Origin of the sequence: Mycobacterium senriense, assembly GCF_019668465.1 — a bacterium.
GTDB classification, from domain to species: domain Bacteria; phylum Actinomycetota; class Actinomycetes; order Mycobacteriales; family Mycobacteriaceae; genus Mycobacterium; species Mycobacterium senriense.
This window is the reverse complement of sequence record NZ_AP024828.1, coordinates 3593931-3651466: the sequence shown is the minus strand read 5'-3', so window position 1 is coordinate 3651466 and position 57536 is coordinate 3593931. Positions and strand designations below refer to the sequence as shown.

General features: G+C 67.0%; 53 protein-coding genes and 2 tRNA genes (2 of these 55 cut by a window edge). 14 read left to right on the top strand and 41 right to left on the bottom strand.

Annotated features, from left to right (window positions below; genetic code table 11):
• Both MTY59_RS17460 and MTY59_RS17455 read left to right on the top strand, forming a co-directional pair.
• Positions 1 to 320, top strand: partial view of a LeuD/DmdB family oxidoreductase small subunit gene (locus MTY59_RS17460; protein ID WP_221042259.1) — the 3' portion only. Its footprint begins 241 nt before the window's first position; 320 of the gene's 561 nt are visible here — the last part of the coding sequence; its start codon lies beyond the left edge, outside the window; its stop codon occupies positions 318 to 320.
• Positions 317 to 865, top strand: coding sequence for a YbhB/YbcL family Raf kinase inhibitor-like protein (locus MTY59_RS17455; RefSeq protein WP_250160583.1), 549 nt, complete (start codon positions 317 to 319; stop codon positions 863 to 865). The genes MTY59_RS17460 and MTY59_RS17455 overlap by 4 nt, the downstream gene beginning before the upstream one ends.
• Here MTY59_RS17455 and MTY59_RS17450 read toward each other — a convergent pair.
• The 6 genes from MTY59_RS17450 to MTY59_RS17425 all read right to left on the bottom strand — a co-directional run bounded on the left by MTY59_RS17450 (position 862) and on the right by MTY59_RS17425 (position 4846).
• Positions 862 to 1680, bottom strand: a complete 819-nt coding sequence (locus MTY59_RS17450) for an isocitrate lyase/PEP mutase family protein (protein ID WP_221042258.1) — start codon at positions 1678 to 1680, stop codon at positions 862 to 864. The genes MTY59_RS17455 and MTY59_RS17450 overlap by 4 nt on opposite strands.
• A 14-nt stretch (positions 1681 to 1694) precedes the next feature.
• Positions 1695 to 2180 (bottom strand): thioesterase family protein, encoded by a 486-nt coding sequence (locus MTY59_RS17445; RefSeq protein ID WP_221042257.1) that lies wholly within the window; start codon positions 2178 to 2180, stop codon positions 1695 to 1697.
• A gap of 38 nt (positions 2181 to 2218) precedes the next feature.
• Positions 2219 to 2710, bottom strand: a complete 492-nt coding sequence (locus tag MTY59_RS17440; RefSeq protein ID WP_221042256.1) for a GNAT family N-acetyltransferase — start codon at positions 2708 to 2710, stop codon at positions 2219 to 2221.
• A gap of 68 nt (positions 2711 to 2778) precedes the next feature.
• Positions 2779 to 3186, bottom strand: coding sequence for a hypothetical protein (locus MTY59_RS17435; RefSeq protein ID WP_221042255.1), 408 nt, complete (start codon positions 3184 to 3186; stop codon positions 2779 to 2781).
• Positions 3159 to 4001 carry an acyl-CoA thioesterase gene (locus tag MTY59_RS17430; RefSeq protein WP_221046496.1) on the bottom strand — a complete coding sequence of 281 codons (843 nt, stop codon included), beginning with the start codon at positions 3999 to 4001 and terminating at the stop codon, positions 3159 to 3161. The genes MTY59_RS17435 and MTY59_RS17430 overlap by 28 nt, the downstream gene beginning before the upstream one ends.
• Positions 4002 to 4015: 14 nt before the next feature.
• On the bottom strand, positions 4016 to 4846 hold the full coding sequence (locus MTY59_RS17425) for an alpha/beta fold hydrolase (RefSeq protein ID WP_221042254.1): 831 nt from the start codon (positions 4844 to 4846) through the stop codon (positions 4016 to 4018).
• A gap of 160 nt (positions 4847 to 5006) precedes the next feature.
• Here MTY59_RS17425 and MTY59_RS17420 point away from each other — a divergent pair, with 160 nt between their 5' ends.
• Together MTY59_RS17420 and MTY59_RS17415 are read left to right on the top strand one after the other, a co-directional pair.
• A complete protein-coding gene (locus MTY59_RS17420; protein ID WP_221042253.1) occupies positions 5007 to 6341 on the top strand; it encodes an aminotransferase-like domain-containing protein in 1335 nt (444 codons plus the stop codon).
• A gap of 240 nt (positions 6342 to 6581) precedes the next feature.
• Positions 6582 to 6989 (top strand): hypothetical protein, encoded by a 408-nt coding sequence (locus tag MTY59_RS17415; RefSeq protein ID WP_221042252.1) that lies wholly within the window; start codon positions 6582 to 6584, stop codon positions 6987 to 6989.
• A gap of 54 nt (positions 6990 to 7043) precedes the next feature.
• Here the strand turns inward: MTY59_RS17415 and MTY59_RS17410 are convergent, their stop codons facing one another.
• On the bottom strand, positions 7044 to 9086 hold the full coding sequence (locus MTY59_RS17410) for an NAD(+) synthase (RefSeq protein ID WP_221042251.1): 2043 nt from the start codon (positions 9084 to 9086) through the stop codon (positions 7044 to 7046).
• A 59-nt stretch (positions 9087 to 9145) separates the two neighbouring features.
• On the opposite strand from MTY59_RS17410, the gene MTY59_RS17405 reads away from it, so the two are divergent.
• Together MTY59_RS17405 and MTY59_RS17400 are read left to right on the top strand one after the other, a co-directional pair.
• Positions 9146 to 9685 (top strand): cysteine hydrolase family protein, encoded by a 540-nt coding sequence (locus MTY59_RS17405; RefSeq protein WP_221042250.1) that lies wholly within the window; start codon positions 9146 to 9148, stop codon positions 9683 to 9685.
• A gap of 18 nt (positions 9686 to 9703) precedes the next feature.
• Positions 9704 to 10552: an SIR2 family NAD-dependent protein deacylase gene (locus tag MTY59_RS17400; protein WP_221042249.1), complete on the top strand. Its 849-nt coding sequence runs from the start codon at positions 9704 to 9706 to the stop codon at positions 10550 to 10552.
• On the opposite strand, the gene MTY59_RS17395 is transcribed toward MTY59_RS17400, so the two are convergent.
• Positions 10549 to 11826 (bottom strand): cytochrome P450, encoded by a 1278-nt coding sequence (locus MTY59_RS17395; protein WP_221042248.1) that lies wholly within the window; start codon positions 11824 to 11826, stop codon positions 10549 to 10551. The genes MTY59_RS17400 and MTY59_RS17395 overlap by 4 nt on opposite strands.
• 106 nt (positions 11827 to 11932) lie before the next feature.
• Between MTY59_RS17395 and MTY59_RS17390 the strand changes: the two genes are divergently transcribed.
• Complete coding sequence (locus MTY59_RS17390; protein WP_221042247.1) at positions 11933 to 12583, top strand: TetR/AcrR family transcriptional regulator; 651 nt, start codon at positions 11933 to 11935, stop codon at positions 12581 to 12583.
• A gap of 31 nt (positions 12584 to 12614) precedes the next feature.
• On the opposite strand, the gene proB is transcribed toward MTY59_RS17390, so the two are convergent.
• The 18 genes from proB to clpX all read right to left on the bottom strand — a co-directional run bounded on the left by proB (position 12615) and on the right by clpX (position 35868).
• The gene (proB, locus tag MTY59_RS17385) at positions 12615 to 13721 is read right to left on the bottom strand and encodes a glutamate 5-kinase (RefSeq protein ID WP_221046495.1); all 1107 of its coding nucleotides are present in this window, start codon (positions 13719 to 13721) and stop codon (positions 12615 to 12617) included.
• 92 nt (positions 13722 to 13813) lie between these two features.
• Positions 13814 to 15262 carry a GTPase ObgE gene (gene obgE, locus MTY59_RS17380; RefSeq protein WP_221042246.1) on the bottom strand — a complete coding sequence of 483 codons (1449 nt, stop codon included), beginning with the start codon at positions 15260 to 15262 and terminating at the stop codon, positions 13814 to 13816.
• A gap of 61 nt (positions 15263 to 15323) precedes the next feature.
• Positions 15324 to 15590: a 50S ribosomal protein L27 gene (rpmA, locus tag MTY59_RS17375; RefSeq protein WP_008255217.1), complete on the bottom strand. Its 267-nt coding sequence runs from the start codon at positions 15588 to 15590 to the stop codon at positions 15324 to 15326.
• 15 nt (positions 15591 to 15605) lie between these two features.
• Positions 15606 to 15917 (bottom strand): 50S ribosomal protein L21, encoded by a 312-nt coding sequence (gene rplU / locus MTY59_RS17370; protein ID WP_007769829.1) that lies wholly within the window; start codon positions 15915 to 15917, stop codon positions 15606 to 15608.
• A 222-nt stretch (positions 15918 to 16139) separates the two neighbouring features.
• Positions 16140 to 19025, bottom strand: a complete 2886-nt coding sequence (rne, locus tag MTY59_RS17365; RefSeq protein ID WP_221042245.1) for a ribonuclease E — start codon at positions 19023 to 19025, stop codon at positions 16140 to 16142.
• Between the two features lie 333 nt (positions 19026 to 19358).
• Positions 19359 to 19769 (bottom strand): nucleoside-diphosphate kinase, encoded by a 411-nt coding sequence (gene ndk / locus MTY59_RS17360; protein ID WP_221042244.1) that lies wholly within the window; start codon positions 19767 to 19769, stop codon positions 19359 to 19361.
• A gap of 87 nt (positions 19770 to 19856) precedes the next feature.
• Complete coding sequence (locus MTY59_RS17355; RefSeq protein WP_221042243.1) at positions 19857 to 20237, bottom strand: DUF4233 domain-containing protein; 381 nt, start codon at positions 20235 to 20237, stop codon at positions 19857 to 19859.
• Positions 20234 to 21724: a bifunctional tetrahydrofolate synthase/dihydrofolate synthase gene (gene folC, locus MTY59_RS17350; protein ID WP_250160582.1), complete on the bottom strand. Its 1491-nt coding sequence runs from the start codon at positions 21722 to 21724 to the stop codon at positions 20234 to 20236. The genes MTY59_RS17355 and folC overlap by 4 nt, the downstream gene beginning before the upstream one ends.
• 7 nt (positions 21725 to 21731) lie before the next feature.
• On the bottom strand, positions 21732 to 24389 hold the full coding sequence (locus MTY59_RS17345; protein ID WP_221042242.1) for a valine--tRNA ligase: 2658 nt from the start codon (positions 24387 to 24389) through the stop codon (positions 21732 to 21734).
• Positions 24390 to 24466: 77 nt separating this feature from the next.
• Positions 24467 to 25078, bottom strand: coding sequence for a LysM peptidoglycan-binding domain-containing protein (locus tag MTY59_RS17340; protein WP_221042241.1), 612 nt, complete (start codon positions 25076 to 25078; stop codon positions 24467 to 24469).
• Positions 25079 to 25248: 170 nt separating this feature from the next.
• Positions 25249 to 25848 (bottom strand): DUF937 domain-containing protein, encoded by a 600-nt coding sequence (locus tag MTY59_RS17335; protein ID WP_221042240.1) that lies wholly within the window; start codon positions 25846 to 25848, stop codon positions 25249 to 25251.
• Between the two features lie 113 nt (positions 25849 to 25961).
• Positions 25962 to 27218, bottom strand: coding sequence for a saccharopine dehydrogenase family protein (locus tag MTY59_RS17330; protein WP_221042239.1), 1257 nt, complete (start codon positions 27216 to 27218; stop codon positions 25962 to 25964).
• Positions 27219 to 27339: 121 nt separating this feature from the next.
• Positions 27340 to 27903, bottom strand: a complete 564-nt coding sequence (locus MTY59_RS17325; protein WP_221042238.1) for a transglycosylase family protein — start codon at positions 27901 to 27903, stop codon at positions 27340 to 27342.
• A 995-nt stretch (positions 27904 to 28898) separates the two neighbouring features.
• Entirely contained in the window at positions 28899 to 30290 is a 1392-nt protein-coding gene (locus tag MTY59_RS17320; protein ID WP_431190724.1) for an ISNCY family transposase, read from the bottom strand.
• 263 nt (positions 30291 to 30553) lie between these two features.
• Entirely contained in the window at positions 30554 to 31159 is a 606-nt protein-coding gene (gene mobA / locus MTY59_RS17315) for a molybdenum cofactor guanylyltransferase (protein ID WP_221042237.1), read from the bottom strand.
• 13 nt (positions 31160 to 31172) lie between these two features.
• Positions 31173 to 32264 (bottom strand): 2-oxoacid:ferredoxin oxidoreductase subunit beta, encoded by a 1092-nt coding sequence (locus tag MTY59_RS17310; protein WP_221042236.1) that lies wholly within the window; start codon positions 32262 to 32264, stop codon positions 31173 to 31175.
• 58 nt (positions 32265 to 32322) lie between these two features.
• Positions 32323 to 34278, bottom strand: coding sequence for a 2-oxoacid:acceptor oxidoreductase subunit alpha (locus MTY59_RS17305; protein ID WP_221046492.1), 1956 nt, complete (start codon positions 34276 to 34278; stop codon positions 32323 to 32325).
• A 309-nt stretch (positions 34279 to 34587) separates the two neighbouring features.
• Positions 34588 to 35868 (bottom strand): ATP-dependent Clp protease ATP-binding subunit ClpX, encoded by a 1281-nt coding sequence (gene clpX, locus MTY59_RS17300; RefSeq protein WP_007774153.1) that lies wholly within the window; start codon positions 35866 to 35868, stop codon positions 34588 to 34590.
• Between the two features lie 369 nt (positions 35869 to 36237).
• Here clpX and mmuM point away from each other — a divergent pair, with 369 nt between their 5' ends.
• Positions 36238 to 37089 (top strand): homocysteine S-methyltransferase, encoded by an 852-nt coding sequence (mmuM, locus tag MTY59_RS17295; RefSeq protein ID WP_221046491.1) that lies wholly within the window; start codon positions 36238 to 36240, stop codon positions 37087 to 37089.
• On the opposite strand, the gene clpP2 is transcribed toward mmuM, so the two are convergent.
• From clpP2 to MTY59_RS17275, 4 genes are all read right to left on the bottom strand, one after another.
• A complete protein-coding gene (clpP2, locus tag MTY59_RS17290; protein ID WP_008255179.1) occupies positions 37086 to 37721 on the bottom strand; it encodes an ATP-dependent CLP protease proteolytic subunit ClpP2 in 636 nt (211 codons plus the stop codon). The two genes, mmuM and clpP2, sit on opposite strands and share 4 nt — an antisense overlap.
• Positions 37718 to 38308: an ATP-dependent CLP protease proteolytic subunit ClpP1 gene (gene clpP1, locus MTY59_RS17285; protein WP_221046490.1), complete on the bottom strand. Its 591-nt coding sequence runs from the start codon at positions 38306 to 38308 to the stop codon at positions 37718 to 37720. Before clpP1 ends, clpP2 begins: the two co-directional genes overlap by 4 nt.
• Before the next feature lie 125 nt (positions 38309 to 38433).
• Entirely contained in the window at positions 38434 to 39816 is a 1383-nt protein-coding gene (tig, locus tag MTY59_RS17280) for a trigger factor (protein ID WP_221042235.1), read from the bottom strand.
• 78 nt (positions 39817 to 39894) lie between these two features.
• Positions 39895 to 39971 (bottom strand) — tRNA-Pro (locus MTY59_RS17275).
• A 148-nt stretch (positions 39972 to 40119) separates the two neighbouring features.
• On the opposite strand from MTY59_RS17275, the gene MTY59_RS17270 reads away from it, so the two are divergent.
• Positions 40120 to 40190, top strand: a tRNA-Gly gene (locus tag MTY59_RS17270).
• 32 nt (positions 40191 to 40222) lie between these two features.
• The gene (locus tag MTY59_RS17265) at positions 40223 to 41413 is read left to right on the top strand and encodes a serine hydrolase domain-containing protein (protein ID WP_221042234.1); all 1191 of its coding nucleotides are present in this window, start codon (positions 40223 to 40225) and stop codon (positions 41411 to 41413) included.
• A gap of 66 nt (positions 41414 to 41479) precedes the next feature.
• Here the strand turns inward: MTY59_RS17265 and MTY59_RS17260 are convergent, their stop codons facing one another.
• The 4 genes from MTY59_RS17260 to MTY59_RS17245 form a co-directional block, all read right to left on the bottom strand.
• Entirely contained in the window at positions 41480 to 41746 is a 267-nt protein-coding gene (locus MTY59_RS17260) for an Mtp family mycobacterial-type pilin (RefSeq protein WP_250160581.1), read from the bottom strand.
• A 186-nt stretch (positions 41747 to 41932) separates the two neighbouring features.
• Positions 41933 to 42739, bottom strand: a complete 807-nt coding sequence (locus MTY59_RS17255; RefSeq protein WP_221042232.1) for an Fpg/Nei family DNA glycosylase — start codon at positions 42737 to 42739, stop codon at positions 41933 to 41935.
• Positions 42740 to 42757: 18 nt separating this feature from the next.
• Positions 42758 to 43237 (bottom strand): ribose-5-phosphate isomerase, encoded by a 480-nt coding sequence (locus tag MTY59_RS17250; protein WP_221042231.1) that lies wholly within the window; start codon positions 43235 to 43237, stop codon positions 42758 to 42760.
• A gap of 115 nt (positions 43238 to 43352) precedes the next feature.
• Complete coding sequence (locus MTY59_RS17245) at positions 43353 to 43976, bottom strand: mycothiol-dependent nitroreductase Rv2466c family protein (protein WP_221042230.1); 624 nt, start codon at positions 43974 to 43976, stop codon at positions 43353 to 43355.
• Positions 43977 to 44068: 92 nt separating this feature from the next.
• On the opposite strand from MTY59_RS17245, the gene pepN reads away from it, so the two are divergent.
• Positions 44069 to 46648, top strand: coding sequence for an aminopeptidase N (gene pepN / locus MTY59_RS17240; protein ID WP_221042229.1), 2580 nt, complete (start codon positions 44069 to 44071; stop codon positions 46646 to 46648).
• A gap of 13 nt (positions 46649 to 46661) precedes the next feature.
• Here pepN and MTY59_RS17235 read toward each other — a convergent pair whose 3' ends face one another.
• The 3 genes from MTY59_RS17235 to MTY59_RS17225 form a co-directional block, all read right to left on the bottom strand.
• A complete protein-coding gene (locus MTY59_RS17235) occupies positions 46662 to 47129 on the bottom strand; it encodes a DUF5130 domain-containing protein (protein ID WP_221042228.1) in 468 nt (155 codons plus the stop codon).
• Positions 47116 to 47352: an aa3-type cytochrome oxidase subunit CtaJ gene (gene ctaJ / locus MTY59_RS17230; protein ID WP_221046489.1), complete on the bottom strand. Its 237-nt coding sequence runs from the start codon at positions 47350 to 47352 to the stop codon at positions 47116 to 47118. Before ctaJ ends, MTY59_RS17235 begins: the two co-directional genes overlap by 14 nt.
• Before the next feature lie 67 nt (positions 47353 to 47419).
• On the bottom strand, positions 47420 to 48067 hold the full coding sequence (locus tag MTY59_RS17225; RefSeq protein WP_221042227.1) for an HNH endonuclease: 648 nt from the start codon (positions 48065 to 48067) through the stop codon (positions 47420 to 47422).
• A 142-nt stretch (positions 48068 to 48209) separates the two neighbouring features.
• Here MTY59_RS17225 and MTY59_RS17220 point away from each other — a divergent pair, with 142 nt between their 5' ends.
• From MTY59_RS17220 to MTY59_RS17210, 3 genes are all read left to right on the top strand, one after another.
• Positions 48210 to 48605, top strand: coding sequence for a globin (locus tag MTY59_RS17220; RefSeq protein ID WP_221042226.1), 396 nt, complete (start codon positions 48210 to 48212; stop codon positions 48603 to 48605).
• Between the two features lie 25 nt (positions 48606 to 48630).
• A complete protein-coding gene (locus tag MTY59_RS17215; RefSeq protein ID WP_221042225.1) occupies positions 48631 to 50196 on the top strand; it encodes a glycoside hydrolase family 13 protein in 1566 nt (521 codons plus the stop codon).
• A gap of 87 nt (positions 50197 to 50283) precedes the next feature.
• Positions 50284 to 51300: an FAD/NAD(P)-binding protein gene (locus MTY59_RS17210; RefSeq protein ID WP_221046488.1), complete on the top strand. Its 1017-nt coding sequence runs from the start codon at positions 50284 to 50286 to the stop codon at positions 51298 to 51300.
• 77 nt (positions 51301 to 51377) lie between these two features.
• On the opposite strand, the gene MTY59_RS17205 is transcribed toward MTY59_RS17210, so the two are convergent.
• From MTY59_RS17205 to ettA, 4 genes are all read right to left on the bottom strand, one after another.
• A complete protein-coding gene (locus MTY59_RS17205; RefSeq protein WP_221042224.1) occupies positions 51378 to 52049 on the bottom strand; it encodes a DUF8185 domain-containing protein in 672 nt (223 codons plus the stop codon).
• Complete coding sequence (locus tag MTY59_RS17200) at positions 52037 to 52450, bottom strand: acyl-CoA thioesterase (protein ID WP_221042223.1); 414 nt, start codon at positions 52448 to 52450, stop codon at positions 52037 to 52039. The genes MTY59_RS17205 and MTY59_RS17200 overlap by 13 nt, the downstream gene beginning before the upstream one ends.
• Positions 52447 to 57297, bottom strand: a complete 4851-nt coding sequence (locus MTY59_RS17195; protein ID WP_221042222.1) for an NAD-glutamate dehydrogenase — start codon at positions 57295 to 57297, stop codon at positions 52447 to 52449. Before MTY59_RS17195 ends, MTY59_RS17200 begins: the two co-directional genes overlap by 4 nt.
• Positions 57298 to 57376: 79 nt before the next feature.
• Positions 57377 to 57536: the final stretch of an energy-dependent translational throttle protein EttA gene (gene ettA, locus MTY59_RS17190; RefSeq protein ID WP_221042221.1), read on the bottom strand. The gene runs 1517 nt beyond the window's last position; the window shows 160 of its 1677 coding nt (coding positions 1518–1677); its start codon lies beyond the right edge, outside the window; its stop codon occupies positions 57377 to 57379.

Sequence of the window (57536 nt, the reverse complement as noted above, 5' to 3'; positions counted from 1 at the left end):
GTTTGGTCGCCGAGGAATTCAACTCGCTGTTCTTTCGCAACGCCGTGAACTCCGGGCTGCCGGCGATCACCGTCCCCGATGCCACCGCGGCGTTCAACGACGGCGACACCGGGACGTTCGACCTGGCCGACGGCAGCTGGCGCAACGACACCACCGGCGCCTCGGGCACCATCGCGAAGCTGCCCGACCTGATTCTCGACATCATCGAGAGCGGCGGCGTGCTGCCGCGGCTTGCCCGGCAGGGCTACCTGCCCAGCGAATTGGGCGACCTGCTGCGCTCACCCGCGGTGGCCATGCGCGGCGCGGGCAGCGGGGCATGATCGAGCGGCTGGGCCGAATGCTCCGCGGCGTGCGCGCGGGCGGCCACCGAAGTCCGCTCGCCGGTGGCGCATTCGCCGCACCCGCCACCATCACGGTCACCAGCACCGCGTTCGCCGACGGCGAAGCCATGCCGGCGTCCAGCGCGGGCAAGGGCGTGGGTGACAACACGTCACCGCCGCTGCGTTGGTCGGGGCCACCGCTCGGCACGCGTCAGCTGGCGCTCCTCATCGACGACGTCGACGTGCCGTTCCCCCGCCCGCTGGTGCACACCGCCGCGGTAATCGAACCGACCGTCGACGGCGTGGCGGCGGGGGCACTGCAACCGGGATGCGCGGGAATCCGCTTCCTGCGGGCCGACCTCGGTCACCACGGCTACGCCGGCCCACGACCGATTCCCGGCCACGGGCCACATCACTACCGTTTCCACGTGTTCGCGCTCGACGCCGCCCTCCCGGACACGGTGACCACCGCCAAGGGGCTGTTGGCCGCGATGCGCGGGCACGTGCTCGCGCGGGGCACGCTGACCGGAACCTACGAGCGCTAGTCCTCGAAAAGTAGGGCGGCGACGTCTCGCATCGGTATGCCGGTCGTCGCGCTCGCAAGGTCGCCCTGGGCCAGTGCCGCTGCCGCGGCCTGCACTGCCGCGGCAGCGTGGTTGTACAGCGCCGCCCCGGTGCTGATGCGCTTGACTCCGGCCGCCGACAGCTGTCCCACCGTGGGCGTCTCCGACTTTGTCCCGACCACGACGTTGACCGGTTTCGGAGCGACCGCTCGCACGATCGCCGTGACCGCCGCCATGTCCGGCGGGTAAGGAGCGTAAAGGACGTCGGCACCGACCTCCGCGAATGCCGTGAGACGACGGATCGTGTCGTCAAGATCGTTGCGACGATGCAAGAAATTGTCGGTGCGCCCGGTGAGCACGATGCGGCCGCGACCCGCTCGCGCGGCGGCCCGGACCCGCGCGACTGCGTCGTCGAAATCACGGATTGGACGAGCGGGATCCCCGGAGGTGTCCTCCACGCCGGTCCCGGCCAACCCGCTATCGATGGCGGCGCGCACCGTCGCAGCAACATCGTCAGGCGTTGCACCGTAACCGTCCTCGAAGTCGCCGTTGACGGGCAGGCGGCCGACTTCGATGAGCAACTCGGCGTGCGCCAGATGTTCGGCGGCGGTAACGGCATGACACCCGTCGCGGCGGCCCAGTGCCGCGGCCAGAGCCGCCGACGAGGTGCCCAGTGCGGCAAAACCTGCGTGCTTGAGGATCAGTGCCGACAGCCCGTCCCACGCGTTCGGCATCACGAACGCTTCGGGCTGGTGATGCAGGGCTAGGAACTGTTCGTAGTATTCGGCTTGCGTCATGGTGCCTCCTGGCTTCATGCGCAGCGCAGCTGCAACTTGCGCATCACTTCCCGGTTGTCTTCGGGAAAGGCGACCGGGCCGCAATCTCCGACCAGGACGAGGGTCATGTCACAGACGCTGACGCATCTGTCTTCGTGGAAAATTCCGGACGATACGACGACCGAGGTACGGCCGATGCCACCAATTCCGATGCCGACCTCGACCGTTGCGGGCCAATGCACCTCAGCCAGGAAGTGCACGACGTTTTGGGATGTCACCAACCTAAGGGCGCGATCAGCCGGGTCGTAAGCGCCAGGGACATACTGCTGGTTGATGCGCGCCCGCGCGTCTTCGTGTAGCGCCTCCAACGCCAAATGGTTGAGGTGGCCGTTCACATCCATGTCGCTGTAGCGGGACTCCTTGGTCTCGACGATTGGATAGACGCTGATCCGGCACCGGCCCCGGTATGGCCGGCCCGTGGTTGTTAGCCATTCGGGGGAAATGGCATATTCATACGTCATTGAAAATCACCTTCCTTGGTCCATAACCGGTTCTGCGGTCAACGTGGTGCTCGGATCACGCGCGCATCGATGATCCCGTTGTCAAGGTGGGCCTCTACCGTGCCGAATCGCGACAGCTTGCCAAGCAGCCAGTGATTCTCGCCCAGTGCTGATACACACAGATCTTCGTCTGGTCCGATCAGATCGACCAGCGAGTCAAGCATCCGTCTGCCGATGCCTTGCCCCTGGTAGTGATCCTCTACTAGGAGCCCCAGTTCGCGCTGACCCTCTGAAGTTAGTGCGGCACTGGCCAATCCGATGACAATCGCTGGCCGGCCACCGCGCACTGCCACTATCGCGATGTGTTCGTCGCCGCCGGCGAGTGCGGCCCGCAAATACACCCGCGGGAAGATCGAGCTCGGCGCCAACCATCTGGAATAACGCGTCGCGGGGCTGCACCGCTCGTGCATGCGAAGCAAAGCCGGCCCGTCGCTGGGCCTGGCCGGTCGGAGATAGACCAACGGCGATCGACGGATCTCCAGTCCTGCCACGCCACCACGGCATTGCCGCGCACCGCCGGGTATAGGTGCGGTCGCCGCCGCATGGCGTGCGACCGGCATCACCGGGACCTCTTGACGCGGCGCCAGCCAAGGTACTGCAGCTGAGCAAATGCCAGCGTGTAAACGGCGGATGCCGTTGCGAAGACCATGCCACTGGCGGTCAACGGAACCAGATGTTCGACCACCAGGACAACGGCAGCCGCCGTATAGAGAAGATTGGCGACGACTACGCCGATACCAGTGCGGAGCACGGGTGGCAGCGCGGCCAGTCCCAGCACGATCACACCGTAAACGACGAAGAAAGAGTCAACCCCGTATTCGAAAGCCCTTGTGGCTCCTGAGAACTCAGGCATCCACCCAGCCAGACCGGCTATTCCGAAAATGCCACTGATCACGGCGTCCGCGCGCATTGCCAGGCGCAGCAACCCGTCGCGGCTGTCTAGGTAGACAACTGGATTGGCGTACATGCGTTTCCTTTGAAGTAGACGATCTGGTGCGAGGTGGCCAGCAACACAGCATCGCGAGACCACAGCTGCACGCTCTGATCGAAGTAGCCCCGGGAAAATCGGTTGGCGTGCGCGGTACCGAGGATGTAGTCGCCACGGAGGGCGTCAAGCTCTCGCTGATCGGCGTGGAAATACGTCGTCAGGGAGATAGTCCCGGCAGGAACCGGTCCACCACAGCGTAAGAAAGCGCGTGGGCAGAACACATCACACACGGCGGCAAGTGCCGGGTAGTCGATGCGGCGCTGTGCTGTGTCGCGAATCCACATCGTCGTAGTCGCGGAGGGACTGGGCAGTGCGCCTTGTCCCGGAAAGGCGCCCTCGGCGAACCGCAGGTCGTACAGACGTCCCCAGCCGACGAAGTCGCCCTGGGCGCGGTCTGGCGCGATCTGTTCTGGCGGCGGTGTTTTCGGCGGACTAGCTTCGGTGTCACCCCAGGTGTCGCGGCGAAATCCAAATAGCGCCGTCGCGGTGTTCCTGACTTCGCCGTCTTGGCTGAGCTCAAGCAGCCAGTGCTGGTTGGTGCGGTTCGTGCGCACGGCGCGAAGCGAAATGTCGAACTCGCCGTCGGCGATGGGTGCCAGGAAATTTACGGTCAGCGCGATGGGTTCGCCGACGCGGTCGGGGTGTGTCTCGACGGCACGCACCAGCGTGGCAACGGTGATTCCGCCGAACGGGCTCACCATGGATGTCCACCCCGGATGAGTGCGGCCCCGGCTGATATTGCGGTCGACGGGATCGAGTTCAATCGCGCCGTCAAAAGGGTGAGCGAGGGGCATGGCGGGGTCTTTCACTACGCCCGCACCGCGACGGTCGAAAGCAAGTCGGCGAGCCGGGCCGGCCGATCCACCATCGAAAAGGTGCGGGCTCCCTCGATCACCGCGAACCGGGCGTTCGGGAGGATGGCCGCCAATCGTTCGCCATCCTCTTGCTCGAAGAACACGTCATCAGCCGACCATGCGATGAGGGCCGGCTTGTCGAATTCCGGCAGCCGGGCGGCGACGCCGGTAGTGACCTCGGTCCGAAACGACAGCGTGAGCCGGCGCAAGTCTTCCGCGACTGCCGGATTTGACAGCGCCGCCCGCACCCACGTCTGGGCCAGGTCGTCGATGTCGCGGTGGGCCAAGGCGCCATACGCGCGCTTGCGGACACCGGATAGCCGCATCGTTTGCAGCATCAGCCGGAAGGACAGTTTGGACTTGGCCGCCATGATCATCGGATTGAGGATCGGCGGCGGGAAATGTTCGAAGGCATCGCAACTCGTCAGCACCATGGCGCCAATTCGGTCGTGATGGTGCACCGCGACGAGTTGCGTTACGACACCGCCGGAGTCGTTGCCGACCAACACCACGTCTTCGAGGTCAAGGGCCGCAAGCACCTCGGCAACGATTCCGGCAACGCCCGCGATGGTGCGATCGGCGCCCGGGCGCAGCGGCTCCGGGTGCGCACCCATCGGCCAGGTGGGGGCGATGCAGCGCAGCCCGACCGCGGCGAGTTCCGCGCTGACGCGGCGCCACACTTGCCCACCCATCATGTATCCGTGCACGAACACCACCGGCCTGCCGTTTTCGGGCCCGGTCTCCTCGTAATAAATTGTGCCGGAGCTAATTTCGATCGCTTTCATGATGACTCCTACCTGCGCAGGCCCGGGTCGGTGCACGTGTCGCCTTCACCAGGGAACTGCGCCCTAGGCAACCCAGTGGTTGGTTGGTTGCTCTTTCGCAGCGTATCCGGGTGTGATAGAACAATCGAGAAATTGTCCTAGATACAAGGGCGGGCTACCCGTGCCGACCAGCCGCTATACAGCGATCGTGGATCGATTGACCGCCGAGATCCGCGATGGGCAATTGGCGCCCGGCACCCGGCTGCCGACCCACCGCGACCTTGCCCGGCAGCATGGCATCGCCTTGGCCACCGCGACCCGCGTCTACGCTCACCTCGCGCGCGCAGGCCTAGTGGTCGGCGAACCCGGCCGCGGCACGTTCGTCCGCGACCAGGGCGGCTATGGCGGCCTCGACGGACGCCGAATCCCCATCGCATCCCGCACTGCCGACTTATCGTTCAACCAACCGCTGGCAGACGACCAGGCGGAACAGTTACGTGAGGCGTTGCGGCAGCTGGCCGCCACAGGCGACCTGCAGTCGCTGCTGATCCAGCATGCACCCGGTGGTCGAACTATCGAAAAGGCCGCGGTCGCAACCTATCTCCTCGATCGCGGGATAGACGTGCCACCCAACAACGTCGTACTGGCAGCCGGATCCCAGCACGGTCTGGATATCGCGCTACGCGTACTGACGCGGCCGGGGGCGATCGTTGCCGTCGACGAACTGACCTATCCCGGCATCAAGCTGCAGGCCGATGACCGCGCCCTGGAGCTGGTGTCGTTTCCCTCCAGCCCCGCGGGTCCAGATCTCGACGCACTGGAAGACCTGTGCGCTCGTCGCCGGGTCGAGGCCATTTACACAATCCCTACTTTGCATAACCCGCTCGGCTACACAATGTCGCACGAACAGCGCATCCGCCTCGCCGAAACTGCGCGCCGGCACGATTGTGCGGTGATCGAGGACGGCACCTACGCGTTCCTCGAACCACATTGCGGCCCAACACTATACGCATTAGCCCCGGAACGCACCCTGCATGTGGCAAGCCTGTCGAAGAACCTTGCCACCGGTTTACGTTTCGGGTTCGTCGTGGTGCCGGACGAATACGTCTCGACTGCCAAACAGGCCGTGCGCACATCGAGTTGGGGCACCTCGAGTCTGGTGTCGGTGTTGGTCAGCGGTTGGCTCACCGACGGCACGGTCACCAGGCTGGAAAAGAGACGTCGCAGCGACGCCGCGGAGCGCCAGCAGATTGCCCATCGCGCACTAGAGGGACTTAACTACCACGGCCCGGCCGCCTGTTACTACGGCTGGCTGAGCCTGCCGGACAACGCGCGTAGTGACGCCGTGGCACACCAGTTGGCAAACGAAGGCATCCTGGTGTCGACTGCCGAGGCCTTCTGCGTCACATCGCATCCGCCGAACGCCTTGCGCCTCGCACTTGGCACACCGCCGCTGGAGGGGCTCGCCAGCGCACTTGACCGAGTTCGCGAAGTCGTGTTGTCGGCGCAGTGGTAGACGCGGTTTTCGGCCCCAGGAGACACACGACTGAGGTGTCCGACCCGCGGCGTGAGGTGTGGTGCGAACTCTGCCCGAGCGTCGGTGGAGTATGCGTCGAGATGTCCGCCGGGGACCGTTCCCAGCACGAGTACCCCGCTGACCTGCGGTTGGCAGCGTTTGGCAGCGGCTGGCGTCGATCTGGCAGTGGTTTGCGAGCAGCGTCGGTGGTGATCGCAGTCCGCCACAGAAAGGAACATCATGTCCGCAACCACGATCGACCGCACGGGCACCCGGGACGGCTTGCTTCGCCTTGCCATGCGGGCCGACGCCGCCATCAGCGGACTGGTCGGCCTGGCCGGTATGCCGTTCGCCAACCGGCTCGCCGACGTCTCGGGCACCACGAAGGCGTTCGAGTACGGCATGGGCGCGTTCTTGATCGCCTACGGCATCGTCGTGTTCGGGCTGGCCGCCCTGCCATCGGTGCGGCGCGCCGGCATGGCCGTCATCATCGCGAACGTGGCGTACACGGTGGCCGCAATCGTTCTGGTGCTCGCCGACGTCTTCCCGTTGACGTCGACCGGCGTGGTGTTGAACCTGACGGCCGGCGTGGGCACGCTGGTAATCGCCGAAATCCAATATCAGGGCTGGCGCCGCGCCAGGGCGTAGGCGGACCGCTCACGACCCGCCCGGTACCGCCGGGCGGGCCCGTGAGTGCGCGGGCTACTCCTCGGGAACCTCGCGGTCGATCTCGTCGAGCCAGATGCGCGCCGACATGTCGGATGGCGCGCGCCAATCCCCGCGCGGCGACAGCGAACCCCCGTGCGACACCTTGGGGCCATTGGGCAGGGCCGAACGCTTGAACTGGCTGAACGAGTAGAACCGCTGCACGAAAACCTGCAGCCAGTGCCGAATTTCCTTCAGCGAGTAGGATGGCCGTTTGTCCTGGGGGAAACCGGGTGGCCAGATACCGTGTTCGGGATCGCTCCACGCGTGCCAGGCCAGGAAGGCGATCTTCGACGGCCGGAATCCGAAGCGCAGCACGTAAAATAGCGAAAAGTCTTGCAGCGAAAACGGGCCCACTTTCGCCTCGCTGCTCTGCAGCTCCTCCTCCTCGCCGCTGGGAACCAGCTCGGGGGTGATCTCGGTGTCGAGCACCGACTGCAGCACCTCGCTGACCTCCGGCTCGAACTGTTCCGACGAGATCACCCAGCGGATCAGGTGCTGGATCAGCGTTTTGGGCACACCGCCGTTGACGTTGTAGTGCGACATCTGGTCGCCGACACCGTATGTCGACCAACCCAGCCCCAGTTCGGACAGGTCGCCGGTGCCCAGCACGATTCCGCCGCGCTGGTTGGCCAGCCGGAACAGGTAGTCCGTGCGCAAACCGGCCTGGACGTTTTCGAAGGTGACGTCGTACACCTTCTCTCCCCGGCCGAACGGGTGATCCATCTCCTTGAGCATCAGCTCCGCGGACTCGCGGATGTCGATCTCGGCGAACGTCACGCCCAGCGTGCGGCACAGCTCGGCCGCATTACGTTTGGTGTGGTCCCCGGTCGCGAAGCCGGGCAGCGTGAACGCCAGAATGTCACTGCGCGGCCGTTGTTCGCGATCCATCGCGCGGGCGGCGACGATCAGGGCATGCGTCGAGTCCAGACCGCCGGAGATCCCGATGACGATTTTCGGGAAGTCCAGCGCGCGCAGCCGCTGTTCGAGACCGGCGACCTGGATGTTGTAACCCTCGAAGCAATCCTGTTCCAGCCGTTGCGGATCGGCGGGAACAAAGGGAAAGCGTTCGACCTCGCGTCGCAGCCCGATGTCGCCGGACGGTGGCTCCAGCCGGAACTCGATGCGCCGGTAGGTGTCCGTCGTCGTCCGGTGATGGCGCCGGTTGTCGTCGAAGGTGCCCATCCGGAGCCGTTCCGAGCGAAGCAATTCGATGTCGATGTCGGCGATGCTGAGTCGCTCGCCTTTGGGGAATCGCTCGGACTGGGCCAGCATCACGCCGTTCTCGAACACCATGGTCTGACCGTCCCAGGCCAGGTCGGTCGTCGATTCACCTTCCCCGGCAGCCGAATACACGTAGGCGGCTAGGCAACGTGACGAGGCCGAACGGGCCAGCAGGCAGCGGTCCTCGGCGCGGCCGATCGTGATCGGACTGCCGGACAGGTTGGCCAACACCGTCGCACCCGCCAGCGCGGCCTCCGCGCTCGGCGGGATCGGCACGAACATGTCCTCGCAGATTTCGACGTGCAGCACCAGGCCGGGGACGTCGGAAGCCTCGAAGAGCAGGTCGGGACCGAACGGCACCTCGGCCCCCGCGACGCGGATGGTGCCGCGCTCGTCGTCTCCGGGTGCGAGCTGGCGGCGTTCGTAGAACTCCCGATAGGTGGGCAGGTACGACTTCGGCGCCACCCCGAGCACCACGCCGCGGTGGATGATCACGGCGGCGTTGTAGATCCGGTGCCGATGACGCAGCGGGGCCCCGACGACCAGGACCGGCAGCAATTCGGCCGAGGCCGCGACAATCTCCGCGACGGCCTTCTCGACATCGTCGAGAAGCAGGTCCTGCAGCACGATGTCTTCGATGGAGTACCCGGACAGCGTGAGCTCGGGGAAGACGGCCAGCGCGACAGCGTCGTCGTGGCACTCCCTGGCCATCCGCAGCACCGATTCGGCATTCGCGGCCGGGTCAGCGATGACCGTGTGGTGCGTGCATGCGGCGACGCGGGCAAAGCCCTGGCTATAAGCGTTGTAAAAGTCCATCGTCCTTCCATTGTCGTCCCGTGAGTGTCAACCGGTAGCCGCCGGGTATCCCGGACGGCATGAGTGACACCGCTGTCTTAGTGGTCGACATGATGAACACGTATCAGCATCCCGACGCTGAAAATCTAATACCCAATGTCGAGAAGATCATCGAGCCTTTGACCGGTTTGGTTCGGCGGGCACGTGAATCCGATGACGTCGACCTGGTCTATGTCAACGACAATTACGGCGACTTCACCGCGGAATTCTCCGACATCGTCCGCTCCGCCCGTGACGGGGCCCGGCCCGATCTGGTCAAGCCGATCCTGCCGACCGATGAGTGCCGCGTGATGACAAAGGTCCGGCACAGCGCGTTTTACGCGACGGCGCTGGCATATCTGCTCAACCGGCTGGAAACCAAGCGGCTGATCATCACCGGTCAGGTCACCGAGCAATGCATCCTCTACACCGCCCTGGATGCGTACGTCCGGCACTTCCCGTTCGTGATCCCGACCGATGCCGTCGCACACATCGACCCCGACCTGGGCGAGGCGGCGTGCAAGATGATGCAGCAAAATATGTCCGCCGAGCTCACGACCGCGGCGGACTGCCTGGGCTGAATACGTACTCTGGATGAGGTGACCGTCGGCTGCGCAGAATCGCCCGAACTGGTCACGCTGCTGGCCGGTCGCCGGATCGCGGTGCTGACGGGCGCGGGCATCTCCACCGATTCGGGCATTCCCGACTACCGCGGGCCGGACTCACCGCCGAGCAACCCGATGACGATCCGCCAGTTCACCGGCGATCCGGCGTTTCGGCAGCGGTATTGGGCACGCAACCACGTTGGCTGGCGGCACATGGACGACACGCTGCCCAACGCCGGCCACCGCGCACTCGCCGCGCTCGAGGACGCGTCGGTGGTCACCGGCGTGATCACCCAGAACGTCGACCTGCTGCACACCAAGGCCGGCAGCCGCAACGTCATCAACCTGCACGGCACCTACGCGCAGGTGATCTGTTTGGACTGTGGATTCACCATGACGCGTGCCGCATTGGGCGAGCGGCTGGAGGCGCTCAACCCCGGCTTCATCGAGCGCGCCGAAGCGATCGGAGGGCTCGCGGTGGCCCCCGACGCCGACGCAGTTGTCACCGATACCTCGTCGTTTCGCTACCTGGATTGCCAGCGCTGCGGCGGCATGCTCAAGCCGGACATCGTCTATTTCGGTGAAAGCGTTTCCAAAGATGTTGTGGCGGAGGCTTATAAATGGGTTGAGCGGGCAGAGACGCTGCTGGTCGCGGGCTCGTCGCTGACCGTGTTCTCCGGCTACCGGTTTGTGCGGCACGCCGCCGCGCTGGGCATCCCGGTGGCCATCGTCAACCGTGGCAGTACCCGCGGCGACGACCTGGCCACCGTCAAGGTCGACGGCGGCTGCTCGGAATTGCTGGCCCTACTCGCCGACGAGTTAGCGCCCCTGGCAACGCATTAGAAGGTGCACGGCATGGCGCGGATGGCGTGCACGAAGTTGCCCGCCAGGTAGGCGGGCTCACCCGCCCGGATGTCGGGCAGCTGACGGAACAGCTCGCCGAAGATGGCCCGCAGCTGCGCGCGGGCCACGTGCGCACCGAGGCAAAAGTGCAGCCCGCCACCGCCGAAGCCGACGTGCGGATTGGGGTCGCGGCTCAAGTTCAAGCGTTCCGGGTGGTCGAAGACCTCGGTGTCCCAGTTGCCGGACGGATAGAACATGACCACCTTCTCTCCCGCCAGGATGGTCTGACCGCCCAGCTCGACATCCGTTGCGGCCGTGCGGCGGAAGGTCATGACCGGCGTCGCCCAGCGGATGAACTCCTCGATGGCGGCGCCGATGCGGTTGTCGAAATCCTCGAGCAGCCAAGCTTTCTGGTCGGGGAAGTCGGTGAGCGCGCGCAGCGTGTGGCTGATGGTCTGCCGGGTGGTGTCGTTGCCCGCCACGGAGAGCAGCACGAAGAACGCCGCCACCTCCGCGTCTTCCAGGCGGTCGCCGTCCACCTCGGCGGTGACCAGGCTGCTGATCAGGTCGTCGCCGGGGTGCTCGCGGCGTCGGGTGGCCAGGGTGCCGACGACCTGGTGCAGATACAGCTGGTTTTCCACCAGGACTTCCATCGCCGGCCGCCCGTCGAGGAATTCCGGGTCGGCCCAGGACACCAGGGCGTCGGTGGCGTGCGCCATGCGCTCACGCTCGGACTCCGGGATCCCCATCATGTCCGACAGGGTGCGGATGGGCAGTTCTTTGGCGCAGTGGTCGACGAAGTCCGCGCCGCTACCGGCGGCCCGCAGTTCTTCGACGATGGTCTTCGCGTTCGCCTTGATCGAGTCCTCGATCCGGCGGACCTGCCGGGGGCTGAGCGCGGCGTGAGCGAGCTTGCGCAGCTTGGTGTGTCGCGGCGGGTCCATCGCGAGGAACGACTGCGACGCCTCGAGCAGCTCCACCGGAATGCTCTCGAACATCACGCCCCGGCCGGACAGGAAGACGTCGTTGTTGCGGCTGACCGCGACGATGTCGGAGCGCCGGGTGACCGCCCAGAAACCCGGGTCGGCCGGATCGGGCATCAGCGAGTCTTCGACGGGTGGGTGCCAGCTCACCGGGCGCTCGGCGCGCAGCACGGCGAAGGAGCGTTCCCGATCCGCCGCGGTGGTGGACCAGAACGCCCGCGAGGACAGATCGATCTCGTCGTAGGCACGACCGGACTTGTCGGTCCCGGACTTCCCCGTCATCACGGCCATTGCTGATCCTCCCTCTGTATGACCCCGGTCACAGGCTCCCAGTGGCGACGATATGCCTAGACACTATGTCTAGTCAATATGTCGGCTCTTCGGTTATGCTCGGCGCATGCCGTCGCTCACCCGCAAGCCGCAGGGCCACCGGCGCCTGGGGCGCGAACAGCGGCGCGAACAAATGGAGCGCCGCCTGCTGGACGCCACCGAGCGGCTGATGCGCGATGGCGCGAGCTTCACCGAACTGAGCGTGGATCGGCTCTCCGGCGAGGCCGGCATTTCCCGGGCCAGCTTCTACATCTACTTCGAGGACAAAGGGCAACTGCTGCGACGGCTCGCGGGCCAGGTGTTCGGCGATCTGACCGACGGCGCACGAAGTTGGTGGAGCGTGGCCGGGCGGCATGACCCGGACGACGTGCGCACGGCGATGAGCCGCATCATCGCCACCTACCGGCGGCACCAGGCGGTGCTGGTCGCGCTCAACGAGATGTCCGCCTACGACCCGCTGACGGCGCAAACGTATCGCGAACTGCTGACCGGCATCTCCGAGCAGTTCACCCAGGTCATCGAGGCCGGCCAGGCCGACGGCTCGATCCGCCGCGAGCTGGCCCCGCTGACCACCGCGAGCGCGCTGACCTGGATGGTCGAGCGGGCCTGCCAGCAGAACCTGCCGGCCAATCCGCCTGACTACGATGCCGAGCTGGCCGCGACCCTGGCCGAAATTGTCTGGGGCGCACTGTATCTCAAGCCAATCTCGGAGCGTTGACCCGGACGTGCGGCAAAGCGCCGAAGCGCGTCTACACCGCCACCAGGTCGTCGGCGTGCACCGCGGGCCGACGCAACTCGCCCGGCAGCTCAGAGGTTGAGCGGCCCATCATGGTGGCCAGTTCGGCCGCGTCGTAGGCGACCACGCCACGGGCCACCATCACCGCGTCCGGGTCGCGCAATTCGACGACGTCTCCGGCGTAGAACCGCCCGGCCACCGCGGTGATCCCGGCGGGCAGCAGTGAGCGACGCTGGCGCACCACCGCGCGCACCGCCCCCTCGTCCAGGGTCAGCTCCCCGGCCGCCTCGGCGGCGTAACGCACCCAGAACCGCCGCGCCGACATTCGTACCGGGCGCGCGGCGAACACCGTGCCGACCGACGCGTCGGTGAGCGCGGTCGCGGCGTCGGCCGCTGCGGCCAGTAGCACCGGCACACCGGCGTCCGCGGCAAGGAGCGCCGACGACATCTTCGAGGTCATCCCGCCAGTACCCAAATCGCTTCCGGGCCCGGCGATTACACCGATCAGGTCCGCGGAGCCCGACACCTCCGAGATGAACCTGGCGCCGTCGGTCTTTCGCGGATCCGAGTCGTAGAGCCCGTCGATGTCGGACAGCAACACCAACGCCTCGGCGCCGACCAGGTGGGCTACCAGCGCCGAGAGCCGGTCGTTGTCACCGAACCGGATCTCGTTGGTGGCCACGGTGTCGTTCTCGTTGACGATCGCCACCGCGTGCAGTGCGCGCAGCCGATCCAGTGTGCGCTGGGCGTTGGTGTGCTGGGCCCGCATCGAGATGTCGTGCGCGCTCAGCAACACCTGTCCGACCGTGCGGCCATAGCGGGCGAACGCGGCGCTCCACGAATTCACCAGCGCCACCTGACCGACGCTGGCCGCGGCCTGCTTCGTCGCCAAATCCCTGGGGCGACGGGATAATCCGAGCGGCTCGATGCCGGCGGCGATGGCTCCCGATGACACGATGACGACGTCGGTATCCGCCTTCATCCGCGCCTCGATCGCGTCGACGAGTCCGGCCAACCGGCCGGCGTCGAACACTCCCGCGGGTGTGGTCAGCGCGTTGGTCCCCACCTTGACCACCAGGCTGCGCGCATTGCGGATGACGTCGCGGTGGGCGCTTACGATGCGCCGCTCTCCCCCGCAAGCGGGTGGGGGTACCTCCCACTTGTGGGGGCGTGCCCCCACCTCATCGCTACGCTCTGCATCGCCGCCGGCGGTCACGATTCCTCACCGTGTTCGCGGCGCTGGCGCCGGGCGGCCTTGCGTTCGGCGGCGCCGACGCGGTCGGTGCGCTCCAACCGCGCGTCGGTTCCGCGTCCCGACAGCGCAACCTGTTGTCCGGCAGGCGTTTGCGGCTCCCAATCGAACGTCATGTCGCCGATGGTCACTTCGCAGCCCGGTCGCGCCCCCAGCCGCAGCAATTCCTCTTCGACACCGAGGCGCGCCAGCCTGTCGGCCAGGTATCCGACCGCCTCGTCGTTGTCGAAGTTGGTCTGACGGATCCATCGTTCGGGGCGCGCACCGCTGACCACGAAGGCACCCGGCTGCTGCGGATCCGGCTCGACGCGAAAGCCGCTGTCGTCGACGGGAACCGGACGTATCACCGGGCGGCGCGGCACGACCTCCGGCTGGGCGGCCTTGTATTCCGAGATCATCTTCCATAACCCGAAGATCAACGGCTGCAGACCTTCTCGCGCGACAGTCGACACCAGGAACACCGGCCAGCCGCGCTCGGCGATCTCGTCACGGACGAATTCGGCGAGCTCGCGCGCCTCGGGCACGTCGATCTTGTTGAGCACCACCGCGCGGGGCCGCTCGGCCAGATCACCCAGCGTCGCATCCCCTTGCAGGGTGGGCGTGTACGCGGCGAGTTCGGCCTCCAGCGCGTCGATATCGGAGATGGGGTCGCGGCCGGGTTCCGCGGTGGCGCAGTCGACGACGTGCACCAGCACGGCGCATCGCTCGATGTGCCGGAGGAAGTCCAGCCCCAGGCCGCGGCCCTCGGACGCGCCCGGGATCAGGCCGGGTACGTCGGCGACGGTGAAGGTGTGCTCCCCCGCCGACACCACGCCGAGGTTGGGAACCAGCGTGGTGAACGGGTAGTCGGCGATCTTGGGTTTGGCCGCCGAGATCGTCGACACCAGCGACGATTTGCCGGCCGAGGGGAAACCGATCAGGCCGGCGTCGGCGACGGTCTTGAGTTCCAGGGTCAGGTCGCGGGTCTGGCCTTGTTCGCCCAGCAGCGCGAAGCCGGGCGCCTTGCGCGCCCGCGATGCGAGGGCGGCGTTGCCCAACCCGCCGCGTCCGCCCGCGGCGGCTTCAAAGCGGGTGCCCGCGCCGACCAGATCGGCCAGCAGCCGACCGTTCTCGTCGAGGACGACGGTGCCGTCGGGCACCTTGACTTCCAGGTCGGCGCCGGCGGCGCCGTCGCGATTGTTGCCCATCCCCTGCTTGCCCGAGGGCGCGGTGACGTGCGGATGGAAATGGAAGTCGAGCAGGGTGTGCACCTGCGGGTCGACGACGAAGACAATGCTGCCGCCGCGGCCGCCATTGCCGCCGTCGGGGCCGCCGAGCGGCTTGAACTTCTCGCGATGGACCGAGGCACAGCCGTTACCCCCGGCACCGGCGCGCGCATGGATGACGACGCGGTCGACGAACCGAGGCATTGTGAATCCTCTCACCTACCACCGGGCGCCGAAATCACCGGGCTGGGCCCGGAAACACGGGTCAGTCGGTGGCTTGTCCGGCCGCCACGATGTTGACGGTCTTGCGGCCGCGCTTGATGCCGAACTCGACGGCGCCGGCCTCCTTGGCGAACAGCGTGTCGTCCCCGCCGCGCCCAACACCCACGCCCGGGTGGAACTTGGTGCCGCGCTGGCGAACGATGATCTCGCCCGCCTTGACGACCTGGCCGCCGAATCGCTTCACGCCCAGCCGCTGCGCGGCGGAATCGCGACCGTTGCGCGAGCTGGAAGCGCCCTTCTTGTGTGCCATGTTCTGTCGCCTCCGCTACTTGATTCCGGTGACCTTCAGGACCGTCAGCTGCTGACGGTGCCCCTGACGCTTGTGGTAGCCGGTCTTGTTCCTGAACTTGTGGATACGGATCTTGGGGCCCTTGGTGTGCTCGAGCACCTCGCCGGTCACCGCGACCTTGGCCAGCGCGGCCGCGTCGGTGGTCACCTTGGCGCCGTCCACCACCAGGGCGACCGGCAGCGACACGTTCGAGCCGGGCTCGGATTCGAGCTTCTCGACCTTGACCACGTCCCCGACGGCGACCTTGTACTGCTTGCCGCCCGTCTTCACGATTGCGTAGGTCGCCATCGTCGCTCTGCTCCTTCTGCTAGCCGCTGCTCTGCGCGTCGCGCGCGCACCAACCGCGGTGCGCGTGGTGGGTCTGGGTTGCGGGCCTGCGCCGATTCCCCGGGAGTCCCGCTGCCGCCGGCCAAAGTTTCCTCACCCGGTCTGACGACAACTGTCCAAGGGTACGTGACCAGCGGCTACAGGGTCAAACCGGACACGACCGGCGCCTTCCGGTCAGCCCGGTCAGTCCGCGTGGATCGGCGGGCCGGCCGGCCGGCCCGCAGCCCGCCGGCGCCTGGGGCGTCCCGAGTCGGCCTCGCCGGCCCCGGCGGTGGCCTGCCCGGCGTCGGTGTCGTCCGAATCGTCGTCCTCGGTGTCCAAATCGTCGTCGTCGAGCTCGAGGTCCTCGTCATCCTCGCCGAGGTCCTCTTCGTCGTCGATGTCGTCGTCATCGTCGTCGAGGTCGTCGTCATCGTCCGAATCGTCGTCGTCCGAGTCCTCGTCATCCGAATCGTCGTCCGAGTCCTCGTCGTCGGTGTCGTCATCGTCGGTGTCCTCGTCGTCGGTGTCGTCGAAGTCCTCTTCATCGGTGTCCGCGACGCCGCGGGCGCGCCCCGCCTTCTGCTGGTCGAGCTCGTCGACTTCTTCGATGGTCTCGTCGGACTCGTCGTCCTCGGACTGCGTGGAGGAGCCGGCGGCCATCGCCTTGAACATCGGGTGCTCGCCGGGAGCGTGGGTGGGCACCTTGGCCACCACCTGCTCTTCGGTCTTGTTCTTCTTGCGCCTGCTTCGGCGGCCACCCCCACCGGATTCGGACTTGCGCCCGTTCGACGGGGCCGAATCCACCGGGTCGGTGTGCAGCAGGATGCCGCGCCCGCCACAGTTCGAGCACGACGTCGAGAAGGCTTCGATGAGGCCGGTGCCCAACCGCTTGCGGGTCAGCTGGACCAAACCGAGCGACGTCACCTCGGACACCTGATGGCGGGTGCGGTCGCGGGCCAGCGCCTCGGTCAGCCGCCGGAGCACCAGATCCCGGTTGGACTCCAGCACCATGTCGATGAAGTCGATGACCACGATTCCGCCGATGTCGCGCAGCCGCAGCTGGCGCACGATCTCCTCGGCCGCCTCGAGGTTGTTCTTGGTGACGGTCTGTTCGAGGTTCCCCCCGGACCCGGTGAACTTGCCGGTGTTGACGTCGACCACCGTCATGGCCTCGGTCCGGTCGATCACCAGCGTGCCGCCCGATGGCAGCCACACCTTGCGCTCCATCGCCTTGGCCAGCTGCTCGTCGATGCGGTGCACCGCGAACACGTCCGGCCCGGCCTGCCCTTCCGGCCCGGCGGGCGCGTCGTACTTGGTCAGCTTCGAAACCAGATCGGGGGCAACGGAATTCACGTAATCGTTGATCGTGGTCCAGGCCTCGTCACCGGAGACGATGAGGCCGGCGAAGTCCTCGTTGAACAGGTCGCGGATCACCTTGACCAGCACGTCGGGCTCTTCGTAGAGGGCCACCGCGGAGCCGGCCGCCTTCTCTCTGATCTCGATCGCCTTGGCCTCGATCTGCTTCCAGCGCTCCTGCAGGCGGGTGACGTCGCTGCGGATGTCCTCTTCCTTGACGCCCTCGGACGCGGTCCGGATGATCACCCCGGCGTCGGACGGCACGACTTCGCGCAGGATGTCTTTGAGCCGCTGGCGCTCGGTGTCGGGCAGCTTGCGGCTGATCCCGGTCGACGACGCCCCCGGCACGTAGACCAGGTAGCGGCCCGCCAGCGACACCTGGGTGGTCAGCCGGGCGCCCTTGTGCCCGACCGGGTCCTTGCTGACCTGGACGACGACATAGTCGCCGGGCTTGAGCGCTTGTTCGATCTTGCGGTCGGAGCCGCCGAGTCCGGCGGCTTCCCAGTTGACCTCGCCGGCGTAGAGCACACCGTTGCGGCCGCGGCCGATGTCGACGAACGCCGCCTCCATCGATGGCAGCACGTTCTGCACGATGCCCAGGTAGATGTTGCCCACCAGGGAGGCCGATGCGGCCGAGGTGACGAAGTGCTCGACGACGATGCCGTCCTCGAGCACCGCGATCTGGGTGTAACGCGCCCCCTGGTGCGGCTGCTCGGTGCGGACCCGGTCGCGCACGACCATCATCCGCTCGACGGCCTCGCGACGGGTCAGGAATTCGGCCTCGGTCAGCACCGGGGGGCGGCGCCGCCCGGCGTCGCGGCCGTCGCGGCGCCGCTGCCGCTTGGCCTCCAGCCGGGTGGAGCCGTTGATGCCCTTGATCTCGTTGTTCGAGCCGCCGGAGTCATCTCCGCCGCCCTTGCCGCTGCGGGGCGACCGCTCGTGTACCACGGTGTTGGGCGGGTCGTCCGGCGATGAGCTCTCGTCGTTGTCGTCGCCCGATCCGGACTTGCGCCGCCGGCGCCTGCGTCGGCGGCGGTTGCCGCCGTCCGCCGAACCGTCGTCACCGTTGTCGGAATCGTCGGAATCGTCGGAGTCGTCGGAGTCGTCGGAATCCTGGGCGTCGGAGTCCTCGGAGTCGGCTTGGCCGCCCTTCTTGCCCCGCGGTTGCCCCTCATCGTCGTCACCGTCGTCGCCCTGGCCGTCGGATCCGCCCTGCTCACCGCGACCGCGGCCACGGCCGCGACGGCCGCGGCGCCGCCGCCGGTTGGACGGCCGGTCGGACTGCTCGTCGTCGTCGCCGTCGGAATCGTCGGAGTCGGCGCTGTCGTCGGCGCCGGCGTCCTCCTCGCGGGCATCGATCGGCTGCGGCGCGACGAACAGCGGCATGTAATGCGGACGCTCGTCGGCGTTGTCCGGGGTCTCGAGCAGCAGCCGGGATTCGGGTTCCTCGGCCTCCGCGCCGCCGCCGGCCGGCGGTGCGCTGTCCGCGTCCTTCGCGCTCGCCGGGGCCTGCGCGGACGCCAGCAGGTCGCGCACCCGGACCGCGTCGTCGCGATCCACGGTGGAATGCGCGCTGCGGATTCGCCCGTCCAGCTCGCTCAGTGCGTCCAGTACGCGCTTGCTGGTGGTTCCCAGCGTCCGGGCCAGCGAATGAACTCTTAAGCGGTCCGGCAGTTCCTCGGGCCGAGTCGATTCTTCTGATGGGTCTGCAGTCGGTGCACCGTCTACCACGTATTCTCCTCAAGCCCCCGGGCGCGTCTGTTGCGACGCGGCCACGCGAGGGCTTCACTATGTGCCCGGGCCACTTCTCCCGGGCTTGTATATGGTCTCGCCCCGAGCGGCCCAGGATCAGGACCCACTCGGCGCCGTGCTGAATGACGGCCTGACATGCAGCGAACCAAGGCGACGGGGCTATGGTCGCGCTTGTCTAAGTCTTCATTCGGGTGTCTGACGCCGGTCCGGCGACGTTCACCCGAGACCAGTATCCCACATCACGCGGCCGACCCAGCCACACCTGATGCGGCCCGCGTCAGCAAAGTCGGTCGAGACCGGGTCGCCGCAGCTCTAGGCGTCGGGAAACCAGAGCGCGATTTCGCGCTTCGCGGACTCGACCGAATCCGACCCGTGCACCAGATTGAACTGGGTCTCCAGCCCGAAATCACCGCGGATCGTGCCGGGGATCGCCTTCTCCACCGGGTCGGTACCACCCGCGAGCTGCCGAAACGCCGCGATCGCTCGCGGCCCCTCCACGATGGCCGCCACCACCGGTCCCGATGTGATGAACTCCAGCAGCGACTCGAAGAAGGGCTTGCCGTCGTGTTCCGCGTAGTGCTGGGTGGCGAGCTCGCGGCCGACGGGCCGCAGCTCCAGCGCAGCGATGGAAAGCCCCTTGCGCTCGATGCGGCCGATGATCTCCCCCACCAGCTGCCGCTGCACGCCGTCGGGCTTGATCAGTACCAATGTCCGTTCGGTCACGGCGGACAGCGTACATAACCGGGCGGCACGGGGTCGGGCGAGAGCGGCCGGGCCCCGCTCGGGCGATTTTCCGCGGCTGCTGCCGGCCTATTGCTGCCTGCGCCGAACCTCGGCCCGGAAGTAGGCGATCAAGGCCCACAGCCCGGTGAACAGCACACCGATGAACCCCACCCCCGGGTAGACGGCGAAGCCGGCGAGCAGGATCACCTGCACGCCGAGGTTGGCCCAGATCGCCCAGGGTTTGCGCTGCACCCCGGCCATCAGGATCAGCAGCACGGCCAGCCCGATCAGGTAGACCAGCGACGCCGTCGTCAGGCCGCCGCCGACCGCGCCCACCACCGGGATCGCCAAAAGCACCACGATCGCTTCCAGAAACAGCGTCAGGGCCATCACCGCGCCGAAGCTGCGCCAGGGGTCGGCCGCCGGCGCCGGGGTGCGCTCCTCGGGGTTCTCGGGCGCGTCCGTCATTGCGGATCACGACCGAACAGGGTCCGCGCCGCCCCGGCGGTCACCACCGACCCGGTGATGACGATGCCGGTGCCGGAGAAGGCTTCGCCTGGTCCGTCCACCGCGGCCTCGTCGACCAGTGCGGTCGCGACGTCGATGGCGTCGCGCAGGTTCTCGGCGGTGCTCACCCGGTCGGGCCCGAACCGCTCGCGCGCCGCCAGGGCCAACGACTCGACGTCGAGCGCCCGCGGGGATCCGTTGTGGGTCACCACGACAGCGTCGAACACCGGCTGCAAAGCGGCCAGGATGCCGTCGACGTCTTTGTCCGTGAGCACGCTGAGCACCCCGACTAGATAGCGGAAGTCGAATTCGTCGGCCAGGGTCTGCGCCAGCGCGGCGGCACCGGCGGGATTGTGCGCAGCGTCGAGGAACACCGTGGGTGCGCTGCGCATCCGCTCCAGCCGGCCGGGGCTGGCGACGGCGGCGAAACCGGCGCGCACCGCCTCGACGTCGAGCTGACGCTGCGCACCGGCGCCGAAGAACGCCTCAACGGCCGCGAGGGCCAGCGCAGCGTTGTGCGCCTGATGTTCGCCGTGCAGCGGCAGGTAGACATCGGAATACACCCCGCCCAGGCCCTGCAGCTGCAACACCTGCCCGCCGATCGCGACCTGACGACCCAGGACGGCGAATTCGGAGTCCTCGCGGGCCACCGCGGCGTCGGCTTGCACGGTCCGGGTCAACAGCACCTCCATCGCCTCGGGGGCCTGACGCCCGATGACCGCGACGGTATCGGGTGCACCCTCGGGCGCCCGGGTGATGATGCCGGCCTTTTCCCCCGCAATGGCGGCGAGATCGTCGCCCAGGTATTCGACGTGGTCGATGGAGATCGGGGTGATGACCGCGACAGGGGCGTTGATCACGTTGGTGGCATCCCAGCGGCCGCCCATGCCCACCTCGACCACGGCGACGTCGACGGGGGCATCGGCGAACGCGGCGAACGCCATGGCGGTCAGCACCTCGAACTTGCTCATCGCGGGCCCGCCGTCGGCCTGCGACTGCGCGTCGACCATCTGGACGAACGGCTCGATCTCGCGATACGTCGCCACGTATTGCGCCGGGCTGATCGGCTTGGCGTCGATCGAGATGCGTTCCACCGCCGATTGCAGGTGCGGGCTGGTGGTGCGCCCGGTGCGCTGACCGAACGCGGTGATCAGCGCGTCGATCATCCGCGCCACCGAGGTCTTGCCGTTGGTGCCCGCGACATGGATAGACGGGTAGGCCAGTTGCGGCGAGCCCAGCAGGTCCATCAGCGCGCTGATCCGGGTCAGGCTCGGCTCGATCTTGGTCTCCGGCCAGCGCTGGTCCAGCAGGTGCTCGACCTGCAACAGCGACGCGATCTCGTCCGGGGTGGGTGCCGGGTCGGGGATCTCGGCGGGCGCCTCGTCCTGCGGCCAGTCGGGGTCCTGCGGCCAGTCGGGGTCCTGCGGCCAGTCGGGCGGCTCGGTCATCGAACCCTCACTGCAGCCCGGCTAGCCGCGCGTTGATCCGCTCGGCTTCCTCCTGGGCCAGGCGCTGCCGATCGCGAATCTTGTCGACGACGTTTTGCGGGGCCTTGCCCAGGAATTCGTCGTTGGCCAATTTGGCGGTGGTCGATGCCAGCTCCTTGTGCGCCGCGGCCAGATCCTTCTCCAGCCGGCGACGTTCGGCGGCGACGTCGATGGTGCCGGAGGTGTCGAGCTCGACGACGACGGTGCCGCCGCTGAGCCGCACCTCCACCGACGCCGACGGGCGAAAATCCGGGCCCGCGGCGGTGAGCCACGCCAGCGACGTCACCGCGCTCACCTGGGTGCCCAGGTCGGCTTCGTCGACGCCGGTCATCCGGGCCGGCACCTTCTGCCGGTCCGCCAGTCCCTGATCGCTGCGGAACCGGCGCACCTCTGTCACCAGCTTCTGCATGTCGGTGATCCGCTGTGCGGCAACCTGGTCCAGCCTGATCCCGGACGACTGCGGCCAGTCGGCGATCACCAGCGACTCTTGGGCCTCGTCGCCGGTCAGTGCCTGCCACAGCGCCTCGGTGATGAAGGGGATCACCGGGTGCAGCAACCGCAGTAGGGTGTCCAGCGTCGCCGCCAGCACGGCCGTGGTGTGCGTGATCCCTTCGGCCAGTTGCGTCTTGGCCAATTCGACGTACCAGTCACAGAATTCGTCCCACGCGAAGTGGTACAGCGCCTCGCAGGCGCGACTGAACTCGTAGCTGTCGAACGCCGAATCAACCTCCGCGCGAACCTCTTCCAGTCGCCCGAGAATCCACCGGTCGGCGTCGGTGAGCTCGGCCGCCGCGGGCAGCGAGGCCAGCCTCGCGCCGTTGAGTAACGCGTAGCGGGTGGCGTTGAACAGCTTGGTGCAGAAGTTGCGCGACGCGCGGACATGGTCCTCGCCGACCGCCAGGTCGCCACCCGGGCTGGCGCCGCGGGCCAGCGTGAAGCGCAGCGCGTCGGCCCCGAACTCGTCCACCCAGTCCAGCGGGTCGACGACGTTGCCCTTGGACTTGCTCATCTTGCGGCCCGACTCGTCGCGGATCAGCCCGTGCAGGAAGACATCGGTGAACGGCACCTGCGGACCGCGGCGACCGTCCAGGGTGATGGCCTCGTCGTCGCCGACGAAGGTGCCGAACATCATCATCCTGGCTACCCAGAAAAACAGAATGTCATAACCGGTGACGAGAACGCTTGTGGGATAGAACTTTTCGAGCTCTGGGGTCTTGTCGGGCCAGCCCAACGTGGAGAACGGCCACAGCCCCGAGGAGAACCAGGTGTCCAGCACGTCGGGGTCCTGCTCCCAACCCTCCGGCGGCGTCTCGTCGGGACCGACGCAACGCTGTTCACCGTTGGGGCCGTACCAGATCGGGATGCGGTGGCCCCACCACAGCTGGCGCGAGATGCACCAGTCGTGCATGTCGTCGACCCAGGCGAACCAGCGCGGTTCCAGGCTGGCGGGGTGGATCACGGTGTCCCCGTTGCGCACCGCGTCTCCGGCGGCCTTGGCAAGCGATTCCACCCTGACCCACCACTGCAGGGAAAGGCGTGGTTCGATCGGCTCGCCGCTGCGCTCGGAATGTCCGACGCTGTGCAGGTACGGTCGCTTCTCCTCGGTGATCCGGCCCTCGGCCGCCAGCGCCTCGCGCACCGCGACCCTGGCCTGGAATCGGTCCATGCCGTCGAATTGGGTTCCGGTGTCGATGATCCGGCCCTTGGTGTCCATGATCGAGATCATCGGCAGCTGATGACGCAGGCCGATCTCGAAGTCATTGGGGTCGTGTGCGGGTGTGACTTTCACTGCGCCGGTGCCGAACTCGGGATCGACGTGCTCGTCGGCGACCACCACCAGCTGACGGTCCACGAACGGGTGCGGCAGGCTGGTGCCGACCAGGTGCCGGTAGCGTTCGTCGTCGGGATGCACCGCGATCGCGGTGTCACCGAGCATCGTTTCCATCCGGGTGGTGGCCACCACGATATGTGGTTGCGAGTCGTCCATCGAGCCGTAGCGGAACGAGACCAGCTCGCCTTCGACCTCTTGATAGTCGACCTCGATGTCCGAAATCGCCGTCTGCAGCACGGGCGACCAGTTGACTAGCCGCTCGGCCCGATAGATCAGTCCGGCGTCGTAGAGGCGCTTGAAGATCGCGCGGACCGCCCGCGACAGGCCCTCGTCCATGGTGAAGCGGTCGCGGCTCCAGTCCACGCCGTCGCCGAGGCGGCGCATCTGGCCGCCGATGGCGCCGCCGGACTCCCGCTTCCAGTCCCACACCTTTTCGATGAACAGCTCTCGGCCGAAGTCCTCTTTGGTCTTGCCGTCGACCGCGAGTTGCTTTTCCACCACGCTCTGCGTCGCGATGCCGGCGTGGTCCATGCCCGGCTGCCACAGCACCTCGTAACCCTGCATCCGCTTGCGCCGGGTCAGGGCGTCCATCATGGTGTGCTCGAGCGCGTGGCCCATGTGCAGGCTGCCGGTCACGTTCGGCGGCGGCAGCACAATCGAATACCCCGGCTTGGTGCTGCCGGGGTCCGCCGTGAAGTAGCCCGCGTCCACCCATTTCTGGTAGATCGCGCTTTCGGCCGCAGCGGGATCCCACGACTTGGGCAGGTCGGTGGCGGGGCTGCGGCTGGCGGTCACCCGTCAATTCTAGGGAGCGGTGTTTACCTCGATGTAAGCGCCCGAACCCCCAGGTGGCGGGGTTGGTTGTGAGGTGATCAGGGAATCGTGAGCACTTGACCGGGCTGAATCAGGTCGGGGTTGGAGATGCCGCTGGCGTCGGCGATCGCTTGATATCGATTGCCGTCACCGTAGAAGCGCTCCGCGATCGCCCACAGGGTGTCGCCGGAGGCGACGGTGTAGGTCCGCGCCGCGGGCTCTGGCTCTGGCTCTGGGGCCGGCTCCGCGGCGACCTCGGCTGGGGCCTCCTCGGCGGCATCCTCGGTCTGCGCGGCAGGTTCTTCGGCGGCGGCCTCGGGTGCCGGTGGCGGCGGGTTGTCGGTCTCTGTGTGCGTCGACCATGCCGGCCCGTCGGAGGCATACAGCACCAAGTTGCGGTCGTCTTGAAGCACGAGTTTGACGTCCTTCTTGCCCTTGGTGTCGGTATGCCAGACCGGTTTATCCGCCGTGTAGAGGACGAAGTTGCCGTCGGGTTGCACCTCGGCGCGCACCACATTTTGGCCCTCGGTCGACGTCGACCACAAAGCCTGACCTCGCGAGGCCAGCACCAAGTTGCCGTCGTCCTCCAGGGTCAAGGTGTAGGCGCCGTTGTTCGAGGCGAGCGATTCCCCGCGCACAAGCTTTTGACCACCAGTAAGCGTGTCTGACATAGCAATTACCTCTCTCATCAACGCAGTCCGGCCACGCCAAGGCCGAACATTGCTCGTACCCGCTAGGGACTGTTCGATCTTTTATTTGGGGCCTGGACATCCCTCCCTCGACGCAATCGAAACCACCCGGGAATACCGATGAAGACCCCGCGTGGTGTTGCGGCGCTGGGTTACTTCTTGCCGCCGAGCAACCCACCGAGGATGTCGCCCAACGCACCGCCCTTGCCGCCCAACACGTTTCCGAGAATGCCGCCAAACGATTTGTCACCGGAGCCGGCACCGAGGATGCTGCCCAGAACTTCGCCCAGGGCGCCACCCGAAGCGGCCTGCGTCGTCCGAGGGACCGTTTCCGGCGACCCCTGCCCCGCCGGATTCAACTGTTTTCCGATGTATGCCAACACGATCGGGACCAAGACCGGCAGCAACTGTTTGAGCATGTCGCTGTTACCGGCGCCTCCCTTGGCCAGCGCCGACGCGACTTGATCGGCGTCGTTGCCACCGAAGATCGTTGCGATCGCCTGCCGGCCGTCGCCCGCATCAACCTGGTCGACATCCCCGCCGGCGTCGAGCAGGCCACGGGCGGCGTGACTCGTGGCAGCGGACTCGATCCGGTCCGCCGCCGCGGGATCCTGTGAGTTCTGGTGAAGGCCGCTCAGCAGCACCGGCACCAGTGTGTGAACCGCGCCGACGACTTCGTCTTCGTTCACGCCAAGCCTTGTCGCGATTTCAGATGTGGGGATCTGGGCGTACAGATCATCAAGACCGGCCATCGGGGGTCACCCGCCTTTATTGCTGGATGTATGAGCCAAGTCAGATACGACACTAGACTCATGCGGTCCCACACGACAGCCCTCGCTGTGGGCCGCGCAACGCAACCGGGTCACTAACCCAGCCGCTCGACCTCCAATGTCACGCCCGCGGCGGGGAACCGGTCCAGCAGCGCGTCGCCCATCGCGGCCGCGGGGGTGAGAACGCCGTGCAGATCCGGGAGCTTGTCGCGATCCACGGCTAGCGCGAGGCCGCACTCCCCCAGCAATACCGAGGTCGCCTTATAGCCCGGGTCGCCGCGCTGTTCCATGCGCGCCACGTAACGGGCACCGGTGGTTGTGGTGGTGAAGGTCTCGATCCGGTAGTAGCCGCGTTCGCAGGCAGCCTGGCTCGGACCGGTTCCGGGTTTGGGCACGATGCGCTCCACCAGTTTGCGTGGCAGCAGCCGGAAATACCGGCTGCCCAATCCGAAGGTCGCCGCGCCGACCCCGCCCACCACCGCGGATGCCACCGGAGCCAGCGGCGACGAGCCCAGGCTCATGCTTTCGCTGTACCGCAACTGGCGTCCGTAGGCCCAGTCCAGCAATGCGTTGCTGCGCCGCACAATTCGGGTGTTGTAGGGAGCCATCAGGAAGCCCGACGTCCACAATCCGGTCAGCTCCGGCGCGATCCGACGACCCCGACGCCAGGGCAGATCGGGCTGGGGGCCGATATCGGGTTCGGCACCGCGGTCGGTGGTCAGCGTGTACGGGTCGGCGAGCTGGCGGCGGGCGTCGGGATCGCGGGAGGCGGTGTCGAGCACCTCCAGCATCGACGCGACGGTTCCGCCGGACACGCCGCCGGAGAAGGAGCGGACCACCAGGTCGGTGTCGCCGAGCTCTCCCGCGCCGTCGTCCCGCGCCGCCCGGTACAGCGCATACACGCTTAGGTCCGAAGGGACGGAATCGAATCCGCAGGCGTGCACGATGCGGGCCCCGGTGTCCGCGGCCTGCTTGTGGTACAGGTCGATGCTTTCGCGGACGAACATCGCTTCGCCGGTCAGGTCGGCGTAGTCGGTGCCTGCGCCGGCGCAGGCGGCCACCAGCGGCAACCCGTAGCGGGTGTAGGGCCCGACCGTGGTGATGACGACCTGGGTGCGGGCCGCCATCTCATCGAGCGTCGAGGGCGACGACGCGTCGGCGCTCAGGATGGGCCACGACTGCGCGCTGTCGCCGAGAGTGTCGCGGACGGCGCGCAACCGGTCGGCCGATCTGCCGGCCAGCGCGATCCGCCTGTCCGGTGCCGAGCCGGCCAGGTATTCGGCGGTGAGTTTCCCGACGAAACCGGTCGCCCCGTACAGCACAATGTCGAATTCGCGCGGCGTTGCGGTCACGGGCCCGACGCTACCCGACGCCGGGCCTCGCACCCCCTGGAGCTAAGAAGTGCCGGGCACGAGGCCCGGCACTTCTTATATGTATGACTATGACAGCGAAGCCGTCGATTGCGGCTGCGGCTCAGCCGCGGCGGCCGCAGACCGGCCACGCGCCGATGCCCTGCGAGTGCAACACGTTCTCGGCGACCCGGATCTGCTCGTCGCGGCTCGCGCCGGACGGGGAACCCGCCCCACCGTTGGCGCGCCAGGTGCTCGGGGTGAACTGCAGGCCGCCGGAGAAGCCGTTACCGGTGCTGATTCCCCAGTTGCCACCCGACTCGCACTGCGCGATGGCATCCCAGTTCACGCTGTACGCGCGGTGGGCGGGAGGCGGCGGGACGTCCGGGCCAGGCGGCGGCGCATCCGGGGCCGGCGGCGGCGGAGCGTCCGGGGCCGGCGGCGGCGGGGCGTCCGGAGCCGGCGGCGGCGGAGCGTCCGGGGCCGGCGGCGGCGGAGCGTCCGGGGCCGGCGGCGGCGGAGCGTCCGGAGCCGGGGGCGGCGGAGCGTCCGGGGCGGGGCCGGCGGCGGCCGGCGCGTTGGGGTCGAAGCCCGCCGGTACCTCGTCCGCGTGCGCGGTGGCCGACGGGATGGTCACGAGCGTGCCCGTGACCGCGGCAAGAATGAGCGTCTTTCGGACGTTCTGCAAGTTTGTTCCTTTCGCGGTGCGCGCGCGCCAAAGCAAGCCCACGGATGTGGGCTGAAGCTGTCTGGTTGATGCCTGCTTTGAAACGTGCCGTCTGGGTCAGGCACGGCAGCGGCGGGCCAAGTCTGCCCGGTGGGTGTTACCCACCGACCACGGTCGGGCTTTCGCCGTCCGTGGCACCGCTCGCACGCGGGTCCGTGGATTCAATTATTGATTACTCTTCCGTAACCCGTTGTGGGCTAACAGGGACCGTAGAAGAACCCGGCGCATTCGTCATCTCCGGAAATCGGATATCTCGTTTCGATAACGACCCGATCACACCGTGGTAGCCCGTCCATTTGGGCAGGTCATGGCGGCGTTTTCCGAATCGACGCTCGGCCAGTTCGGCCAAACAAATGGTGAGCCGAATCACCTGGGTTTTGTGAGCTGGCGCACGTTTATTTGCCGTGCTGCCGCCGATTGGCCAGCGCTTCAATGGATCCGAACGAGCCGCCGCAAACCAGCGCAGAGTACCGCAAGGCACGCATGACGCAAGGCACCCTCGCAAGCCGGCGATCAAGAACGCCGGATGATATCGACTTATGCTGCGCGCCAGTTCAGTTCAATTGATGACATCGCGCGCGACCGCGTCTGCCATACCGGCAACGTATTGCACTGCCCGGCAACCTATTTCGCTGATAATGCACGACCGCAACCGCTTTCGAGCACTCCCGCAAAGTCGCGGAATCACCATCGACCTCCGCCCACCGAGTAATGCCGATCGACGGCGGCCGCGATCTCAACAAGTCGATTTTGCTGAAATGGCTTTCCCCTCTTAGCCGATGCCGCGGGCACGGTGAGCCGCCCAATCCGCCAGACACAATGGAAAGATCCTCAAATCGCCACTGCCACAACAGATCGCGATGCCCTAGCTACTTCGACCTGAAAAACGGTTGATGGTCTGAGGGCGCTCGAGCTGACGGCCGAGGCTGGTCGATCGGGCTGCTGGTCTGCGCTGTTCATGCGGCCAGGGCGCTGATCTTGACCAGGTTGTGGGCGAAGACTCCGTGTCCGCACCAGGTTCGAGCTCCCGTCAGGGTGGTCAACTCGGTGCGGTTCCAACCGTAGCTGCGTTTGAGGTGGTTGATCCGGCCTTCACATCCGGTTCGCCATTTGATCTTGGTGCGGAATGCTCTTCGGTGTTCGAACTCCCGGCGGGTGGCACTGGGCTTATTGGCACGCGGGATCGCGACGCGGCGAACCCCGAGGTCGTGCAGTTCGGTTTCCACCGACGCGTATCCATAGCCGCGATCAGCAGTCACCGCTGTTGGTGCACCACCGGTGCGTTCTGTTATGCGTGCGATGGCCGGCACCAATTGCGGTGCATCAGCAGGGTTTCCGGTCTCGACTGTGTGGTCGAGGATGACCCCGTCGGCGTTGTCTACGACCTGGGCTTTGTAACCGAACTCCACCGGCTTACCGAGCCGACCCTTGCGGATGGGGCGGGCATCGACGTCATGGAAACTGACCATCCGGGTCGCTGAATCAGGCATCACTCCGGCCAGCCGGCTGCGGGTCTGAGCCACCACTAGAGCGGTGCGTTGCAACAGCGTATCGAGGTCATTGATCGCTCGGCGCAATTGGCCGCAACGCCGACCGGTCGCGGTGGGCAGACTCCGTCGGGCGTTGCGCAGCACCGCCTGGGCATCACGCACCGTCGATTCGGCGATACCGGCCAGATCCCCGGTAATCCGCAGCACCGCAGCCTGGCCCTCCTCGCGCGCCGCTGCACCGCGCAGACGCAGCTTGGCCGCGATCGAACGGGCCCGCTGCCCCGCGGAGCGACTGCGGTCGCGCACCCGGGTGCGCGTCGCTCCGCCGGCGGCTTGAATACGCGTGATCGTGCCAGCGATGCTGCCCACGGCCTTGGCCAACAAACCCGAGTCGGTCGGATAGGCCACCGCCGCTGGCACCACGGTGGTATCCGCACGGACCTTGTCGGTTCGCAGCAATTTGCGCTCGGTGGCTTTGGCCAACAGCGCATCGTTGAGCCCGGCCACCGCAGCATCGCCGCACCGGCGGGTCAGCTTCATCAACGTGGTCGGATGCGGGACCCGTGTGCCGAACGGGATTCGGCAAAACCGTTGCCAGGAAATCGAATCACCCACCTCACGACACAGCGACTCATAACCCAGCCCGTAACGGAACTTCAGGAACATCATCCGCAGATAGGTCTCCATCGGTACCGACGGACGCCCCATTCGTGCGTCGAAAAACGACACGAAAGGCGCGAAGAACGCTGGGTCGTCGAGCAGCCTGTCCACCCGCGCCAATTCGTCGGGCAACACCAGCAGCTCCGACGGCAGTATCGCGTCCCACAACGACGGCTGGTCGTTTAAAGTTCTCAGCACGATGGCCTCGATCCCTTCTTGCCCAAGGGTTCGAGGCCATCATCTCGTCAAACAACGGCCACTTCAGCCACCGCCACACCCCGACTTTTTCAGGTCGAAGTAGCTAGCAAATATTCGGAATGACGTGGCTCCGTAATGCCGAAATTGTGCGGTGCAAAATTCCAGATACCCAAATAACGAATGCCGTGTTTACGGCGCGTTGTCAGTGGCGTCGAATTGTCGAAATGTAGAGTCCGCCGGCTCGATCGGCCGGCGTTCCGGAGTCAGCTCCGCAACTGCGCCAGAGCGAGCAGGTCGCTCTCCGTGTTGACGTTGGCCAGGAAGCGCGATTCCGGCAGCACGATCTGCTGTGCGTCCGAGGCGTCGATCAGGGCACGCATGGAACGCGCGCCGGCGGCCACCAAACCGTCGATCCGCGCGGCCAGATCGGTGCGGTATACCGCGGCCAGGTAGTGGCTGCGGCCGTCCCATGGCAACACGATCTCGGCGTTGGTCTCGGTGGCCAGTTGCACCAGCTCATCGATCAATTCCGCCGACAGCAGCGGCATGTCGACGGCGCAGACGAAGGCATACCGGGCGCCCGCCTCGGCCGCCGCCCGCAGTCCGCGTCCGGTCGCCGGCAGCGGACCCTGGCCGCGCACCTCGTCGCGGACGACCTGCGCCTGCACCGCGGGCAACGGTTGGCCCGGCGCGGCCATCACGAAAACCGGCTCGCAGCGCTGCGCGAGGACCCCCGCGACGTATTCGAGGAGCGTGGCGGCGCCGCCGGGACCGGGCAGGGTGGCCTTGTCGCGGCCCATGCGCCGCGATTCACCGCCAGCCAGCACGATGCCCGCTAGCGACCCGGCCTTTTTCTCTGTGTCGGGCATCTGGTCGCCCACGTCAGTCGACGGTCCAGGTGTCGCGCCCGCGCAGCAGCGATTGCAGCGCGGCGGAGTCGAAAGCCTTCGCCGACTGGGCGGCCTGCACCTGTGCGCGTGCCGCGTCGTCGTAGGTGGGCCGGCTGATGTTGCGGAAGATGCCCAGCACGGTGTGATCCAGGTTCTGGTCCGACAACCGGGACAGGGCGAAGGCGTAGGCCGAGTTGTCGCTGTGCGCGTCGTGCACCACGATCTCGTCGACCGACACGTCGGCCGTCTTGGCCACCTCCAGGCCGAAGCCCGACCTCACCACGCAGTATTCGCCGTTGGCGCCGAACACAATTGGCTCGCCGTGGCGGACGTTGATGACCCGCTCCTCGGCGCCTTCCTTGCGCAGCGCGTCGAACGAGCCGTCGTTGAAGATCGGGCAGTCCTGCAGGATCTCGACCACGGCGGCGCCCCGGTGCCCGGCGGCGGCGCGCAGCACCTCGGTCAGTCCGTTGCGGTCGGAGTCCAGCGCGCGGCCGACGAAGGTCGCCTCGGCGCCCAGCGCCAGCGACACCGGGTTGAACGGGTGGTCCAGCGATCCCATCGGGGTCGACTTGGTGACCTTGCCGACCTCTGATGTCGGCGAGTACTGACCCTTGGTCAGACCGTAGATCCGGTTGTTGAACAGCAGGATGGTGATGTTGACGTTGCGGCGCAGCGCGTGGATCAGATGGTTACCGCCGATCGACAGCGCGTCACCGTCACCGGTGACCACCCAGACCGAGAGGTCCTCGCGGGCCAGCGCCAAACCGGTGGCGATGGCCGGTGCGCGGCCGTGGATCGAGTGAAAGCCGTAGGTCTCGAGGTAGTACGGGAAGCGGCTCGAGCAGCCGATGCCGCTGATGAACACGATGTTCTCGCGACGCAGCCCGAGGTCGGGCAGGAAGTTGCGGATGGTGTTGAGGATGACGTAGTCGCCGCAGCCCGGGCACCAACGGACCTCTTGGTCACTGGTGAAGTCCTTGGACTTCTGCGGCTGGTCCGTGGTGGGGACCCCGTCGTTTTTGGTCAACTTCGCAGTCACACCGAGGTCTTTGCCCGCCAGGTTGCCGATCACGTCAGTCACGAGCGCCGCTCCTCCTCATCGCTTCGCTCTATGTTGTTGCCGGCCGGAACCACTGAGCTCATGCGCCGGCTCCAACCGTTGCTGCCGCCATCTTGGCGACCATCGTCTTGTCGTTCTCCACTTCGGCCAGCGTCCCGCCCAGCGCGGCGCGGATGACGCGACCGATCTCGTCGGCCAGGAATGCGACACCCTGCACCTTGCTCACCGATTGCACGTCCACCAGGTACTTGCCACGCAGCAGGAACGCGAGCTGACCCAGGTTCATTTCCGGCGCCACTACCTGCGGGTAGCGCCGCAGCACCTCGCCCAGATTGGCCGGGAAGGGGTTGAGGTAGCGCAAGTGGGCGTGCGCCACCTTGATGCCCTTGCGCCGCGCGCGCCGGCAGGCCTCACCGATCGGGCCGTACGAGCTGCCCCAGCCGATCAGCAGCAGTTCGGCGTCGCCGGTCGGGTCGTCGACCTCCAGATCGGGTACCGAGATCCCGTCGATCTTGGCCTGGCGCAACCGGACCATCAGGTCGTGGTTGACCGGCTCGTAGGAGATGTTGCCGGAGCCGTTCGCCGCTTCCAGCCCTCCGATGCGGTGCTCGAGCCCCGGGGTGCCGGGCACGGCGAATTGCCGCGCCAGCGTCTCCGGGTCACGCGCGTAGGGCTGGAACGGCTCGTCTGGCTTGGCGAAGGTGTGCGTGATGCGCGGCAGCGTGCTGACGTCCGGAATGCGCCAGGGCTCTGACCCATTGGCGATCGCGCCGTCGGACAAGACGATCACCGGGGTGTGGTAGGACACCGCGATGCGGGCCGCCTCGAGCGCGGTCTCGAAGCAATCCGAGGGTGAGCGCGGGGCCAGCACCGCGACCGGTGACTCGCCGTTGCGCCCGAACAACGCCTGCAGCAGGTCGGCCTGCTCGGTCTTGGTGGGCAGCCCGGTCGAGGGCCCGCCGCGCTGCACGTCGACGACGAGCAGCGGCAGCTCGGTCATCACGGCCAGCCCGAGCGCCTCGGACTTGAGCGAGATGCCGGGGCCGGAGGTGGTGGTGACGCCCAGCACGCCGCCGTACGAGGCGCCGATGGCGGCGCAGATGCCACCGATCTCGTCCTCGGCCTGGAAGGTCACGACGTTGAAGTTCTTGTGCTTGGACAGCTCGTGCAGGATGTCGGAGGCCGGCGTGATCGGGTAGCTGCCGAGCATGACCGGAATGTCCGCCAGCTGACCGGCCGCCACGATGCCGTACGCCAGGGCGGTGTTGCCCGAGATCTGGCGGTATTCGCCCGACGGCAGGGTCGCCCGGGACACCTCGTAGGTGGTGCCGAAGGCCTCGGTCGTTTCGCCGTAGTTCCAGCCCGCCTTCAGCGCCAGCACGTTGGTCTCGGCGACCTCGGGCTTGCGGGCGAACTTCTCCCGGATGAACTTCTCGCTGGTTTCGATCGGCCGCCCGTACATCCACGACAGCAGGCCCAGCGCGAACATGTTCTTGGCGCGCTGGCCGTCCTTCTTCGTCGCGCCGATCGTCTCGACCGCCCCGAGCGTCAGCGTGGTCATCGCGACGGAATGCACCACGTAGTCCGACAACTCATCGGTCTCAAGCGGGTTGGTGACGTAGCCGACCTTGGTCAGGTTGCGCTTGGTGAACTCGTCGGAGTTCGCGATCACCATTCCACCGCGGGGCAGGTCACCGATGTTGGCTTTGAGCGCAGCGGGATTCATCGCGACGAGGACGTCGGGCCGGTCGCCGGCGGTCAGGATGTCGTAGTCGGCAATCTGAATCTGGAAGGACGAGACGCCGGGCAGCGTGCCTGCAGGGGCGCGGATCTCGGCGGGATAGTTGGGCTGGGTGGCCAGGTCGTTGCCGAAAAGCGCTGCCTCGGATGTGAAGCGGTCACCGGTGAGCTGCATGCCGTCGCCGGAGTCCCCGGCGAAGCGAATGACGACTTGTTCGAGGCGCTGACGGGCAGATCCGTTGGGCGAAGCCCCATTCTGTGAGTCTGATCCGGCTCCGCTGCCGTTCGGATCCACGTCTTTGCCCTCCACTTTGCTCACCGGACAGACACTGCGCAACCTAGATTACGCCCGTGAAAGTGACTTTCCGGCCGTCTCGGTTTGATGTCACTGGAAGTATCAATTATGGCACTGATTTACGGTCGCCATCGCCGTCCCTGAGCCGTCATCTCAGCCGCGTCGGCTGCCAAAAGACCACGTCAGCGACGTGCTACTGATCAGTAGCCCAGCAAACTGTGGCGTTGGTCACGTCAATGCACGTCGCACGGGCAGCAAAGCACGCGAGGAGGCGGTCGGTAATTGGTCCCGCGGGGATACTGGACGGACTTAGGCGCTCTTGTCCCGGCGCTCGGAACGGGAAGGCTTGCGCGGCACGATCGTCGGCAAGACGTTGTCCTGGACGGTCTCCTTGGTCACCACGACCTTCGCGACGTCGTCGCGGCTCGGGATGTCATACATCACCGGCAGCAGGACCTCTTCCATGATGGCCCGCAGGCCACGGGCGCCGGTGCCGCGGTGGATCGCCTGGTCGGCGATCGCTTCCAGGGCGTCGTCGCTGAACTCGAGCTCCACGTTGTCCATTTCGAAGAGCCGGGTGTACTGCTTGACCAGCGCGTTCTTCGGCTCGGACAGGATCTTGACCAGCGACTCGCGGTCCAGGTTGGTGACGGACGCGACCACCGGCAGCCGGCCGATGAACTCGGGGATCAGGCCGAACTTGATCAGGTCTTCGGGCATCACGTCGGAGAAGTGGTCGGTGGTGTCGATCTCCGCCTTGGAGCGCACCTCGGCGCCGAAGCCCAGGCCGCGCTTGCCGACCCGCTCGTAGATGATCTTCTCCAGGCCCGCGAAGGCCCCGGCGACGATGAACAGCACGTTGGTGGTGTCGATCTGGATGAACTCCTGGTGCGGGTGCTTGCGCCCACCCTGCGGGGGAACCGAGGCCTGGGTGCCTTCCAGGATCTTCAGCAGGGCCTGCTGGACGCCTTCTCCGGAGACGTCGCGGGTGATCGACGGGTTCTCGCTCTTACGGGCGATCTTGTCGACCTCATCGATGTAGATGATGCCGGTCTCGGCGCGCTTGACGTCGTAGTCGGCCGCCTGGATCAGCTTGAGCAAGATGTTCTCGACGTCCTCACCGACGTAACCGGCTTCGGTCAGGGCGGTGGCGTCGGCGATGGCGAACGGGACGTTGAGCATCTTGGCGAGCGTCTGGGCCAGGTAGGTCTTGCCGCAGCCGGTCGGTCCGAGCATCAAGATGTTGGACTTGGTCAGCTCGACCGGCTCGTGCCGCGAGTCCCGGCCCTTTTCACCGGCCTGGATCCGCTTGTAGTGGTTGTAGACGGCCACGGCCAGGGTCCGCTTGGCGGTGTCCTGCCCGATGACGTATCCCTCGAGGAACTCCCGGATCTCGATCGGCTTGGGGAGTTCGTCAAGCTTCACGTCGTCGGCGTCGGCGAGCTCCTCTTCGATGATCTCGTTGCAGAGATCGATGCATTCATCGCAGATGTACACACCGGGGCCAGCAATGAGCTTCTTGACCTGCTTCTGGCTCTTCCCGCAGAACGAGCACTTCAACAGGTCACCGCCGTCTCCGATGCGCGCCATGGTGCTGAGGGCCTACTTCCTGTTCGCCGTTGGTCGTGCCTGTCCCCGCATGTATTCACCGACGCTACCCGTTTGTTCGGGCCCGACGCGACCATAAGGGCCGAATCGCGTCGGTGGTATTCATGCATGTCCGTATGTGATGAAACATATAGCCAGACGGAGCCCGTCACTCGCGAAAGGCGCGCTTTGCGTGTCCTTGGCGTGTCGCGGTCGTGATGCGACCGAGGCTGACTGCCCTCCGACCTTGCTTCGGTGTGGAGGTGCTAACCCAACGCCGACAATCACGCGAGGCCTGGGCGGACCCCCAAGAATTCACCCTACAGTGGCGACGTGGGTTCGGCGGCAGGCTTTGCATGGCCCAGCGGATGCGTGCTGCTCGACGGCGGCTTGGCCACCGAGCTCGAAGCGCGTGGCCATGACCTGTCCGACCCGTTGTGGTCGGCCAGGCTGCTCGCCGACGCGCCGCAGGCCATCGCCGCCGTGCACGCCGCCTACTTCCACGCCGGGGCCATCATCGCGACGACGGCCAGCTACCAGGCCTCGTTCGAGGGGTTCGCCGCCCGCGGGTTCGATCGCCGGGAAACGGCCGGGCTGCTGCGCCGCAGCGTCGAGCTTGCCAAGGCGGCGCGGGACGAATCCGGCCTCGATGGGCTGCTCGTTGCCGCCTCGATCGGACCGTACGGCGCGGCGCTGGCCGACGGATCGGAGTACCGCGGGCGCTACGGCCTGTCGGTCGCGGCCCTGGCGCGATGGCATCGACCACGGCTGGAGACCCTGGCCGACGCCGGCGCGGACCTGCTGGCGTGCGAAACCGTGCCCGACGTCGACGAGGCGCAGGCCCTGGTCGAGCTGGTGCGCTCGGTCGGGAAGCCGGCCTGGCTGAGCTACACCATCGAGGGCGACCGGACCCGCGCCGGGCAATCGCTGGCCGACGCGTTCGCGGTGGCGGCCGGCGTTGACGAGATCGTCGCGGTCGGGGTGAACTGCTGCGCGCCCGACGACGTGTTGCCCGCGATCGCGCGCGCCGAGGCGGCCGGGAAGCCGGTCATCGTCTACCCGAACAGCGGCGAACGCTGGGACGCGTTGCGGCACAGGTGGACCGGGCCGTCGCGGTTCAGCACGGACCTGGCGGCCCAGTGGACCGCGGCCGGGGCCCGCATCGTCGGCGGATGCTGCCGGGTCGGGCCCGCCGACATCGCCGACCTTCGCCGCAACCGCTAGGCGGACTGCGCCGAAAGCTTCCGGTACTCCAGCACGGTGTCGATGATCCCGTAGTCCTTGGCCTCTTCGGCGGTCAGGATCTTGTCCCGGTCGGTGTCCTTGCGGACCGTCGCGGCGTCCTTGCCGGTGTGGCGGGCCAGCGTGGTCTCCATCAGCGTGCGCATCCGCTCGATCTCGGCGGCCTGGATCTCCAGATCGGAGAACTGGCCCTGGATCACGCCCTGCAGCGAGGGCTGGTGGATCAGCACCCGGGCGTTGGGCAGCGCCATCCGCTTGCCCGGCGTCCCGGCGGCCAGCAGCACCGCGGCCGCCGAGGCGGCCTGGCCCAGGCACACCGTCTGGATGTCGGCGCGCACGTACTGCATGGTGTCGTAGATCGCCATCAGCGAGGTGAATCCGCCACCGGGCGAGTTGATGTACATGGTGATGTCGCGGTCGGGGTCCAACGACTCGAGCACCAGCAGCTGCGCCATGATGTCGTTCGCCGACGCGTCGTCGACCTGCACGCCGAGGAAGATGATGCGTTCCTCGAACAGCTTGTTATACGGGTTGGACTCCTTGACACCGAAGCTGGAGTGCTCGATGAACGAGGGCAGGATGTAGCGCGCCTGGGGCTGCGTTTCGGGGTTCACTGGGCTTCTCCATTGGTGATGTGGGCGGCGCGGGTGATGATGTGGTCGACGAAGCCGTATTCCAGGGCCTCCTGCGCGGTGAACCAGCGGTCGCGATCGGAATCCGCCTCGATGCGCTCGATCGGCTGGCCGGTGAATTCCGCGTTGAGCCGGAACATCTCCTTCTTGATGACCGTGAACTGCTCGGCCTGGATGGCGATGTCGGCCGCGCTTCCGGTGACCCCGCCGAGCGGCTGGTGCATCAGGATGCGGGCGTGCGGCAACGCGTACCGCTTGCCCTTGGTGCCGGCGGCCAACAAGAACTCGCCCATCGAGGCGGCCATGCCCATCGCGTAGGTGGCGATGTCGCACGGCGCCAGCACCATGGTGTCGTAGATCGCCATCCCGGCGCTGATCGATCCGCCCGGTGAATTGATGTACAGCGAAATGTCCTTGGTGGCATCCTCGGCGGCGAGCAGCAGAATCTGCGCGCACAGCCGGTTGGCGATTTCGTCGCTCACCTCCGAACCCAGGAAGATGATGCGCTCGGACAGCAAGCGCTCATAGACCGAGTCCGTGAGGTTGAGACCCTGCGAGTTTGAACGCATGTCAGTCACGACTGGGTTACCTGCTTTCTCGAGATCTGTATTCACGACACTAACCAACCGAGCCCACTGTTTCGCGGCCACGCACCCCTGAAAGGGGCACGTTCGCTCACAGCGTCATGGCGCGGTCACTCCCCTGCGTCGGCCTCATCGGAATCGCCGGCGTCGCCCGAGTCCTCGTCGGCCTCGGAGCGCTTGCCGAAGAATTCACTCGTGTCGATGGCGTTTCCGGCGGTATCGGTGACGGTCGCCGACCGGATCACCTCGGCGATCGCCAGTGCGCGCCGCACGTCGGCGAACATGGCCGGCAGCTGGTTGTTCTCCTGGAGGTAGGCCACCAGCTGCTGGGGCTCGATGCCGTATTGCCGCGACGTCGCCACCAGGCGCTCGGTCAGGTCGTCCTGGCCAACCTGGACCTCCAGCTCGTCGGCCAGGGCATCCAGCAGCAGCTGCCGCTTGACGTCCGTCTCGGCGGCGGTGCGCGTCTCGGTCTCGAACTCCTCGCGGGACTTGCCCTGCTGGGCCAGCACTTCCTCGAGCTTGGACTCGTCGTGGTCGAGGCTGTGCAGGGCGTTGTGCAACGCGCTGTCGACCTGGGCCTTGACGATGGCTTCCGGCAGCGGCACCTCGACCTGCTCGAGCAGCGTGTCGAGGGCGGCTTCGCGAATGTTCTCGGCCTGCTGGGCGCGCTTGGTGCGGCCGACCTGCTCGCGCAGGTTGGACTTCAGCTCCTCGATGGTGTCGAACTCGCTGGCCAGTTGCGCGAACTCGTCGTCGGGCTCGGGCAGCTCGCGTTCCTTGATCGACTTGACCGTGACGGTCACCTGGGCATCCTTGCCCGCGTGTTCGCCCGTCGCCAGCTGCGCGGTGAACTCCTTGGACTCGTCCACGGACAGACCGACCAGCGCCTCGTCCAGGCCCGCGATGAGCCGGCCCGAGCCGACCTCGTGGGACAGGCCCTGCGCGGCGGCGCCCGGAATCTCTTCGCCGTCGATGGTGGCCGACAGGTCGATCGAGACGAAGTCGCCGTCGGCGACCGGGCGGTCCACCCCGGTCAGGGTGCCGAATCGGGCACGCAGAGACTGCAGTTCGGCGTCCACGTCCTCGTCGCTGACCTCGATCGGATCCACCGAGACCTTGAGCGCCCCGGGGTCCGGCAGGGTCAGCTTGGGGCGGACGTCGACCTCTGCGGTGAAGGCCAGCTCCTCGCCGTACTCCTTCTTGGTGACCTCGATCTCGGGCTGGCCCAGCGGGTGCACCTCGGATTCGGCGACTGCCTGCCCGTACCGCGCGGGCAGCGCCTCGTTGACGACCTGATCGAGCATCGCCTCGCGACCGAAGCGCGCCTCCAGCAACTTCGCCGGCGCCTTGCCCGGCCGGAACCCGGGCAGCCGCACCTGCCGGGCCAGCTCCTTGTAGGCGCGCTGGAAGTCGGGTTCGAGTTCCGAGAAAGGGACCTCCACGTTGATGCGCACCCGGGTGGGGCTCAACTGCTCGACGGTGCTCTTCACGGGTGTGCTCCTCAGTGCTCGTTCTTTGCTCGTTGTAGGCGGTCGGTGGGTCGTGCGCATGGCACGGACCGGTCGTGCTGGTCGGGGTGACAGGATTTGAACCTGCGGCCTTCCGCTCCCAAAGCGGATGCGCTACCAAGCTGCGCTACACCCCGCGCTGACCTCGATGATCCTAAGGCCCCTCACCACCGGGTTGGCCACGGGCTTGGCGGCGACGTCGCAGACCTCACGGAGCGATCACAAAACCGAGTCGATTAGATTTGATCTTCGTCGCCAGCTACAGTCACGCTCGACTAAATACATGCGGGCGTAGCTCAATGGTAGAGCCCTAGTCTTCCAAACTAGCTACGCGGGTTCGATTCCCGTCGCCCGCTCGGGCTAACTATCTGCTCGATAGAAAGGCGCCATGAGCGACCTGAAGACCGACGCGTCAATCCACGGGTCATGCGCCTCGGACTTTGCCGGTGTTCGCGACGCATTCGAGCGCAATTTCACGCTGGGCGATGAGGTCGGCGCCGCCGTCGCGGTGTGGGTCGACGGGTCTCTGGTGGTCAATTTGTGGGGTGGCTGGGCCGACGGGGCCCGCACCCGGCCGTGGCGGCAGAACACCCTCACCACCGTGCTGTCCGGCACCAAGGGCCTGTCGGCCACCTGCGTGCACCAGCTCGCCGACCGCGGGGAGCTGGATCTGCAGGCCCCGGTCGCCCACTACTGGCCCGAGTTCGCCCGGGCGGGCAAACAAGACATCACGCTGGCGATGGTGATGAGCCACCGATCCGGGGTGATCGGTCCGCGCACCCGGATGCGGTGGGAGCAGGTCGCCGACTGGGACTATGTCTGCGAACAGCTGGCGGCCGCCGAGCCGTGGTGGGAACCTGGCACCGCGCAGGGCTACCATATGACGACCTTCGGTTTCATCATGGGCGAGGTGTTCCGCCGGGTGACGGGCCGGACCATCGGCCAATACCTGCGCACCGAGATCGCCGAACCGTTCGGCGCCGACGTCCATATCGGGTTGCCGCTGAGCGAGCAGCACCGCTGCGCCGAGCGGGTCAACAAGCCGCACGCCCGAGACCTGCTGGCCGAGGCGAAGGCTCCCGGCTATCCCACCAGCCTGGCCGATCACCCCAAGGCGGGACTGTCCATCTCGATGGGGTTCGCCCCCGATGACGAACTCGGCTCGCACGACCTGAACCTCTGGCGCGAACTCGAGTTCCCCGGCACCAACGGGCAGGTCTCGGCGTTGGGATTGGCGACCTTCTACAACGCGCTCGCCCAGGAGAAGGTGCTCAGCCGCGAGCACATGGACCTGGTGCGGGTCTGTCAGGGTGGGCTGGACACCGATCTGGTGCTGGGCCCGCGGGTCGCCGACCACGGCTGGGGGCTGGGCTACATGCTCAACCAGCGCTGCGTCAACGGACCCAACCCTCGGATCTTCGGCCATGGCGGGCTGGGCGGCTCGTTCGGGTTCGTCGACCTTGAGCACCGCATCGGCTACGCGTATGTGGCCAATCACTTCGACCCCACCAAGGCGAACGCGGACCCGCGCAGCCTGGTGCTGTCCAACGAGGTCTACTCCGTGCTGGGAGTCAGCTAGCGCCTGAACGCAAACGCGCCCTGCCGGGTATCGGCAGGGCGCGTTTGGTTGCGTGGCTTATCTGGATCAGGGGTGCCAGCCGGGAGGCGGCGGCGGTCCGCCAGGACCACCGGGACCCCATCCGGGACCACCAGGGTGGTCGTGGTCCCATCCGGGACCACCGGGGTGGTCGCGGTCCCAGCCGCCCGGCCCGCCAGGGCCCCAGCCCTCACGGTGCCAGTCGTGGCAGCCGTTCCAGTCCCAGTTGTCACCCCAGCCCGGGTCCCAGTACTCACCCGGACACCATTGCGGGAAGGGGCCGGGGTGGGCCTGCGCCTCGGTTGCGACGCCCATGCCGGCTAAACCCAGCCCGGCGATTGCGAGAGCCGTTGCGGCAAAACGTGGAAGAGTTTTCACAGACGGTGTTTTACCCGCATCGGTGCTTTGCCTAAACAATTTCCGCCAGTGTTTCGAGCTGCGAATTTCCTGCCAATCCGCGGCCCCGTCCCCCGGCGGAGGTTTCGGGCGAGCCCGGCCTGCTTACTTCTGGCAGGTCGGACACCAGAAAACGTTGCGCCCCTCCAGCACCGTCGTGCGGATCGGATCGCCGGACACCCGGCAGGGCTCGCCGGCCCGCCGGTAGACGTAGGTGCGGGGCCGATCGGGCCGGTACGACGGCGCGCCGTGGTCGTGTTCGGGCCGCACCACGATGATCTTCCCGCGACGCAATCCGACCTTCATCAGCGCGACCAGATCGGTCCAGGCCGCGTCGAACTCGTCCTCACCCACGTCGCGACCGGGCCGGAACGGGTCGATCCGGTGGCGGAACAGCAACTCGCTGCGATAGACGTTGCCGACGCCGGCCATCACCGTCTGGTCCATCAGCAGCGCGCCAATGGGTCTGCGGGACTTGGCAATCCGCTTCCACGCCCACGACGGATCGGCGTCGCTGCGCAACGGGTCGGGCCCCAGCCTGGCCAGGACGTCACTGACCTGGCCCTCGTCGATGACCTCGCACACCGTCGGGCCGCGCAGGTCGGTGCCGTAGCGGGTGCCGATCATGCGCATCCGCACTTGCCCGATCGCCTCGGGGAATAGGCCGTCGCCGGGACGTTCCCATTCGGTGAAGGCGCCGTACAGGCCGAGGTGCACGTGCACGATCGGGCCGCCGGCGTAGTGGTGGAACAGGTGTTTGCCCCATGCGCTGGTGCGCTGCAGCACGCGGCCGTCGACCACCGCGGCCGAGTCAGCGAAGCGGCCCTGTGGGCTGGACACCGCGACGGGGGCGCCGGCGTACCGGCGTTGGTGCAGCCGGGCCAGCCGGTGCAGGGTATGCCCTTCGGGCACGCGCAGACCCTTCCGGCGTCAACCCGCCGCGCCGGGCACCGGCGGGGCTTGGTGGGTGCGTTCGTATTCGGCGAGTATGTCGATACGCCGTTGGTGGCGTTCGGCTTTGGACCACGGCGTGGTCAAGAAGGCGTCGACGAAGGCCAGGGCCTCGGCCACGGTGTGCATGCGACCGCCGATGCCGATCAGTTGGGCGTTGTTGTGCTCGCGGGCCAGCGTCGCCGTTTCGACGCTCCAGGCCAGCGCGCAGCGGGCACCGGGCACCTTGTTGGCGGCGATCTGCTCGCCGTTGCCCGACCCGCCCAGCACGATGCCCAGGCTGCCCGGGTCGGCCACCGTGCGTGTCGCGGCGGCGATGCAGAAGGCCGGGTAATCGTCTTCGGCGTCGTAGCTGAAGGCGCCGCAATCGATCGGCTCGTGCCCGGATTTCGTTAGGTGGTCGATGATCTGCTGCTTGAGCTCGAATCCGGCGTGGTCAGAGCCGAGGTAGACGCGCATGCCCGCAATCCTTACACAGCCGCCCGCCGACCCGTCTGGTGGCGATCGCAGTGGATCGCCGCCCGACCCGTCTGGTGGCGATCGCAGTGGGTCGCCACCATCGCCACCATCGTGTCTAGTCGAAGTCCGGCTTCTCGGTGCGGCTGCGCTTGAGCTCGAAGAAGTGCGGGTAGGACGCGAAGGTGACCGAGGCGTCCCACAGCTTGCCCGCTTCCTCACCGCGCGGAATCTTGGAGAGCACCGGCCCGAAGAACGCCACGTCGTTGACGTGGATGGTCGGGGTGCCGACGTCGTCGCCCACCGCGTCCATGCCGGCATGGTGGCTCTTGCGCAGCGCCTCGTCGTACTCCTCGCTGTTCGCGGCCTCCGCCAACTCGGCCGGCAGGCCCGCGTCGGCCAGCGCCAGCTTGATCACGTCATCCAGATCTTTGTTGCCCTCGTTGTGGATCCGGGTTCCCATCGCGGTGTACAGCGGCGCCAGCACCTCGGCACCGTGGGCCTGCTCGGCGGCGATCGCCACCCGCACCGGACCGAACGCCTTCACCATCCGTTCGCGGTACTCCTCCGGCAGACCTTCGCGGTTTTCGTTGAGCACCGCCAAGCTCATCACATGGAAGTTCACGTCGATGTCGCGAACCTTCTCCACTTCGAGGATCCAGCGTGAGGTGATCCATGCCCAGGGACACAGCGGATCGAACCAGAAATCGGCTTTGTTCTTCGCGGCGGCGGCGTCAGGCATGGCGAATCCTCTCGTGGAGTTAAAAGTCCGATCTGCACAACCGTAGGCGTCTGCATCCTGTTCCCGGTTTGCCCGACCCGTAAGTTGGACACGTGGCTCTCCCCAACCTCACCCGCGAACAAGCCGTCGAGCGCGCCTCGCTGATCACCGTCGCCAGCTATCAGATCGACCTCGATCTCACCGACGGCTCCGGCTCCCCCGGCGAACGGACCTTCCGCTCGATCACCACGGTGGTGTTCGACGCGCTGGCCGGCGCCGACTCGGTCATCGACATCGCGGCCGACACCATCCGCGGCGCCACGCTCAACGGGCGCGATCTGGACGTCTCCGGATACGACGAGTCGACCGGTATCCCCCTGCGCGGGTTGGCCGACCGCAACGTCGTCGTCGTCGACGCGGACTGTCTCTACTCGAACACCGGTGAAGGTCTGCATCGGTTCGTCGACCCGGTCGACAACGAGACCTACCTGTACTCGCAGTTCGAAACCGCTGACGCCAAGCGCATGTTCGCCTGCTTCGACCAGCCGGACATGAAGGCGACCTTCGACGTGCGGGTGACCGCGCCCGCGCACTGGAAAGTGATCTCCAACGGCGCGACGGTGTCGGTGAACAACGGCCTGCACACCTTCGCCACCACGCCGCGGATGAGCACCTACCTGGTCGCCCTGATCGCCGGTCCCTACGCCGAGTGGAACGACTCCTACACCGACGAGCACGGCGAAATCCCACTGGGCATCTTCTGTCGCTCCTCGCTGGCCAAACACATGGACGCCGACCGGCTGTTCACCCAGACCAAGCAGGGATTCAGCTTCTATCACAAGAACTTTGGTTTGCCCTACGCCTTCGGGAAATACGATCAGCTGTTCGTCCCCGAATTCAACGCCGGCGCAATGGAAAACGCCGGCGCGGTGACGTTCCTCGAGGACTACGTATTTCGCAGCAAGGTCACCCGGGCTTCCTATGAGCGGCGCGCCGAGACCGTGCTGCACGAGATGGCGCACATGTGGTTCGGTGACCTGGTCACCATGGCGTGGTGGGACGATCTGTGGCTGAACGAGTCGTTCGCGACCTTCGCGTCGGTGCTATGCCAAAGCGAGGCAACCGAATTCACCGAGGCCTGGACGACCTTCGCGACGGTCGAGAAGTCGTGGGCCTACCGCCAGGATCAGTTGCCGTCCACGCATCCGATCGCCGCCGACATCCCCGATCTGGCCGCGGTCGAGGTGAACTTCGACGGCATCACCTACGCCAAGGGCGCTTCGGTGCTCAAGCAGTTGGTCGCCTACGTCGGGCTCGAGCACTTCCTGGCCGGGCTGCGCGATTATTTCCGCGCCCACGCCTTCGGCAACGCCACGTTCGACGATCTGGTCGCCGCGCTGGAGCAGGCGTCCGGGCGTGACCTGTCCGACTGGGGTCAGCAGTGGCTGAAGACGACCGGTCTGAACACGCTGCGCGCCGAGTTCGATGTCGACAGCGACGGCAAGTTCACCCGGTTCGCGGTGGCCCAGAGCGGCGCCGCGCCGGGCGCGGGCGAGACCCGCGTGCACCGCCTGGCGGTCGGGATCTACGACGACGATGGCAGCGGGAAGCTGGCGCGGGTGCACCGCGAGGAACTCGACGTCGAGGGTCCCGTCACGGAAGTTCCTGCGCTGGTTGGTGTCTCGCGGGGCCAGCTGGTGCTGGTCAACGACGACGACCTGACGTATTGCTCGTTACGGCTGGACGGCGAGTCGCTGCGCACCGCGCTGGAGCGCATCGCCGACATCGCCGAGCCACTGCCGCGCTCGCTGGTCTGGTCGGCCGCCTGGGAGATGACACGCGAGGCCGAACTGCGGGCCCGCGACTTCGTGGCGCTCGTGACGGGCGGCGTGCACGCCGAATCAGAGGTCGGCGTGGCGCAGCGGCTGCTGCTGCAGGCCCAGACCGCGCTGACGTCGTACGCCGAGCAGGGCTGGGCGCGCGAGCACGGCTGGCCGCAGTTCGCCGACCGGCTGCTGGAGTTGGCGCGCGGCGCGCAGCCCGGCTCGGATCACCAGCTCGCCTTCGTCAACACGCTGTGCTCGTCGGTGCTCTCGACCGGCCATATCGAAACGCTGGCGGACCTGCTGGACCGCGACCCCGCCGAGTTGGGGCTGGCCGGCCTCGAAGTCGACACGGACCTGCGGTGGCGGATTGTGACGGCGCTGGCCACCGCGGGCAGTGTCGACGCCGACGGGCTTGCGACGCCGTTCATCGATGCCGAGATCCAGCGCGACCCGACCGCCGCCGGCAAGCGCCACGGCGCCCAGGCCGCGACGTCGCGACCGCAGCCGGAGGTCAAGGAGGCGGCCTGGACGGAGGTGGTCGAAGACGACACCCTGGCCAACATCACCGCCCGCTCGATCATCGGGGGCATCGCCCCGCCCGGGCAGGCCGAGTTGCTCAAGCCGTTCACCGCGCGCTATTTCGAGGCGATCTCCGGGGTCTGGGCGCGCCGGTCCAGCGAGGTGGCCCAGACGGTGGTGATCGGGCTGTACCCGCACTGGGACATCAGTGAGGACGGCGTCGCCGCCGCGGACAGATTCCTGTCCGACCCGGAGGTGCCGGCGGCGTTGCGACGCCTGGTGCTCGAGGGCCAGGCCGGGGTGAAACGTTCGTTGCGCGCCCGCCGGTTCGACGCCGGAGAGGGCTGAGCCCCAACGAAGCTCAGGCGGGCGAAATCCCGGCGCTCAGTACGCGGATCGCGCTGACCAGGCCGTCGACCAGATCGCCCCGCTCGAACGCCGAGGACGCGGCGGCCACACCCAGCGGTGCGGCCGACTCTGCGCCGCGGCCGCGAACCTGCGTGCCGTAGACCACCTCGATGACCTTCTGGTTGGGTGAGACGGCCAGCAGCACCGCGTTGTCCGGCGTCGGCACGTCGGCCAGGATCTCGCGGGCCCGCGCGGCGGTGTCGCTGCCCAGGTCGCCCAAATAGATCGCGAAGCGCGTCTTGGACGCCCGGGAGCCGAACTTCAGCGCATCGTCGATGGCGACCAGGTCTTTGGTCGAAAACGGGAAATGCACCGACAGTTCGCCGGGCTCGGTGACACCGGAGATCCGCCCGCTGGTGGTGATGACCGAACCGGGCGGCAGCTCGGTGGGTTCCCTCGTCGCTACCTCACCACGTGCCACTGGCGCCACCTCCAACGGAGAATTCCGACGTGCCGTGCCCGCCGTGCCCTCCGTGGGCGTGGCCGACGTCTTCGCCGGTGGCGGCCCACAGGATCGGCGGATGCGTCCACTTCTCGCCCAACTTGTAGGCGGCTGGGTGCGGTCCCTTGTGGGACCAGATCAGCACCGACAGCACAACCACCAGCAACAGCGGTATTCCGACGATTAACAGATGGACATGCATAGGACTCACGACGCAAACCGTATCCCACGACGCGAACTACCGGCGCGACCGGACACCGGATTGGTGATCAGGCCGCGCCTTCCCCGAGATACCGGGCCCAGGCCGGATCCAGTTCCTTGACCGTCGACAGCAGCCGCCAGTGCTGCCCGGTCGGCGGCAGCGGCGGGCGGCGCAGCGCCCAGCCGAGCTCGCTGAGCAGCTTGTCACCCTTGCGGTGGTTGCAAGTCGAGCAGCACGCGACGCAGTTCTCCCAGGAATGATCGCCGCCGCGGCTGCGGGGCAGCACGTGGTCGACGGTGTCCGCCTTCGCCCCGCAGTAGGCGCAGCAGAACCGGTCGCGGTGCATCAGCGCGGCGCGGGTCATCGGGACGCGCGCCCGGTAAGGGACGCGGACGTAGGAGCGCAGCTGGATCACCGAGGGCACCACGATCGAGCTGGTCGCCGAGTGGATGATGGGCCCGCCCGGGTCGTGGTGGACCACGTCGGCCTTTCCGCAGATCACCATCACGATCGCGCGCCGCATCGGCAGCGCGGTCAACGGCTCGTAGGTGGAATTCAGCAGCAGGACCCGCCGGCGACTCCAGATGGACGCGCCCTCGGGGCGTGCGGGCGGGTGGATCTCAACACTGTGCAGCGACGACGCGGTTGCGGGTCCGGTCAACCCTGCCGCGGCAACCTGACTGCGGTGACTGCGGCGTTTCTTGCCCTGCGCCATAGATCCTCCGCGAACAGTCCACCATGATTCGCCGCCAATCGCACCCTATTGCAGGTGAACGCCGTGTCGATCCCATGAACACCAGGCAAGGCGTCGGGCCGCCTCCCCTTGGCATCGCGCGGATGCACCACAATGGACGGCGATGGATCAGGTAGCAGAGTCCTTCTACGACGCGGTCGGCGGCGCCGAGACTTTCCACGCGATCGTCGCGCGCTTTTACGCCCAGGTTCCCGAAGACGAGATCCTGCGTGAGCTGTACCCGCTGGACGACCTCGAAGGCGCCGAAGAACGCCTGCGGATGTTCCTCGAGCAGTACTGGGGCGGCCCGCGCACCTACTCCGACCGGCGCGGACACCCCCGGCTGCGGATGCGTCACGTGCCGTTCCGGATCACTCCCCTGGCGCGCGACGCGTGGTTGCGGTGCATGCAGACGGCCGTCGCGTCCATCGATTCGCAGACGCTCGACGATGAACACCGTCGCGAGTTGCTCAACTACCTGGAAATGGCTGCCGACTCACTGGTCAACTCGCCCTTCTAGATTCCCCGCAACCGAACGGAGCACTATGAGCCCCGCAGCATGGTGGTCGAACGCGGTCTTTTACCAGGTCTATCCACGGTCGTTCGCCGACAGCAACGGCGACGGCGTCGGCGACATCGACGGAATCGTCGCCCATCTGGATCACCTGGAGGGGCTGGGCGTGGACGCGATCTGGCTCAGCCCGGTCACCGTCTCGCCGATGGCCGACCATGGCTACGACGTCGCCGACCCACGCGACATCGACCCGCTGTTCGGCGGAATGCCGGCCATTGACCGGCTGATCGCGGGGGCACACCAACGGGGCATCAAGATCACCATGGACGTGGTGCCCAACCACACCAGCTCCGCGCACCCCTGGTTCCAGGCCGCGCTGGCCGCCGGCCCGGGCACCGACGCCCGGGAGCGTTACCACTTCCGCGACGGCCGGGGACCCGGCGGCGCGCTGCCGCCCAACAACTGGACGTCGGTCTTCGGCGGCTCGGCCTGGACGCGGGTGGTCGAGCCGGACGGCAATCCCGGTCAGTACTACCTGCACCTGTTCGACGCCGAGCAGCCGGACCTGAACTGGGAGAACCCCGAGGTTTTCGAGGACTTCGCGACGTCGCTGCGGTTCTGGCTGGACCGTGGGGTGGACGGCTTCCGCATCGACGTCGCGCACGGGATGGCCAAGCCCCCGGGCCTTCCCGACGCCAAGGACGCCGCCAAGGTGCTGTCGCACAGCGACGACGACCCGCGGTTCAACAACCCCGCCGTGCACGACATCCACCGCAAGATCCGCAAGATCGTCGACGAGTATCCCGGGGCGGTGACCATCGGCGAGGTATGGGTGATGGACAACCTGCTCTGGGCCGAGTACCTGCGACCCGACGAATTGCATCTCGGCTTCAATTTCCGGCTGACCAAGATCGACTTCGACGCCGACGAAATCCGTGACGCCATCGAGAACTCGCTTGCGGCCACCGCGATCTATGACGCCGTTCCGACCTGGACGCTGTCCAACCACGACGTGGACCGCGAGGTCACCCGCTACGGTGGCGGCGACATCGGGCTGCGCAGGGCCCGGGCCATGGCGATGGCGATGCTCGCCCTGCCGGGCACGGTGTTCATCTACAACGGCGAAGAGCTCGGGCTGCCCGACGTGTTGGACCTGCCCGAGGAGGTGCTGCAGGACCCGACCTGGGAACGGTCCGGGCACACCGAGCGGGGCCGGGACAAGTGCCGGGTGCCGATGCCGTGGTCGGGCCACGAGCCCCCGTTCGGGTTCTCGTCCTCACCCGATACCTGGTTACCGATGCCGAAGGACTGGGCGGCGCTGACCGTCGAGCAGCAGAGCGGCGATCCCGACTCCACCCTGTCGTTCTTCCGGCGGGCACTCGAATTGCGCAAGCGCCGTGTGGAATTCGACGGCGACGGCATCGAGTGGCTGGACGCGTCCGGCGATGCGGTGATCTTCCGGCGCCCCGGTGGGCTGATCTGCGCGCTCAACAGCGGCGAATCGCCGCTGCCGCTGCCGGCGGGCGAGCTGATGCTGGCCAGCGCACCGCTGCTGGAAGGCAAACTGCCACCGGATTCGGCGGCCTGGCTGGGGTAGCCGGTCCGGGTCGCGCCGCCCCGGTCGCGGTGAGCGTTTCGCGGCGGACTGCTCTATATGTTGTGCATGGCTTCCTACGAGTGGACAGTGATCGGTGCCGGACCCGCGGGCATCGCCGCGGTGGGAAGGCTGCTGGATCACGGAGTCGCGCCCGAACGGATCGCCTGGGTCGATCCGGCCTTCGCCGCCGGCGACATCGGCCAGAAATGGCGGTCGGTCTCGAGCAACACCCACGTCGGGCTCTTTTTGGAATATTTCAACGGCTCCAAGGCATTTCGCTTCGCCGAGGCACCACCCATGCCGCTCAAGGAGATCGATCCGCAAGAGACCTGTGCGCTGGACCTGGTCGCCGAACCCCTGGTGTGGATCACCGAGCGGCTGCGTGAGCAGGTCGACGCCCTTGCGACGACCGCCACCGCGCTGTTCTTGGGGAACAGGCAGTGGCGGATCCAGACGGACGAACGCAACATCTTCTCCACGAACGTGGTCCTGGCCGTCGGCGCGGACCCCAAGAAACTTCGCCACCCCGGCCTTGACGAGATCGGAGTCCAGGTCGCCCTGGACCCCGAAAAGCTCGCCGCAGAACCACTCGAGGGCGCGACGGTCGCGGTGTTCGGCTCGTCGCACTCGTCGATGATCGTGCTGCCGAATCTGCTGCGTCATCCTGTCAAACGCATCGTCAATTTCTACCAAAGCCCGCTCAAATACGCTGTCTATCTGGATGATTGGATCCTGTTCGACGACACTGGGCTGAAGGGCCGGGCGGCCGCCTGGGCGCGGGAGAACATCGACGGGGTGCTTCCCGACCGCCTGGAGAGGTGCTGGGTGTCGAGCCCCGAATTCGCCGAGAAATTGGCGCAGTGCGACCGCGTGATCTACACCGTCGGCTTCGAGCGCCGGAAGCTGCCCGAGACCCCGCAGTGGGGGCAGCTGGACTACAACCGCACCAACGGCATCCTGGCCCCCGGCTTGTTCGGGGTCGGCATCGCGTTCCCCCGGTACGCCGAAGACCCGTACGGGTATGGGCAGTATCGCGTGGGCCTGAAGAAATTCATGGACCATCTGGACGCCGTGCTGCCGTTGTGGCTGCGCTACGGCCCGTGATCTGCGCGGCCGAACCCGGCCGGCGATCGCGTTAAACTCAGCCTGATCCGTTCGGAGATACCCCGTCGCCGGCCGCGTCAGCCCAGCAGCAGCGCGGGATCGCCGCGGCGGCGATACACCGAACCGAACCGGGCGTCGAGACGCAACCACGTCGGCAGTATCCGGACGCGGATCAATTCGTCGGCGGCAACCGCATCGGGTGACTGCGGCAGAAAACCCATCGCGGTCAGCGCGAACACGCAGCGCATCGGCAGCCCGACCTGTACGTCGGGCGCGCTGACCTGAATGACCTCCTGGTCGAGCAGCGACACCGGCGGGCCATGAGAACTGCTGTGCTCCTTGGCAAGTTGCGCGCCGCGGTGCGCGAGGTCGAGCATCACCCGGGCCGGGATGTCCTCGAGGTGGGTGAAGCCGGATTCCGGCGGCAACGCACCCCGCCAGGCCGAATCCATCGCGAAGCCGGGATCGACGTAACCCGAGGCGCCCATCGCGGATAGGCCGCGCGCCAGCGCGTCGGCGCCCACCGACAGATCGCCGGGCCGCACCTCTCCGACCACCACCCTGCTGGCCAGCACGTCGAAACCCGTTGCGACCCAGGCCGTCAGCAGTCCCGGGGATCGAGTCCGGAATCGGATGATCGCGGCGTCGTCGAGCCGCAGCGCGCGATCGACGAACGCGGCCAGATCCGCGCGGTGGGCGTCCCTGGAATCGGCACCAAGCCATAGTCCTCGGTCGGCTACCTGATCCACCGTTGCAGATACTCCCGATGTTGTGGCGAGAGGCGCACCAGCCGCTCCTCCTCGATATGGACTGCGGCCAGTTGCGACTCGGCGATGACGGCGGGCTTCGACTCCGGATCCGCGTTGACCGAGCGCACCTCGTAGCCCAGCGTGAAGTCGACGGCCCGCAACCGCTTGGTCCAAATGGTCACCTGCAGCGGTGAATCCACCAGCCGCAGCTGACCTTTGTAGGTCACCTTGACCTCTGCGATGAGCAACCCGATGGTCAAGATGTCGACCTCGAACGCCTCACGCAGGAACTGGACGCGCGCCTCCTCCAGGATCGTGACCATGGTGGCGTGGTTGACGTGCTGATACATGTCGATGTCCGACCAGCGCACTGGCACGGGCGCGACGAAGCCGACGCTCAACTTGATGATCCTCTTCCGCTGGTACGGGTCATGCGACGGATTTGTCGCGCGGCGACCGACAGCGTCGCAAGATCCTTTTCCCCGCTTTCCTGGATCTCGATGAGTGTGCGGCGGGCCCGCTCCACCCGGGAGGCACTCAGGTGTTCCCACTCGGCGATCTTCTCTTCACCACTTTCGTCCGGCTCCCCCACGGCGAGCACATCGAAGCACAACGACCGCAGCGAAGCATAGATGTCGTCACGAATCGCCAAGCGCGCCAAGGAGTGCCAGCGATCCTGTCGGGGCAGTTCGGATACCGCCGTCAAGAGCCCGTCGGTACCGAGCCGGTCCATGAGCGCGAAGTAGGTGTCGGCGACCTCGGCGGCGTCGATGTCGTTGATGTCACCGATGTCGATGATGTCGAGCAGGCTGAACCGGTACAGCCCGGCGGCCACCGAATAGGCGAGGTCTTCGGGTGCACCCTGGGAGGTGAATTCCGCGGCTTCGGATTCCACGATGGCCTTGTCGTCACCGCGCAGCCACTCGGACATGCGCGGCGTCAACGCCTGGACCTTGGCGGCGAACCGGTTGATCTCGGCGCCGACCGCTAGCGGCTGCGGACGGTAGTTGAGCAGCCAGCGTCCGGCGCGGTCGATTAGCCTCCGGGTGTCCAGCGTGAGCCGATCCGACAGTGCGACCGGCAGATTCGCCGCGCGGATGCGCCGCCACGTCTCTCCTATCCCGAAGATGGCGTCGGTGGCGACGTAGGTGCGCACCGCGTCGACCGATCCGACGCCGACGTCCTCGACGATCCGGAAGGCGTAGCTGATCCCGGCGGCGTCCACCAGGTCGTTGATCAGCATGGTGGTGACGATCTCGCGGCGCAGCTGATGCGTGCGGATCTCCGGAGTGAACCGTTCCCGCAACGGTTTCGGGAAGTACAGGGGCAGCCGGGAGGCGAACACGTCCTGCTCGGTCAGCTCGGTTTTGAGCATGTCCTCCTTGAGACCCAGCTTCACGTGTGCCATCAGGTTGCACATCTCCGGCGAGGTGAGCCCGATGCCCGCCTCGGCGCGCCGCGCGATTTCCTTATCCGACGGCAGCGCTTCCAGGTCGCGGTTGATGCCGCGCTCGTCGACCAGGTACTGAATCAGCCTGGCGTGCACCGGCAGCAGGCTCGGCGCGTTCGCGCGGCTGGTGCCGATCAGGTCGTTCTGGTCGTCGTTGTCGGTGAGCACCAGCTGCGCGACCTCGTCGGTCATCGACTCCAGCAGCGGTTTGCGCTCCTCCGGCTTGACCTTGCCGGCGGTCACCAGCGAGTCGATCAAGATCTTGATGTTGACCTCGTGGTCCGAGCAGTCCACTCCGGCGGAGTTGTCCATCGCATCGGTGTTGATCCGGCCGCCCGCCAAATCGAACTCGACGCGACCCAGCGCGGTCACCCCGAGGTTGCCGCCCTCGCCGATCACCTTGGCGCGCACCTGGCTTCCGTTGACCCGGACCGGATCGTTCGCGCGGTCTCCGACGTCGGCGTCGGATTCGGACTCCGCCTTGATGTAGGTGCCGATGCCGCCGTTGAACAGCAGATCCACCGGCGCCTGCAGGATCGCCTTGATCAGGTTGGGCGGCGTCATCTCTGCGGCCTCGTCCTCCGAGCCCTCGATGCCCAGCGCCTCGCGAACCTGGGGGCTGATCGAAATCGCCTTGTGCTCACGGCTGTACACGCCGCCGCCCTCACTGATCAGCGATGTGTCGTAGTCCTCCCAGCTGGACCGCGGCAGGTCGAACATCCGCCGGCGTTCCTCCCATGAACGCGCGGCGTCGGGGTCGGGGTCCAAGAAGATGTGCCGGTGGTCGAAGGCGGCGAGCAGCCGGATGTGCTTACTCAGCAGCATGCCGTTGCCGAAGACATCGCCGCTCATGTCGCCGATCCCCACCACCGTGAAGTCCTCGGTCTGCGTGTCGATGTCCATCTCGCGGAAGTGCCGTTTGACTGCCTCCCACGCGCCCTTGGCCGTGATGCCCATGGCCTTGTGGTCATAGCCGACCGACCCGCCGGACGCGAACGCGTCACCCAGCCAGAATCCGTAGGACTTCGCGACGTCGTTGGCGATGTCGGAGAAGGTCGCGGTGCCCTTGTCCGCCGCCACCACCAGGTACGCGTCGTCGCCGTCGCGCCGGATGACTTCGGTTGGCGGGCTGACCTTTCCGGTCGCATGGTCGACGTTGTCGGTGACGTCGAGCAGACCGGAGATGAACAGCTGATAGCAGGCGACGCCCTCGGCGCGGTTGGCGTCACGGTCGGCAACGGCGTCGCCGGTGGGCAGCGGTGGCCGCTTGAGCACGAATCCGCCCTTGGCGCCCACCGGCACGATGACGGCGTTCTTCACCGCCTGCGCCTTGACCAAACCCAGTATCTCGGTTCGGAAGTCGTCCCGGCGGTCCGACCAGCGCAGGCCACCACGGGCCACCGGACCGAACCTCAGGTGCACGCCTTCAACCCGCGGCGAATAAACGAAGATCTCGTATTTGGGGCGCGGCAGTGGCAGCTCGTCGACCAGCTGGGCGTCCAGCTTGATGGCCAGCACATTGCGGGCCCGGGCCGAACCTTCGCGTCTCACAAAATAATTGGTCCGCAGCGTGGCCTGCACCAGCGACGCGAAAGACCGCAGAATACGGTCGGTGTCCAGGCTCACCAGTGCGTCGATATCGGCGGCGACCGCCGCGGCGGCCGCCTGAGCATCGCGGCTCGTAGAGGGGTCGGGGTCGGGGTCGAACAGCGCCTCGAAGAGCACGACCAGTGATCGCGCGGTCGAGGAGTGCTCGTTGAGTACCGATTCGATGTAGGACTGGCTGTACGGAAAGTTCGCCTGCCGCAAGTACTTTGCGTAGGCGCGCAGCAGCACGACCTGCTGCCATCGCAGGCCGGCGCGCATCACCAGCTCGTTGAACCGGTCTATCTCGAGCCGACCGTTCCAGATCGCCGTCACCGCGTCGGCGAATCGCTCGGCCATCGCGTCGCGCTCGTCTTGCGTCGACGCCAGCCGGATGGTCGGGTGCGGCGAGATCTTGAACTGATAGATCCACACCGGCAGCCCGTCGGAGCGGGTGACCGTGAACGGCCGCTCCTCGAGCACGACCACACCCATGCTCTGCAACATCGGCAGCAGCTGGCTCAGCGACGCGGTGCGTCCGCCCAAGAACCAGGTCAGCTGGGCGGACCCGTCGTCGAGTTCAGCGAACACCAGCTTGACCGAGTCGTCTTGCAGCTCATTGATGATCGCGATGTGATCGATGGCATCGGCCGGGGTGACGGCTTGCTTGTAGACCTCGGGGAAGGCGTCCGCGTAGTACTCGGCGTCGGCGTGGCCCACCGAACCCTCGGCCGCCGCGGCGGCGAGTCGGTCGGTCCAGGTGCGCGCGGCTTCGCTCAGCAGCGCCTGAATGCGGAGCCGGTTGTCTTCGGACACGTCGACCGGCACGGCGTCGGGGCCGTCGGGCGGCAGGCGGACCATGAAATGCATCAGGGCCCAAGGTGATTCGCTGACCCGAGCGGTGAATTCCAGCCGGGTGCCGCCGAATTCGTGGACCAGGATGTCCTCGATTTGCAGCCGCACCGCCGTGGTGTAGCGGTCGCGGGGTAGGTACACCAAGCAGGAGACGAAGTACTGCAGCCGGTCGGCGCGCAGGAACAACAAGGCGTTTCGCTGCGGTCCCAGGTCCACCACCGCTTTGGCCATCGCCAGGAGTCGTTCGGCGCTGAGCGTGAACAGCTCCGAGCGGGGCACGGTCTGGATGACGTCAAGCAGCAGCTGGCCCGGGTGGATCGGGTCACTGTCGGCCATCGCCAGCGCCTCGCGGACCCGGCGCGAAATCGTCGGGATTTCCAGGACATCCGCGTTCATGGCGGCCACTGTGAACAGGCCGACGAAGCGGTGCTCGATCACGGCGTCGCCGACGTATTCGCGGACCGCGATGGCGTACGGGTAGGCGCCGTAGCGCAGATAGCTACCCACCACCGATTGCGCGAGCACCAGCAATCGGTCGTCGTCGGTGAGCCGGGGGCGCGAGCCGGTGCGGGTGCGTAGGACGCCGAGGCCGGGTGTGCCGTCGCCGGAGACCTGGCCGTCGTGCACGTGGCAGCGCTGATAGCCGAGCAGGAGGAAGTTGCCGTTGCCCAGCCAGCGCAGCAGCGCCGCGACGTCGTCGCGGTCCGGCGCCGAGAAGTGGCCGTCGGCGTTGGCTTCGACCTGCGCGGCCAGATCGTTGAGGGCGGCGATCAAGGCCGACGCGTCGCTGGCGACCTGTTGCACGTCGGCCAGCACCTTGGGCAGCAGCCGTTCGACCTCGATGAGTCCCTTGCTGTCGACCGAAGGCAGCAGCTGCACGTGGATCCACGCCTCGCCGGCGTATTGCGAGGCGCCTTCGGGTTTCGCCTCGACGCGCAGCAGGTCGCCCTCGGGGCTGCGCTGCACTTCGAACACCGGCGTCATGATGGCCGTGTACGGAACGCCGAGCCGGTGCAGCAGCACGGTGACCGAATCCATCAGCATGCCGCCGTGATCGGTGACGACCTGTAGCGCGGGCCCGAAGCCGGCGGGGTCTTCGGCCGGGTACACCGCGACACGGCTCTCGCCGTCGGGCCGGTGCAGGCCGAGCCGATAGTGCGCGCTCAGCATGGCGGGCGTCACGATGGTCGCCGGCAGGGTCAGGTCGATGGACCTGGTTTCCGCGCCCCCCGACTCGTCGCTGTGCGGCCCGCGATAGCTCTCTACGTAGGCCCGCGAAATCCACTCAGGGATGTCCTGCTGCCGGGTGAAGGTCGTCCACGGCTCGAGATCTTGTCTGGCTCCGGGATCGATCGTCATGCCGATAGCTCCCAACTGGCGACGGTTGTCAGTGCGCTCGGTCGGCCCCGTTGCCTGGCGGCGCGGGGCAGAGCTGAGACTAGTCGCGCGTTAGCTTGCGGTGGGTCACTCTGTGCGGCCGTGCCGCTTCGGCACCGAGGCGTTCGACCTTGTTCTCCTCGTATGCACCGAAGTTGCCCTCGAACCAGAACCACTTGGCTTCGTTGTCGTCGTCACCCTCCCAGGCCAGGATGTGCGTG

Excerpts from the sequence above, each read along its gene's own strand:
- obgE (WP_221042246.1), bottom strand. The coding sequence starts at position 15,262 with ATGCCTCGGTTCGTCGACCGCGTCGTCATCCATGCGCGCGCCGGTGCC.
- MTY59_RS17265 (WP_221042234.1), top strand. The coding sequence starts at position 40,223 with ATGAGCGACCTGAAGACCGACGCGTCAATCCACGGGTCATGCGCCTCG.
- MTY59_RS17390 (WP_221042247.1), top strand. The coding sequence starts at position 11,933 with ATGCCGTCGCTCACCCGCAAGCCGCAGGGCCACCGGCGCCTGGGGCGC.
- MTY59_RS17195 (WP_221042222.1), bottom strand. The coding sequence starts at position 57,297 with ATGACGATCGATCCCGGAGCCAGACAAGATCTCGAGCCGTGGACGACC.
- MTY59_RS17395 (WP_221042248.1), bottom strand. The coding sequence starts at position 11,826 with ATGGCCGTGATGACGGGGAAGTCCGGGACCGACAAGTCCGGTCGTGCC.
- MTY59_RS17425 (WP_221042254.1), bottom strand. The coding sequence starts at position 4,846 with ATGAAAGCGATCGAAATTAGCTCCGGCACAATTTATTACGAGGAGACC.
- mobA (WP_221042237.1), bottom strand. The coding sequence starts at position 31,159 with ATGCCCGACACAGAGAAAAAGGCCGGGTCGCTAGCGGGCATCGTGCTG.
- MTY59_RS17260 (WP_250160581.1), bottom strand. The coding sequence starts at position 41,746 with ATGGGCGTCGCAACCGAGGCGCAGGCCCACCCCGGCCCCTTCCCGCAA.
- MTY59_RS17215 (WP_221042225.1), top strand. The coding sequence starts at position 48,631 with ATGAGCCCCGCAGCATGGTGGTCGAACGCGGTCTTTTACCAGGTCTAT.
- ctaJ (WP_221046489.1), bottom strand. The coding sequence starts at position 47,352 with ATGCATGTCCATCTGTTAATCGTCGGAATACCGCTGTTGCTGGTGGTT.
- MTY59_RS17430 (WP_221046496.1), bottom strand. The coding sequence starts at position 4,001 with ATGCCCCTCGCTCACCCTTTTGACGGCGCGATTGAACTCGATCCCGTC.
- MTY59_RS17355 (WP_221042243.1), bottom strand. The coding sequence starts at position 20,237 with ATGACGGACGCGCCCGAGAACCCCGAGGAGCGCACCCCGGCGCCGGCG.
- MTY59_RS17340 (WP_221042241.1), bottom strand. The coding sequence starts at position 25,078 with ATGTCAGACACGCTTACTGGTGGTCAAAAGCTTGTGCGCGGGGAATCG.
- MTY59_RS17445 (WP_221042257.1), bottom strand. The coding sequence starts at position 2,180 with ATGACGTATGAATATGCCATTTCCCCCGAATGGCTAACAACCACGGGC.
- MTY59_RS17225 (WP_221042227.1), bottom strand. The coding sequence starts at position 48,067 with ATGGCGCAGGGCAAGAAACGCCGCAGTCACCGCAGTCAGGTTGCCGCG.
- MTY59_RS17245 (WP_221042230.1), bottom strand. The coding sequence starts at position 43,976 with ATGCCTGACGCCGCCGCCGCGAAGAACAAAGCCGATTTCTGGTTCGAT.
- rplU (WP_007769829.1), bottom strand. The coding sequence starts at position 15,917 with ATGGCGACCTACGCAATCGTGAAGACGGGCGGCAAGCAGTACAAGGTC.
- MTY59_RS17410 (WP_221042251.1), bottom strand. The coding sequence starts at position 9,086 with ATGGACTTTTACAACGCTTATAGCCAGGGCTTTGCCCGCGTCGCCGCA.
- MTY59_RS17455 (WP_250160583.1), top strand. The coding sequence starts at position 317 with ATGATCGAGCGGCTGGGCCGAATGCTCCGCGGCGTGCGCGCGGGCGGC.
- clpP1 (WP_221046490.1), bottom strand. The coding sequence starts at position 38,308 with ATGCGTTCAAACTCGCAGGGTCTCAACCTCACGGACTCGGTCTATGAG.
- MTY59_RS17450 (WP_221042258.1), bottom strand. The coding sequence starts at position 1,680 with ATGACGCAAGCCGAATACTACGAACAGTTCCTAGCCCTGCATCACCAG.
- rpmA (WP_008255217.1), bottom strand. The coding sequence starts at position 15,590 with ATGGCACACAAGAAGGGCGCTTCCAGCTCGCGCAACGGTCGCGATTCC.
- MTY59_RS17220 (WP_221042226.1), top strand. The coding sequence starts at position 48,210 with ATGGATCAGGTAGCAGAGTCCTTCTACGACGCGGTCGGCGGCGCCGAG.
- folC (WP_250160582.1), bottom strand. The coding sequence starts at position 21,724 with ATGACCGAGCCGCCCGACTGGCCGCAGGACCCCGACTGGCCGCAGGAC.
- MTY59_RS17250 (WP_221042231.1), bottom strand. The coding sequence starts at position 43,237 with ATGCGCGTCTACCTCGGCTCTGACCACGCCGGATTCGAGCTCAAGCAG.
- MTY59_RS17335 (WP_221042240.1), bottom strand. The coding sequence starts at position 25,848 with ATGGCCGGTCTTGATGATCTGTACGCCCAGATCCCCACATCTGAAATC.
- MTY59_RS17405 (WP_221042250.1), top strand. The coding sequence starts at position 9,146 with ATGAGTGACACCGCTGTCTTAGTGGTCGACATGATGAACACGTATCAG.
- MTY59_RS17415 (WP_221042252.1), top strand. The coding sequence starts at position 6,582 with ATGTCCGCAACCACGATCGACCGCACGGGCACCCGGGACGGCTTGCTT.
- clpX (WP_007774153.1), bottom strand. The coding sequence starts at position 35,868 with ATGGCGCGCATCGGAGACGGCGGTGACCTGTTGAAGTGCTCGTTCTGC.
- MTY59_RS17435 (WP_221042255.1), bottom strand. The coding sequence starts at position 3,186 with ATGTACGCCAATCCAGTTGTCTACCTAGACAGCCGCGACGGGTTGCTG.